The organism is Enterobacter cloacae complex sp. P38RS (assembly GCF_014930775.1).
GTDB lineage: Bacteria > Pseudomonadota > Gammaproteobacteria > Enterobacterales > Enterobacteriaceae > Enterobacter > Enterobacter bugandensis.
The window spans coordinates 395,834-451,905 of sequence record NZ_JADBRS010000001.1; the positions used below are offsets into that span (position 1 = coordinate 395,834).

The window sequence follows — 56,072 nt, forward strand, 5'->3', positions numbered from 1 at the left end:
TGAACGGTTCGTCCAGCAGCAGCGCCTGCGGCTCTGCGAGCAGGGCGCGCAGCAGGCTCACCCGGGCGCGCTCTCCGCCGGAAAGGGTGGCCGGATCGCTGTCGTAATGACCGCCAAGCCCGGCGGAATCCAGCGCCTGCTTGACCGCTTCCCGCCGTGCGCGTCCCGCGATCCGCTCAGGCAAGGCCAGCAGCAAATTTTGCCCAACGCTGAAAGGGTCGAACAGCAGCGCGTCCTGAAAAAGAATCCCCAGACCGCGGGATTCGACGGGCAAACCGTCGCAGCGGCGTTCGCCGATCCACAGTTCGCCCCGCGCCTGAAAATTCTCTGACAACGCGCCGACCATCCAGGCAAAGAGGGTCGATTTGCCGCTGCCGGACGGCCCCATCAGGGTGACAATCTCCCCGCGGGGTACACAAAAATTGACCTCGCGGAAAAGCGGTTCGATGGTGAGATCGTTGACCTTAAGCATTAGCGTAATCCTTGACGGTAGCAGCCCGCGAGCCGGGATAACAGCGCAGCAAGACCGAATACGACGCCCGTGACCAGCAGTAATCCCAGGGCACGGTTAGCGAGAACCGGGATGCTGCCTCCGCTGCTGAGCGCGACGGTCTCGGTGGTCAGCGTGGCGAAACGTCCCGCGCCCAGCCACAGGGTCGGCATATATTGGGCCATGCTGACGGAAAAGCCGGTGGCAAAGGCCAGCAGCGCAGGACGCACCAGCAGGGGACATTTCAGCAGGCAGAAAATTTTTGCCCGCCGCCAGCCGAGCGTTCTGGCGGTAAGGATAAGCCGGGGATCGATCCGCCGCCAGGCGGGCTGCAGCACCAGCAGCATCCACGGTAGCACCCACAGCAGATGGCTCCAGAGGACGGCGATAAAGCCTCCGTCGAGACCCAGATGCAAAGCAATCGCGTATTGCCCGGTGACGAGCGGCAGTGCCGGAAGGGCGAGCGGTAGCCACACCCACGCCGCGCCGCGCTGCGGTCCCCATTCCAGCCAGAGAAAAATGACGATCAGGGCGATAAGGCTCGAAAGCAGACCGAAGGAGAGGCTGGTTCCCACGGGACCTACGTCGTCCCGCTGCGCCAGCATCAACAGCACGGCGGCGCAAAGGAGGCCGCATGCGGGCAAAAAGCCGTTGAATGCGCGTTCAGGCAGGACGAGATGCAACCTGCGGCGCGTCCCGCTCAGGTCCGGAATCGCGCGACGCCAGACCTTCCACAGGCCGTACCCCAGCGCGGCAAGCGCGGCCAGCAAAAGAAGGAGCACCAGGCACAGCAGCGTCCCTTTCACCTGCTGCTGCGCGTCGCCCTGGCTCAGCCACTGCCAGGCCAGCACGGCCAGCGTGGGCGGGTTGCCGGGCCCGAGAACGATCGCTACGTCCACAACCGACAGCGACCACGCCAGCACCGCCAGCATAACCGCCCCGAGGACGGGCGCGATCGCCGGAAGGATCAGCCAGCTGAGCGTCTGAAAACGCCCGTAGCCAAAGGTTTGCAGGACGATCTTCTGCTGCGCAAGCCCTTTTTCCGGCAGCACGGCGTAAATGGCCCACAGCACAAATGCGCTCTCTTTGACCGCGAGCGTCAGGCCCAGCCCTACGCCGTAGCGGTCAAACGGCGGCGAACAGACGGTACAAACCTGATAAAACAGTCCGCCCTCGGCAAACAGCAGTAGCGCGCTGGTGGCGAAGGCCACGTGGGGGATCGCCAGCAGCCACGGCAGGCGCGTGCTGAGGCGCCGCCAGCGGGTGCCGGGCCAGAAAAGAGCCACGAGGGAAAGGGCGATAAACAAGGCCCCCAGCGTAGCGATAAGCGTTGAGACCAGCGTGGCAATGGCTGCCTGCGGCAGCTGAGGATCGTTTAGCAGCCGCTGCCAGTTCGTCACGGAAAAGGCCGGCGCGAACAGCACGGTGCCAGCGGGCAGGATCGGCAGATAAATCACCGTCATCGCCAGCCAGACAAGCCAGCCTAACGGGTGCCGTAACGACGCAGCCATTCCTGCTCCAGCGCGTTCACCCACGCGGACTGCGGCTCCGGGAGCACCTTCGGTAGCCCCTGAGGCGTGTGGGCCTGCAGCTGTTTCGCTTCACCTTCGGGCAGCGTTTTCGCATCCAGCACGCTCGGATCTCCCCAAATGGCCGGGTCGGCCTTGCGGATCTGTGCCTGCGGCGACAGCAGGAAATTGGCGACCACTTTCGCCCCCGCGCTCGCGCTGGCATTAGCCGGAATAGCGACAAAATGCACGTTGCCGAGCATCCCGCCCTGAAAACCAAAGCTGTAGCTGTCGGCAGGCAGTTCGCCGCTCGCCACTTTTTGCTGCGCATGCGCCGGGTTAAAGGTCAGCGACAGGTTCAGACTTCCGCTGGCGAGCAGGGCATCCATCCGGGCGGGTGAGGGAGGGAAGTCTTTTCCTTCACGCCACAGCAGCGGGTGCAGTTTATCGAGGTAGGCCCAGAGCGGCGCCGTAACCTGGGCAAACGTATCATCAGGCGCTTTTTGTAACGCCTCGGGATTCGTCGTAAGCGTCAGCAGCAACTGCTCAAGAAAGGCCGTGCCGGTAAAATCGGGTGGGCGAGGATAGCTCACCTTGCCCGGGTGCTGCTGCGCGTACGCCAGCAGCGCCTGCGGATCCTCCGGCGGCATTGGCATGCTGGCTTTGCGGGCAATAAAAGTCAGCTGCGCGCCGCCCCACGGCGATTCCGCCCCGTCGGTGGGAATCGCAAAATCTTCCGTAACGGGTTTACGGGTATCGACATAGCGCCAGTTGGGCAGACCCTGCGCCCACCCGGTTTGCAGCAGGTTCGCCTCTTTTAGCGTGCGGAAGTTCTCGCCGTTCACCCACAGGAGGTCGACCGAGCCGTTGGTCTTACGCCCTGCGGCGGCTTCCGTCTGAATACGTTTGACCGCATCGGCGGCATCCGCCAGCGGGACGATTTTTAGGGTGATGGCATAGTGCGTTTGCATCTCACCGCTGACCCACTCAAGGTAGCGGTTAACCGCCGGATCGCCGCCCCAGGCGTTAAACCAGACGGTCTGGCCTTTGGCCTGCTGTTGAATAGCTTGCCAGCCGTCGGCGGCATAGAGGGGGGCTGCCAACAGCAGACCGGTCAGAAACGTGCAAAAACGCACACGGCGCATAATGCCTCACTTTTTATCAGCAGGGAGATAGCGGGAAAACAGCCGGCGCGTAACCAGCGGTAATAACCCCAGTAGTGTAAAGGCGAATACCACGCCCGGCGACAAAATATCGCGCAGCGATGCCACTTTTCCCAGTTCCCGCCCGGCGTTCAGAAAGATAACCGTCGCGGGCAGCATGGCGAGCTGGCTGACCCACCAGTAGCGCCGGACCGTGATGCGGGTCAGCCCCATCAGTAAATTCACCAGGAAAAACGGGAACAGCGGCATCAGGCGCAGGGCAAAAAGATAGCCCGCGCCGTCGCGCGCCATGCCCGCATTTACCGTTGCCATCTGTCGGGCAAACCGCCGCTGCACCCAGTCGCGCAGCAGGTAACGGCTGGCGAGCATCGCCAGCGTGGCCCCGAGCGTGGAGGCAAACGAAACCAGCACGGTGCCTTCCCACAGCGTAAATAACGCCCCGCCCAGCAGGGTCAGAACCGCCGCGCCGGGTATCGAGAGAGCGGAAACCGCCACGTAAAGCGCAAAGAAGATCAGCGCGCTACGCAGCGGCGCGTGGTCGACATGGGAGAGTAGCGTCTGCTGGTGGGTTTTAATTCCTGCCAGAGAAAGCGTGTCAGGCGGCAGAATGACAAGTGTCATAAGAAATGCGCCCAGAAGGGCGCACAGGAAGAGTGTTTTTCGTATGTTCACGCGCGATTACAGCTTGAATTTAGCCCATACCGGCGCGTGGTCCGACGGTTTTTCCATGCTGCGGATGTCGTAGTCGATCCCGGTTTCGATGCAGCGCTCCGCCAGCGGCGTACTCGCCAGCAGCAGATCGATACGCAGGCCGCGGTTGTCGTCAAAGCCCTTCGAGCGGTAGTCAAACCACGAGAAGCGATCCTGCGTTTCCGGGTTGGCATTGCGGAAGGTATCCACCAGGCCCCAGCCCAGCAGGCGCTCCATCCACTCACGCTCTTCCGGCAGGAAGGAGCATTTGCCGGTGCGCAGCCAGCGCTTGCGGTTCTCTTCGCCGATGCCGATATCCAGATCCGTTGGGCTGATGTTCATGTCGCCCATGATCAGCACCGGATTCTCTTTTTTCAGTTCGGTCGTCAGATAGTTCTGCAGATCCTGATAAAACTTCGCTTTGGCCGGGAATTTTGTCTCGTGATCGCGGCTCTCACCCTGCGGGAAATAGCCGTTAATGACCGTAATATTCCCGAGCGCGGAGGGCACTTCCGCCATGATGATGCGGCGCTGGGCTTCTTCACCGTCGCCGGGGAAGCCGCGGCGCACGGAAACCGGCGTGTCTTTGGTGAGCAGCGCGACGCCATAGTGACCTTTCTGACCGTGGTAAAAGACGTTGTAGCCGAGTTTCGCCACCTCTTCGAGGGGGAACATGTCGTCGTGTACCTTGGTCTCCTGCAGGCCGATCACATCTGGCTGATGTTGCTCAACAATGGCTTCTAGCTGATGAGGGCGGGCGCGCAGGCCGTTGATATTAAAAGAGACAAATTTCATAGTCGCTGCCAGTGCAAGGTGAATAGTGCATGGATGGTAGCAGAATTTGCGTCAACTGTTACCGGGTTCGACCAATAACTGCGACAGATATTGCCGGTGGTGCAATATTTGCACCATTCTGACGCGCTTCGCCCTCAAACAGGGCGTAAAGGGCCGATAAATTTCGCGAGCGATCACAATTCCAGAATTATATTTGGCCTGTGCATACTCTTTCTGATTTTCATGCGGCAAAGCGCCGCTTGTCGTAAAAATATTCACTTTTTATGCACTAACAGTGAATAACTCCATATTGTAACCTATTGATATTCTGTTACCTCACCCCGTTTATGCATTTTTATCGCTGGCTGGCACGAAGGCTGCAATCTACATTCACAGTGCAAACACTCAATTATTTAACATTCAAATAACTTTTTATTTACCGGATGAGGTCGCTATGTCTCTGTCAATTACGCGTGAAAATTTCGATGAATGGATGATGCCGGTTTACGCTCCGGCGGCTTTTATTCCGGTTCGCGGGGAAGGCTCACGCCTGTGGGATCAGCAGGGTAAAGAGTATATCGACTTTGCCGGGGGGATTGCGGTGAATGCGCTGGGTCATGCCCATCCGGCGCTGCGTCAGGCGCTGAATGACCAGGCGGCGAAGTTCTGGCATACCGGCAACGGCTTTACCAACGAACCCGCGCTGCGCCTGGCGAAAAAGCTGATTGACGCGACCTTCGCTGAAAAAGTCTTTTTCTGTAACTCCGGCGCGGAGGCCAACGAAGCGGCGCTGAAGCTGGCGCGCAAATATGCCCACGACAAGTTTGGGACGCACAAGAGCGGGATTGTGGCGTTTAAAAATGCCTTCCACGGGCGCACGCTCTTTACCGTGAGCGCGGGCGGCCAGCCTTCTTATTCGCAGGATTTCGCTCCGCTGCCGCCGGATATTCGCCACGGCATTTATAACGATCTGCAGTCCGCCAGCGAGCTGATTAACGACACCACCTGCGCGGTGATTGTCGAACCAATGCAGGGCGAGGGCGGCGTGCTTCCGGCGCAAAAGGCATTCCTGCAGGGGCTGCGCGAGCTGTGCGACCGTCACGACGCGGTCCTGATTTTCGACGAAGTGCAGACCGGCGTAGGCCGCACCGGCGAGCTGTATGCCTATATGCACTACGGCGTGACGCCGGACGTTCTCTCTACCGCCAAAGCGCTGGGCGGCGGCTTCCCGATTGGCGCGACGCTGACCACCGATAAATTCGCCAGCGTGATGACCGTGGGCACCCACGGCACCACCTACGGCGGTAACCCGCTGGCGACCGCCGTCGCCGGACAGGTGCTCGACATCATTAACACCCCTGAGGTGCTGAAGGGCGTTAAGCAGCGTCACGAGTGGTTCGTTGAGCGCCTGAACGCCATCAACGGCAAGCTTGGCCTGTTTAAAGAAATTCGCGGCCTGGGGCTGTTGATCGGCTGCGAGCTCACGGCTGAGTTTGCCGGAAAAGCGAAGCTTATTTCACAGGAAGCGGCAAAAGCGGGCGTGATGGTGCTGATTGCCGGTGCCAACGTGGTGCGTTTTGCCCCTGCGCTGATTGTCAGCGAGGAAGAGGTGCAAACCGGTCTGGATCGTTTTGCGCTGGCGTGTGAGAAGGTGAAATCCGGGGTGTCATCATGATGGTCATCCGTCCCGTTGAGCGCGGCGATATTGCCGGGCTCATGCAGCTTGCCGGTAAGACGGGAGGCGGGCTGACCTCGCTTCCTGCCGATGAAAAAACGCTGTCAGCGCGCATTGAGCGCGCCCTGCAAACCTGGCAGGGGACGTTGCCAAAAAGCGAACAGGGTTACGTGTTCGTACTGGAAGACACCGAAACGGGGAGCGTGGCCGGGATCTGCGCCATTGAAGTGGCCGTCGGGCTTAACGACCCGTGGTACAACTACCGCGTCGGCACCATGGTTCACGCCTCGAAAGAGTTGAACGTCTATAACGCGCTGCCCACGCTGTTTCTCTGCAATGACCACACGGGCGCCAGCGAGCTCTGTACGCTTTTCCTCGACCCGGCGTGGCGCAAAGAGGGCAACGGCTATCTGCTCTCCAAATCGCGCTTTATGTTTATGGCCGCTTTCCGCGATCGCTTTAACGAAAAAGTGGTGGCAGAGATGCGCGGCGTGATCGACGACAAAGGCTACTCGCCCTTCTGGGAGAGCCTGGGCGAGCGCTTCTTCTCGATGGAGTTCAGCCGGGCGGACTATCTCTGCGGCACCGGCCAGAAAGCTTTTATCGCGGAGCTGATGCCTAAACATCCTATCTATACCCATTTCTTAACGCCTGAAGCGCAGGCGGTAATTGGCGAAGTGCATCCGCAAACCGCGCCTGCCCGCGCGGTGCTGGAGAAAGAGGGCTTCCGCTACCGTAACTATGTCGACATCTTTGACGGCGGGCCAACGCTTGAGTGCGATATCGACCGCGTGCGCGCCATCCGTAAAAGCCGCCTGGTTGAGGTATCCGAAGGCCAGCCCGCGCCGGGTGACTGGCCGGCATGCCTGGTGGCGAACGAAAATTACGCCAACTTCCGCGCCATGCTGGTGCGGACCAACCCGAAATGTGAACGTCTGGTGCTGACGGCTGCAGAGCTGGATGCCCTGAAATGTAACGCCGGCGATACGGTTCGCCTGGTGCGTCTCTGCCCTGAGGAGAAAACAGCATGACATTATGGATTAACGGTGACTGGGTAACGGGCGAAGGCGAACAGCGCGTAAAAACCAATCCAGTTGGAAAAGAGGTGCTGTGGAAGGGAAATGACGCCAGCGTCGCGCAGGTCGAGCAGGCCTGCCGTTCCGCACGACACGCGTTTCTCGCGTGGGCAAAACGGCCATTCGCCGAGCGCCAGGCGCTTATTGAAAAATTTGCCGGACTGCTGGAGGCCAACAAGGCCGAGCTGACGCGCATCATCGCGTCCGAAACCAGCAAACCGCGCTGGGAAGCGGCGACCGAAGTGACGGCGATGATCAATAAAATCGCTATTTCGGTTAAGGCGTACCACACCCGCACCGGCGAGCAGCATACTGAGATGCCGGACGGCGCGGCCACGCTGCGCCACCGTCCGCACGGCGTGCTGGCGGTGTTTGGCCCGTATAACTTCCCTGGGCATCTGCCGAATGGTCACATTGTCCCCGCGCTGCTGGCGGGCAATACCGTCATCTTCAAACCGAGCGAGCTTACGCCGTTAACCGGCGAGGCGGTGGTGAAGCTATGGGAGCAGGCCGGGCTGCCGCCGGGCGTGCTGAACCTCGTGCAGGGCGGGAGGGAAACCGGCCAGGCGCTGAGCGCGCTGAGCGATATCGACGGCCTGCTGTTTACCGGCAGCGCCGGAACGGGCTATCAGCTGCACCGCCAGCTAGCGGGGCAGCCGGAGAAAATTCTGGCGCTGGAGATGGGCGGCAACAACCCGCTGATTGTCGAAGATCCCGACGATATCGATGCCGCGGTGCACCTGACGATCCAGTCTGCCTTTATTACCGCCGGACAGCGCTGCACCTGCGCCCGCCGCCTGCTGGTCAAGCGCGGCGCGCAGGGGGATGCCTTCCTGAAGCGTCTGGTAGAGGTGAGCGCGCGGCTGGTGCCTGCCGCGTGGGATGCCGACCCGCAGCCGTTTATCGGCGGGCTGATCTCCGAACAGGCCGCGCTGAACGTGCTCAACGCCTGGCAGGACCACGTTGCACGCGGGGCGAAAACCCTGCTAGAGCCGAAGCAAGTTCAGCCGGGTACCTCGCTGCTGACGCCGGGCATCGTTGAGATGAGCGGTGCGAGCAGCGTTCCGGATGAAGAGGTGTTTGGCCCGCTGCTGTGTGTCTGGCGTTACGACGATTTTGATACGGCCATTGCGATGGCGAATAACACCCGCTACGGCCTGTCGAGCGGGCTGATATCGCCGCATCGCGAGAAGTTTGAACAACTGCTGCTGGAAGCGCGTGCCGGGATCGTGAACTGGAATAAACCGCTGACCGGGGCGGCGAGCACCGCGCCGTTCGGCGGCGTGGGCGCCTCGGGCAACCATCGCGCCAGCGCCTGGTATGCCGCCGATTACTGCGCGTGGCCGATGGCGAGTCTGGAAACCCCGGCGCTGACGCTGCCGGAGACGCTTAACCCGGGGCTCGATTTTACGAAGGGAGAAGGCCATGAAAGCGCGTGAAGTCAACTTTGACGGGCTGGTGGGGCTGACGCACCACTATGCCGGTCTCTCCTTTGGTAATGAAGCCTCGACGAAGCACCGCTTTCAGGTCTCCAACCCGAAGCTGGCGGCGAAGCAGGGGCTGCTAAAAATGAAGGCGCTCGCGGATGCCGGCTTCCCGCAGGCGGTGATCCCGCCGCAGGAACGCCCTAACGTGGCGGTGCTGCGCCAGCTAGGATTTAGCGGTACGGACGAGCAGGTCGTCGAAAAAGCGGGTACGCAGACGCCGCATTTGCTCTCTGCGGCAAGCTCTGCCTCTTCAATGTGGGTGGCCAACGCGGCCACCGTCGCGCCGTCAGCCGATACGCTGGATGGTAAAGTCCATCTGACGGTGGCGAACCTGAATAATAAGTTTCATCGCGCCACCGAAGCGGACACCACGGAGCGCGTGCTGCGCGCTATTTTCAAGCATGACGCCCATTTTGAGATCCATCAGGCCCTGCCGCAGGTGGCGATGTTTGGCGACGAAGGCGCGGCCAACCATAACCGGCTGGGTGGCGATTACGGCGATCCCGCCGTGCAGCTGTTTATCTACGGGCGGGAAGAGGGCGGCCACGCCGCGCCAACCCGTTATCCAGCGCGTCAGACGCTCGCGGCCAGCCAGGCGGTTGCGCGCCTGAACCAGGTCAATCCTTCCCAGGTGATTTTTGCCCAGCAGAACCCGCACGTGATCGACCAGGGCGTGTTCCATAACGACGTGATTGCCGTGTCCAACCGCCAGGTGCTGTTCTGCCATGAGCAGGCCTTTGCCCATCAGGATAAGCTGCTCGCCACGCTGCACGAACGCGTGCCCGGCTTTATGCCGATCCAGGTGCCAACGCAGGCGGTCAGCGTGCAGGACGCGGTCGAAACCTATCTGTTCAACAGCCAGCTGCTGAGCCGCGATGACGGCAGCATGATGCTGGTGCTGCCGCAGGAGTCCCGGGATCATCGGGGCGTGTGGCGCTACCTCACCGAACTGGTGAAGGCTGATAACCCGATTGACGAGCTGCGCGTGTTTGACCTGCGCGAAAGCATGGCTAACGGCGGTGGTCCCGCCTGTCTGCGCCTGCGGGTCGTGTTAACGCCAAATGAAATACAGGCCGTTAACCCGGCAGTCATGATGAATGAGACGCTCTTTAACACCCTGAACGACTGGGTGGACCGCTACTATCGCGACCGGTTGACGCAGGCCGATCTGGTTGACCCGCAGCTGCTGCGCGAAGGGCGCGAGGCGCTGGACGCGTTATCGTCAATCCTGCAGCTGGGCTCGGTTTACCCGTTCCAGCGCTAAAGGAGTGGATATGGAAAATTTACTGGCGCTGACCCTGGCCGATGAAACGCCGGACCAGAGTGAGGGGGAAGGCCCCTCATTCCGCTGGCGGTGGCTGGGGCGCGGGGTGCTTGAGCTGACGCCGAAGTCCAGCAGTGCGTTATCGCTGCTGCTTTCCTCGGGGATCCACGGGAATGAAACCGCACCCGTTGAGATCGTCGATGGGCTGCTGCGCGCGCTGTATCGCGGCGAGATATCCCTTGCGTGCCGCGTGCTGGTGGTGCTTGGCAATCCGCCTGCGCTGGCGCAAAACAAACGGTACCTGGTTAGCGACATTAACCGCATGTTCGGCGGTCGCTGGTCGCAGTTTCCGCAGAGTGACGAAACGGTGCGCGCGCAGTGGCTGGAGAACGTCGTGACGACGTTTTTTGCCGCGGCGGGACCGGCGCGCTGGCATCTGGATCTGCATACGGCGATCCGCGCCTCTTACCATGTCAGATTCGGTGTTCTGCCGCAGCGCAATCAGCCGTGGGATGAAGCGTTTCTGAGCTGGCTGGGGGATGCCGGGCTGGAGGCGCTGGTGTTTCATCAGTCGCCGGGCGGGACCTTTACTCACTTCACTTGCGAACGGTTTGGCGCGCTGTCCTGTACGCTGGAGCTGGGAAAAGCGCTACCGTTCGGACAGAACGATCTCACGCGCTTTGCGCCAACGGAGCTCGCGCTTCGGGCGCTGCTCGGTGGGACGGCTACCGAGCACGCACATCAGCCCGTTGAGCGTTACCGGGTCGTACAGCAGATCACCCGCCGCAGCGAGGCTTTCCAGCTTCACATGGCCGCGCACACTCTGAACTTCACGCCGTTTCGCAAAGGGGCTCTGCTGGCGGAAGATGGCGAAGAGCGTTACGAGGTGCAGAAAACCACCGAATATGTGCTGTTCCCCAACCCCTCCGTAGCGTTTGGCCTGCGGGCCGGTCTGATGCTGGAAAAACTCACCTGAACCTTTCCCCTCTCACCATCCGGGAGGGGAAGTAAATATGTTTTCTTAGCGATTAAAGCGCTCTGATTTCTTTTACGGAATATTCCTGGCGAATTGCTTTATTATTCACCGTTACTTCGTTATACTTCTGCTTAATAGCTTTAAAATCATCGTATTGAATATTTCTTGTTGCAACTCTCCACGCTTTATCCTTATTTCCTCCATATTTGGCGAAAAATTGTTTTTTACACTTTCATTGTTTTACCGTTGCTCTGATTAATTGACGATAAACCCCGTAAAGTTAATCTCGTCAACACGGCATAGCGCCGAAGAATAACTGAAAGAAAGGAAATAAATTATGCGTAAGTTTACTGCACTGTTTGTTGCTTCTACCCTGGCTCTGGGCGCTACCAGCATGGCGTTCGCCGCAGATACCGCAACCACCACCGCCGCGCCAGCTGAAGGCAAAATGATGATGCATCATAAAGGCAAGCCGGGTATGCACCACGAGATGATGATGTTCAAAGATTTGAACCTGACGGACGCGCAGAAGCAGCAGATCCGCGACATCATGAAAAGCCAGCGTGACCAGATGAAGCGTCCTCCGCTGGAAGAGCGCCGCGCAATGCATGACATCATTGCCAGCGACAGCTTCGATAAGGCGAAAGCCGAAGCGCAGATCGACAAAATGGCCGAGCAGCACAAAGCCCGCATGCTGGCCCACATGGAAACCCAGAACAAGATCTACAACATTCTGACCCCGGAACAGAAAAAACAGTTTAATGCTAATTTTGAGAAGCGTCTGACAGAACGTCCGGCGATGGAAGGTAAAATGCCAGCACCAACCGAATAATCGGTTCACTCTCTTAAGACCGCCGGGATCCTGTCCACAAAAGCGAAATCGCTGTGGACAGGACCGGCGGTTTTTCTATTCTGCCCTCTTGCCTGCCGCCGCCAGCGCGGTATTCTCCTGTAGTCGCTTCAGAGAATGTCTGTAGAGTCATGGCGTTAGCATTTTTATTAACGTTCCGCTAAGGCCTGCCCGCTCTGCTGCCGATACTGTGTCTGTGAATACCTAACGATAACAAACAAGACTGCAGGGGTAGCGATATCCTTGCCCTGGCACGGGTTGTGCCATTCAGGAGTGGTGATGGAGTTCTTTGATATTCGTAAGATGCCGGTCAGCCTCTGGCGCAATGGTGCCGGCGAAACGCGAGAAATTTGCTGTATCCCTCCCGCGACGCGCGATTTTTTCTGGCGTGCCAGTATTGCGACCATCGCCAGCAACGGCGAATTCTCCTCGTTTCCCGGTGTCGACCGGGTCATTACCCTGCTGGAAGGCGGGGAGGTGACGCTGGATGCCGGTCAGGCGTTCTGCCATACCCTTAAACAGCATCAGCCTTACAGTTTTGCCGGCGATTTGCCGGTGAAGGCGCTGCTTTCCGATGGCAGGATGGCGATGGATTTCAACATCATGACCCGGCGCGACTGCTGTCAGGCGAAGGTGCGGGTTGCCGATCGTACTTTTACCACCTTTGGTTCGCGCGGGGGCGTGGTGTTTGTATTAAGCGGGGCGTGGCAATTGGGTGATAAATTGCTCACGGCCGATCAGGGCGCCAGCTGGCAGGAGGGGACCCATACTCTGCGTCTGCTGGAGTCTCAGGGCACCCTGCTGTTCAGTGAAATTAACTGGCTGCCGGGTCACTGAGCGCGATGATCTCGAACTTGCCCGCTAATACGGGCTTGCAGAGGATTTTGTAGCCGTCGTGGTCGAATCCCGCGGGGGTGCGCAGCAGGGTTGCCGCGTCGCTTAAATCATCGACCGCCCCCAGCCAGAGCCAGTTATTGACGATGTGATACTGCGTCATGGTTTCACCCACTTCTTTTAGCGCAACGGCGCCGTCCCACGGCCAGCAGTTGACGCTGATCCCGGCCAGGCCCGCGAGGAGCCGGGCGTGATGCGCCTCAACGCTCTCTTTTCCGCAGCAGGCGCCTGCGCAGCGCTTCAGAGCGGAGCGGAAACAGGCGCGGCCCCGCGTGGTGCCCTCTAGCCCTAAAAGGCTATAGCAAAGCTGCAGCTCGTCCGCGAGCGCCTGCAGAGACTGTAGGGCGGCACGCTTGTTTGCGAACAGCCCGAAGAGATTCGGGGCGTGGGAGAAATCGACCTCGCGGGCGTAGACGACCTGCGGCTTGCCGTCGGCGATCTGCAGGGAGCAGAGCTGGCGGTTGCGGCGCAGGCGCTTATTGAAGAGCGGCTGCTGCTCTTTTATCAGCCGGGCTTCCAGCAACAGCGCGCCCATTTCTCCCGCCGTCTGGAACCAGGTAATGCGTCGCGACTGGCGCAGCATGGCGGCCTCGTCCGGGGTGCGCAGGTGGGATAACACCCGGCTGCGAATGTTAACGCTTTTGCCGATGTAGAGCGGCAGGGTCTCGCTTTCACCGTGAAATATGTACACGCCCGGCTGTTTGGGCAGCGCCTCAAGCCAGGGGCGAAGATGTTCGGGATATTCATAGATAGCCGCCGCTTCAAACTCAAGACGCGGGGCTGATTGACGCCTGCTCACATACTGCTCCATATACTGTTCAGGTATACAGTGTAGCAGGTGTGCTGTGGTTAAAAAAGAGCCGGGTAGCGTGATGCCCTCTTCCTAAAGGGGAGAGGGAGCAAAGATTAACGTTTTGCGTTTATTTCCAGAAATCGTCAAACACCGTAATTGGCGTGTGGCGCTTGTGCTCGGTTTTCAGGTACCAGCCCTCGATAATTTTCGCGGTACCTTCATCCAGCGTTTTGCCTTCCAGATAATCATCAATGTTGTCATAAGTGACGCCAAGGGCCGCTTCATCCGGCAGGGAAGGGCGATCGTCTTCCAGATCCGCGGTTGGCGCTTTCTTGTACAGATGCTCAGGGCAGCCCAGCGCGGCGAGCAGCTGCTTGCCCTGACGTTTGTTGAGACGGAAAATCGGGTTGATGTCGGTGCCGCCATCGCCGTATTTGGTGAAGAAACCGGTGATCGCTTCTGCCGCATGGTCGGTGCCTACCACAACGCCTTTGGTCATCCCGGCGATGCTGTACTGCGCTTTCATGCGCTCGCGCGCTTTCTCGTTGCCGCGCACAAAATCACTTAATTCAATGCCCGCTTCGCGCAGCGCCTGCTCGCTTGCCAGCACCGAGCCTTTGATATTGACGGTAAGCACGCGATCGGGCTGGATGAACGCGATGGCGTCCTGGCAGTCCTGTTCGTCCGCCTGAACCCCATAAGGCAGACGCACGGCGATAAACTGCAGCGCTTCGTCGCCCGTCTCTTCACGAAGCTCTGAAATCGCCATCTGGCAGAGTTTACCCGTCAGGGTAGAGTCCTGCCCGCCGCTGATGCCCAGCACCAGGGATTTCAGGAAAGCGTTCTTTTTTAAGTACGACTTTAAAAAATCCACGCTGCGGCGGATCTCTTCCTGTGCATCTATCGCAGGCTTAGCGCCCAGCGCCTGAATAATCTCTTGTTGCAGAGCCATCATGCCCTCCGTATGCAGAACATAAACAGAATGTGTTAACTGTTAAAACTAACCCTTTGGGCGGAAAACGACAAGGATCACAGTTTCGAGTGCGTTAATTTGCGGCGATTTAGCAGCTTATCGTTGTTTTATTAGAATTTTCCGAAATTCGTCTGGCGTAAATCACAAAGTTGAACAATAGTACTTTTTATCCCATGCTTAGATAACACGCTGATAAACAAGAGGACGGAATATGAACAAGAACGTAGCAGGAATTCTTAGCGCAGCGGCGGTACTGACGATGCTGGCAGGGTGTACGGCTTACGATCGCACCAAGGATCAGTTTACCCAGCCCGTGGTTAAAGACGTTAAAAAAGGGATGACACGTTCGCAGGTGGCTGCGATCGCCGGCAAGCCTTCTTCTGAAGTGACCATGATTCACGCGCGCGGTACGTGTCAGACTTATATCCTGGGTCAACGTGATGGTAAGGCAGAAACCTACTTCGTCGCGCTGGATGATACCGGACATGTGATTAACTCCGGCTATCAGACCTGTGCTGAATACGACACCGATCCGCAGGCACCTAAGGCGCAGTAACCCTGCTTGCCTGAAGATGTTAACAAACCGGCCTCTGGGCCGGTTTTTTTATTCATACGTTAATCTTATTTCTTTGCGCGAATTATTTGCCTGAAATGTGAAGGTAGTCAACAAGCCAGGTCAATGAGAGACAATTTAGGCCTATCCAGAATTATCTCCCCTCTGTACCATTGCGTATACTCACTTCAACGATAAACAACAGTACGCAAGCTACCTGTCTGCCGGGACAGCGAGTCGAGTGATAGCGCGACGGCAGGTAGTCATACAAGAGGGAAATTATGATGGAAAAGAAACATATCTACCTGTTCTGCTCAGCGGGCATGTCAACCTCGCTTCTGGTGTCAAAGATGCGCGCGCAGGCTGAAAAGTATGAAGTTCCTGTGGTGATTGAAGCGTTTCCGGAAACGCTGGCGGGCGAAAAAGGCCAGAAAGCCGATGTTGTGTTACTGGGGCCGCAAATTGCCTATATGTTGCCCGAAATTCAACGACTGCTACCGAATAAACCGGTCGAAGTGATCGACTCGGGGCTGTACGGCAAGATCGATGGTTTAGGTGTACTTAAAGCTGCTGTGGCAGCCATTAAAAAAGCTGCTAATTAATTTTTATTTTTCCCGTCAAAGAGTTATTTCACACACAATTACGCCGTAACATGCGTTACGGCATTTAAGGGTATTTTCCTATGAGTAAAGTCATCGCTTCACTTGAAAAGGTACTCCTTCCTTTTGCTGTTAAAATAGGAAAGCAGCCTCACGTTAATGCCATCAAAAACGGTTTTATTAAATTAATGCCGTTGACGCTGGCCGGGGCCATGTTCGTTTTAATTAACAACGTTTTTCTGAGCTTTGGTGAAGGTTCCTTCTTTTATTCATTAGGAATTCGGTTAGACGCTTCCACTATTGAAACCCTTAACGGTTTTAAAGCCATCGGCGGCAACGTATATAACGGTACGTTGGGTATTATGTCGCTGATGGCGCCTTTCTTTATTGGGATGGCGCTGGCTGAAGAGCGGAAAGTGGATCCGCTGGCCGCCGGATTATTATCCGTTGCCGCGTTTATGACCGTCACGCCTTACAGCGTGGGTGAAGCCTACGCCGTTGGCGCAAACTGGCTGGGCGGAGCCAACATCATCTCCGGTATTGTTATCGGCCTGGTGGTGGCAGAAATGTTCACCTTTATTATCCGTCGCAACTGGGTTATCCGCCTGCCGGATAGCGTGCCGGCCTCCGTTTCTCGTTCATTTTCCGCGTTGATCCCAGGCTTCATTATCCTCTCCATCATGGGGATTATCGCCTGGGCGCTCTCTCACTGGGGCACGAACTTCCACCAGATCATCATGGACTCTATCTCTACGCCGCTGGCGTCGATGGGTGGCGTGGTCGGTTGGGCGTATGTGATTTTCACCTCTCTGCTGTGGTTCTTCGGCGTGCATGGTTCACTGGCACTGGCCGCGCTGGACAGCGGAATTATGACCCCATGGGCACTGGAAAACGTTGCGCTTTACCAGCAGTACGGCTCCGTTGACGCGGCGCTGGCGGCAGGTAAAACCTTCCATGTGTGGGCGAAGCCGATGCTTGACTCCTATATCTTCCTGGGTGGTACCGGGGCGACCCTGGGTCTGATCATCGCGGTCTTTATTGTCTCTCGTCGCGCTGACTATCGTCAGGTGGCGAAATTGGCCCTGCCATCAGGCATCTTCCAGATTAACGAGCCGATTCTGTTCGGTCTGCCAATCATCATGAACCCGGTAATGTTTATCCCGTTCATCCTGGTGCAGCCGCTGCTGGCAGCGATCACCCTGACGGCCTACTACATGGGTATTATTCCACCGATCACCAACATCGCTCCGTGGACCATGCCGGCAGGTCTGGGCGCCTTCTTTAACACCAACGGTAGCGTCGCGGCCTTCCTGCTGGCGATATTCAACCTCGGGATTGCCACCCTGCTGTACATGCCGTTCGTGGCGATTGCGAACAAAGCTGCCACCATCATTGATGAAGAAGAGAGCGAAGAGGAAATTGCCCTCTCACTGAAATTCTAAGATTGACCGGCGCGGGGAAGCCCGCGCCAGCCACAAGGAGCTAAAACATGTTAGATTTGGATAGTATCGTCGCAGACGAAGCCGCAGAGAACGATCTCGAAGAAGTGGTGATGGGCCTTATCATCAACTCCGGGCAGGCGCGCAGCCTGGCGTATGCCGCACTGAAGCAGGCCAAGCAGGGCGATTTCGCCGCCGCGAAAACCATGATGGAGCAGTCCCGCACGGCCCTGAACGAAGCGCACCTGGTGCAGACAAAGCTGATTGAAAGCGACCAGGGCGAAGGGAAGATGAAGGTCAGCCTGGTGCTGGTACACGCTCAGGATCACCTGATGACGTCCATGCTGGCGCGTGAGCTGGTGGCGGAGTTGATTGAGCTTCACGAGAAAATGCACTAGGTCGGATTGAGCAGCAGGAGGTCAGCACGATGGAAATCAAAACCGCATTTGAACAGCAACTGTTTAATGGCAAAAATTTTCACGTGGTTATCTATAACAAGACGGAGAGCGCCAGTGGTCTGCACCAGCATGACTACTATGAGTTCACGATTGTTCTGACCGGCCGCTACTACCAGGAGATCAACGGTAAGCGCGTCCTGCTTGAGCGAGGGGATTTTGTCTTCCTGCCGATGGGTTCCTATCACCAGAGCTTTTACGAATTTGGCGCGACCCGCATTCTGAACGTGGGCGTCAGCAGACGCTTCTTTGAGAAGCACTATCTGCCGCTGGTGCCGTTCTGCTTTGTGGCGTCCCAGGTATATCGTGTGAAAAACGAGTTCATGACCTGGATTGAAACGGTCATCGCCTCGCTTAACTTCCGCGACAATGAGTTTGATGAATTTATTGAAACGGTGACCTTCTACGTGATGAACCGGTTGCGGCATCACCGTGAAGAGCAGCAGGTGACGGATGATGTTCCACAGTGGCTGCGCAGCACCGTGGAACTGATGCACGATAAAGGCCAGTTCAGCGAAAATGCGCTGGAAAATATGGTATCCCTCTCGGGGAAATCCCAGGAATATCTGACCCGCGCGACGCAGCGTTATTATCGTAAAACGCCGGTGCAAATTATTAATGAAATCCGCATTAATTTTGCCAAAAAACAGCTGGAGATTACCAACTATTCTGTCACCGATATTGCCTATGAGTCAGGATATAGCAGTCCCAGCCTGTTTATTAAAACTTTTAAGAAGTTGACCTCGTTCACACCGAACAGCTACCGGAAGAATTTAACGGTAATTAATTAACTTTCGGCGGATTACCCGCCATAAATATTGCTTTAATGGCTTGCCCAAATAGCGGGAAGAGTACGCTATACCTTGCAGGCGATTAACCTGATACGCTAAGGGAGATATTATGCAAAAGAAATTAAAAGTCGTAACCATTGGTGGCGGCAGCAGCTATACCCCAGAATTACTCGAAGGTTTTCTGAAACGTTATCATGAATTACCGGTCAGCGAATTATGGCTGGTGGACGTTGAGGAAGGTCAGGAGAAGCTGGATATTATTTTCGACCTGTGCAAGCGCATGGTTGAGAAAGCGGGCGTGCCTATGACCGTGCATAAATCCCTCGATCGTCGCCTGGCGCTGAAAGATGCGGATTTCGTTACCACTCAGCTGCGCGTCGGCCAGCTAAAAGCGCGCGAGCTGGACGAGCGTATTCCGCTGAGCCACGGGTATCTGGGACAGGAGACCAACGGCGCGGGCGGCCTGTTCAAAGGCCTGCGTACCATTCCGGTGATTTTCGACATCGTCAAAGATGTGCAGGAGATCTGCCCGAACGCGTGGGTGATTAACTTCACTAACCCGGCCGGAATGGTGACCGAGGCGGTATATCGTCATACCAATTTCAAACGCTTTATCGGCGTCTGTAATATCCCGATCGGCATGAAGATGTTTATCCGCGACGTGCTGGAGCTGACCGACAGTGACGATCTCTCAATCGATCTGTTCGGCCTGAACCACATGGTGTTCATTAAAGACGTCATCGTGAACGGAAAATCGCGCTTTGCCGAACTGCTCGACGGCGTGGCTTCCGGTCGCCTGACCGCGGCCTCCGTGAAGAACATCTTTGACCTGCCGTTCAGCGAAGGGCTGATTCGCTCGCTGAATCTGCTGCCGTGCTCGTACCTGCTTTACTACTTCAAGCAGAAAGAGATGCTGGCTATCGAAATGGGCGAGTACTATAAGGGCGGTGCGCGTGCGCAAATCGTTCAGAAAGTTGAGAAGCAGCTGTTCGATTTATATAAAGATCCGAACCTGAACGTCAAACCGAAAGCGCTTGAGCAGCGCGGTGGGGCCTATTACTCCGATGCAGCGTGTGAAGTGATCAACGCCATCTACAACGACAAGCAGGCGGAGCACTATGTTAACGTGCCGCATCACGGCCATATCGACAATATCCCGGCGGACTGGGCCGTCGAGATGACCTGCATTCTGGGGCGTGAGGGGGCTAAACCGCATCCACGTATCACCCACTTCGACGACAAAGTTATGGGCCTGATCCACACCATCAAAGGCTTTGAAGTGGCGGCGAGCAACGCGGCGCTGAGCGGTGAACTCAATGACGTGCTTTTGGCGCTGAACCTCAGCCCGCTGGTGCATTCCGACCGCGATGCGGAGCAGCTGGCCAGCGAGATGATCCTGGCGCATGAAAAATGGTTGCCGAACTTTGCCGCCACGATTGAGAAGCTGAAGTTCAAACAACACTGAGAGGACGCACAATGGAAAACCTGCTGATCGTTAATGCTGATGACTTTGGCCTTTCGAAAGGCCAGAACTACGGCATTATTGAAGCCTGTCGCCGCGGGGTAGTGACCTCTACAACGGCACTGGTGAACGGTGAGGCGGTTGAACACGCGGCGCAGCTGAGCCGCGAGGTGCCAGAGCTGGGTGTCGGCATGCATTTTGTGCTGACGCTCGGGATGCCGCTTTCGCCCATGCCGGGCCTGACGCGTGACGGTCTGCTGGGCAAATGGATTTGGGCGCTGGCGGAGCTGGACGCTCTGCCCCTCGAAGAGATTGCCCGTGAGCTGGACTGCCAGTACAACCGCTTTGTTGATCTTTTTGGCAAGGCGCCGACGCATATTGACAGCCACCATCATGTGCACATGATCCCGGCGATTTTCCCGATTGTTGCGGCGTTTGCCCAACGCAAAGGCGTGGCGATGCGCGTGGATCGTGAGGCGCAGGGCGTGCCGGACTGTGCCGTGACAACAACTGAGGGGTTCAGCAGTGCCTTTTACGGTGACGAGATCGACGAAGCGCTGTTCCTGAAGGTGCTGGATGATTCTGCCGCGCGGGAGCAACGGTCGCTGGAGGTTATGGCGCATCCTGCCTTTGTCGATAACACCGTGCGTAAGAGCGCCTACTGCTGGCCGCGCCTGGCGGAGCTGGATGTCCTGACGTCGCCGTCGCTGAAATACGCCATTGCCGAGCGTGGGTATCGGTTGGGGACGTTTGGGGATCTGTAAGAAGTGCCGGGTGGCGAGGTAAAAGCAAAACGGTAACCTGGGTTACCGTTTTTATTGTTTTCTCCCTCTCCCGTGGGAGAGGGGCGTGGTGAGGGCATCAGGCCGCACAACCGGGAATGGTTTTTACGCCGGAATCTGATCGATCTTACTGCTGCGCGACCAGACGCGGTGCGCGGCGAGCAAATCAAACAGCTTCGTCATAAAGGCATCGTCAACGTTATCGCCCTCGACAATGCCGTCCTCACCCTGATCGGCCACCTTCAGCTGTGCTTTAAACTGACGCGCGTCGCCGGATAGCGCGATCGGCTTCAGGTGCTTATAAGCTTCCAGCATATAATAGATGGCATCACCGTTGTTGAGCAGGCTGGCAATATCCCCGCACGGCACAATCACCGCATCGACGGTCAGCGACGGCGCGCCGGCAAAGGTCGCCGCGACCGGCAGCACGGAGCCGTCATCGGCGGTCACTTCACCCATGCGGGAATAGAGCAGTTTGGCGTGTACGCCCTGGGTTTTTAGCGCCTGCATAATCCCCAGCACGTCGCTGGCGCGGGTTTTGTCGTTCAGCAGGATCGCGACCACGCGGCCTTTAATCGAGCCTCCAGGCACCGCATACAGGCTCAGCGATGGATCTTTCTTCACGCCGTTAACCTCTTTCGGCGGCGCAAGGTTGCGCTGTTCGTCCGTTAGCGTGATGCCAAGGTTATCCGCCACGCTCTGGGCAAGCTGAATATCAATGTGCGCCAGCTGATCGACCACGCGCTCGCGGATGTAGGTGCGCACCACTTTGCTCAGTTCGAAGCTAAAGCCGCCGATGATGTGCTGTTGCTCAATCGGCGTCTGGCTGTTCCAGAACAGGCGAGGGTGGGCGTAATACTCACCGAACGAGGGGCTGCGCTCGCGAATTTTGTTGCCGTCGATACGCTCCTGGTACGATTCGAATCCGCCGCGTTTCGGCCCCGGCGGGGTTTCTCGCGGCCAGTTGTCGTTGATGGAGTTCGGCTCATAGTTTGCCGGGTTGGTATCAATATCCTGACGGTGCATCCCGTCGCGCTGGAAGTTATGGTACGGGCAGGTTGGGCGGTTAATCGGGATCTCGTGGAAGTTCGGCCCGCCAAGACGGCTAATCTGCGTATCGGTATACGAGAACAGACGTCCCTGTAAGAGCGGATCGTTGGTGAAATCTAGTCCGGGGACGATGTGGCCCGGGTGGAACGCGGCCTGCTCGTTTTCGGCAAAGAAATTATCCGGATTGCGGTTAAGCACCATTTTCCCCACCAGCTGAACGGGCACCAGCTCCTCAGGAATGAGTTTTGTCGGGTCAAGCAGGTCGAAATCGAACTTAAACTCGTCTTCTTCCGGGATCAGCTGTAAGCCCAGTTCATATTCCGGGAAGTCACCCGCTTCAATGGATTCCCACAGTTCGCGGCGATGGAAGTCCGGATCGCGCCCGGTGAGCTTCTGCGCCTCATCCCATACCAGCGAGGCTTTGCCCGCTACCGGCTTCCAGTGAAAGCGCACAAACGTGGCTTTTCCTTCCGCGTTGATCATGCGGAAGGTATGAATACCGAACCCTTCCATCGTGCGATAGCTGCGCGGGATCCCACGGTCGGACATCGCCCACATCACGTTGTGTAAGGTTTCAGGCTGCAGGGAGACATAGTCCCAGAAGGTATCGTGCGCACTTTGTCCCTGGGGTATGGCCCAGTGGGGCTCCGGTTTTACCGCATGGACAAAGTCAGGAAATTTATGCGCATCCTGAATGAAAAACACCGGGGTGTTATTGCCCACCAGATCGAAAATACCCTCTTCGGTATAAAACTTGGTGGCAAAGCCGCGGATATCACGCACCGTATCTGCCGAACCTGCGCCACCCTGCACGGTGGAGAAACGCACAAAGACCGGCGTGATTTTATCCGGGTCGGAGAGGAAATCCGCTTTGGTGATCGCTTTCAGGCTTTTATAGGGCTGGAAGTAGCCGTGCGCCGCAGAACCGCGCGCGTGAACGATGCGTTCCGGAATTCGCTCGTGGTCAAAATGGGTAATTTTTTCCCGCAGGATGAAATCTTCCAGCAGGGTTGGCCCGCGCGCGCCTGCGCGAAGGGAGTTTTGATCGTCAGCAATGCGCACGCCCTGATTGGTGGTGAGTGCAAAACCTTCGCCGCCTTTACGGTGTGGCTCAAGCGATTTCAGCTTCTCGTTTCCGGTGTCCGGCGATTTCATGCTTCCCGGCGCGGTTGGTTGTTCGCCAGGGGCTGATGGGCCCGGCGAGGGGCGGTGAGAGCCGTCAGCAGGGGCGAGAGAGTCCATACCCGGTTGAGATTCTTCAGTGCCATGAATCGGTGATTGATGTGATTTATCTTTGTTCGACATTGCACGCTTCTCCTTTATCCATTGCTAAAAACCCTATTAAGGATAGAACAATGTCGTGAGATAGCTCGCTAACTAAGCGTTTTTCACATGACGTTATTAACGAAAGGAGCCATCTCACCCACTCGGAGCGCGACGTAAGGCAGCAGGATCGGCTATCATAGAATTTTCCTGCTTCAAGAATTTGCTTTAGTGAATCCGTCGCTTATGAAACCTCTTCGTCAACAAAACCGCCAGGTTATTAGCTATTTGCCCCGCGTTGAGCCCGCGCCGCCTGACCATGCCCTGAAAGTGGATGGTTTTCGTGATGTCTGGCTGCTTCGCGGTAAATATGTGGCTTTTGTCCTGATGGGGGAACATTTCCGCCGGTCGCCGGCGTTTTCCGTGCCGGAGTCAGCCCAGCGATGGGCGACGCAAATCCGCCAGGATGAAGAGGTTGAAGAATAACAGCCATAAAAAAACCGCCATCAGGCGGTTTTTTTATTTCTATCGAGATTAACGGTGCGCCAGCTCGGCGTCGTCTTCACTTTCCAGAATGGTTTTGTCGGTCTGCTTCAGCCACTGGCTGGTCAGCGTACCGGCAGTCATGGAGCCGCTCACGTTCAGCGCGGTACGGCCCATGTCGATCAGCGGTTCAACGGAGATCAGCAGGGCGACCAGCGTGACGGGCAGGCCCAGCGCGGGCAGCACAATCAGCGCGGCGAAGGTTGCACCGCCGCCGACACCTGCAACGCCGGCGGAGCTGATGGTAACAATCCCGACCAGCGTGGCGATCCAGACCGGATCCAGCGGGTTGATACCCACGGTTGGGGCAACCATCACCGCCAGCATCGCCGGGTAGAGCCCCGCACAGCCGTTCTGACCGATGGTAGCACCAAAGGAGGCAGAGAAGCTGGCGATAGATTCCGGCACGCCCAGACGACGGGTCTGTGCTTCAACGTTCAGCGGAATAGACGCTGCGCTGGAACGGCTGGTGAAGGCAAAGGTCAGTACCGGCCATACTTTGCGGAAGTATTTCAGCGGGCTGACGCCGTTCACGCCCAGCAGGATACCGTGCACCACGAACATAATGCCCAGGCCCAGATAAGAGGCGACAACGAAGCTGCCCAGCTTAATGATGTCCTGCAGGTTAGAGCCGGCTACCACTTTGGTCATCAGTGCCAGAACGCCGTATGGCGTCAGCTGCATGACCAGACGGACCAGCTTCATCACCCAGCTTTGCAGGGTATCAATCGCCGTCAGCACGCGTTCGCCTTTCGGCGCGTCGTCTTTCAGCAGCTTAAGCGCAGCCACGCCCAGGAATGCCGCGAAGATCACCACGCTGATGATAGAGGTTGGGCTTGCACCGGTCAGGTCAGCAAACGGGTTCTTCGGAATGAAGGAGAGGACCATCTGCGGAACCGTCAGATCAGCCACTTTACCCACGTAGTTGGTTTGAATTGCGGTCAGACGCGCCGTTTCAGCGGTACCCTGAACCAGACCTTCGGCCGTCAGGCCAAACAGGTTGGTAACCAGCACCCCCACCAGCGCGGCAATCAGCGTGGTAAAGAGCAGCGTACCAATGGTCAGAAAGCTGATTTTACCCAGCTGAGTTGCGTTGTGCAGACGGGCTACGGCGCTCAGAATAGAGGCGAACACCAGCGGCATAACGATCATCTGCAGCAGCTGGACGTAGCCGTTACCGACAATGTTGAACCACTGAATGGACTCTTTCAGTACCGGACTATCGGAGCCGTAGACGGCGTGTAAGGCCAGACCAAACGCCACACCCATGACCAGACCGACCAGTACTTTTTTCGCCAGGCTCCACTGTTTGTGGCGCGCCTGCGCGAGAAGCAATAGTAATACGACGAACACGACTATGTTCGCGATGAGTGGAAAATTCATCCCCGTTCTCCTGATTTATTATGTGGGATCGGTTTTTCCCGATCCTGTTGGCGGAAGGTTAGCAGAAGTGTGATGTGGCGCTTATATCCAAATGGAATGGTTTATGACAAATGGAATGATTTTGTTGGTTTACTGTTCAATCTGGTGATGAATAAAACGATTGAACTGAAATTGCAGCGAATTGATCATCTGGGAAGACCAGCGCACTGCACTGTTTTCGGGCAAGGTTTGCGGCATCCAGACGGCGTAGGCGAACAGCGCCATGCACAGCACGCGTTCAAGCTGATTCCCTTTCTGCGGCGCAAGGATCGGAAAACGGAAACGCCAGCGGCAGGGCCAAAGCAACGGCACGCCCGCGGGCGTCAGCATATCGGCGAGGATATGGCTTAAATAACCCAGCACCATGCCCTGAATGGCATCGCCCGGCACTATCCAGCTTTCAGGGACTTTTAAATAGAAAAGCGTGAGCAGGCCAAAAACGGCCAGCAGGCTGTGGGTAAACCCGCGGTGGCCGAACGCGCGGGCGATGGGCTTCGACACCCACTTCAGGCGCTGTCCGAGGAAGGATTTTGGGTGGTCAATATCGGGCAGCAGACAGGTTAAAACGGCAGAAGGGACAATATGCCACCAGTCTCCCTGTGCAAGCACGGGAGTAAGTTCTGCGTTTTTGGCAAATACTGCGCACGCAATTGAAAAAAGCAGGTGGCCTTCCGCCGTCATGATAAAACCCACGAAACTGTCAATTTATACAGTATAGGGTTTTTATACAGTGGACGAAAGAGGTGACGGTGTAACTGTTTGTCACAAAGGCGCCTCAGCGCGCCAGCCAGCCGCCATCGACGGCTAAGGTGTGACCATTCACGTAATCTGATGCGGGGGAGGCTAAAAAGACGACCGGCCCCTGAAGGTCATCCGGTACTCCCCATCGACCCGCCGGGATGCGGTCAAGGATCTCCGCGTTACGCTGTTCGTTATCGCGCAGCTGCTGCGTGTTGTTCGTCGCCATGTAGCCCGGCGCGATGGCATTCACGTTGATGCCATGTAGCGCCCACTCATTTGCCAGCAGGCGCGTGATCCCCAGTACGCCGCTTTTCGAGGCGGTATACGACGGCACGCGAATGCCGCCCTGAAAGGAGAGCATAGAGGCGATATTGATAATTTTGCCGCCCTGGCCCTGGGTGATAAATCGCTTAGCGACCGCCTGAGAGAGGAAAAAGAGCGACTTGAGATTCAGGTTCATAACGTCATCCCAGTCTTTTTCGCTGAACGTCAGAGCCTCCTCCCGGCGAATCGTCCCGGCATTGTTCACCAGAATATCAATTCGTCCCATCTCCGCCACGGCGGTGTCCACGACGTACTGAAGATTTTCCTGCTGGCTCAGATCGGCCCGAATAGCCACAAAACGTCTTCCCAGGGCGGTGACGGCGCTGGCCGTTTTCTCTGGAGCTTTGCGATTTACCCCAACGATATCGCAACCTGCCTGCGCCAGCGCAATAGCCATGCCTTGCCCCAGCCCGGTATCGCACCCGGTGATGAGGGCCACTTTGCCTGAAAGAGTAAAGGTGTCCAGTATCATACGCGCCTCAGAAGCTGGTTATCGTCGTGTTGACGTTAAAGATAGGAGGCAGGGATGAGAAAAGCAAACAAAATGAAACTGTGTTTTGTTTTTATCAGGCAGCATGACGCTGCCTGTAGGAGGGGCGCTATTCGCCGCGCAGGTGTTGTACCGTCAGTTCAGCCAGCGAATTCAGCTTAACGTCGGCAAGAGCATACCGGGGATCGTGGCGGTTTTCTTCATCGGGAACCACAATGGAGCGCATACGCGCGGCTTTGGAGGCCACCATGCCGTTTACTGAATCTTCCAGCGCGACGCAGGTAAGCGGATCAAGACCCAGCTTCGCGGCGCAGTCCATATAGACCTGCGGATGCGGCTTGCTGTAGGGCAGTTTTTCCGCAGACGCCAGGGCGTCAAAACTGTCGCGCAGCTCAAACATGATCAGCACTTTTTCCAGCATATGCAGCGGTGAAGCGGAAGCCAGGCCAACCTTCAGCCCCTGAGACTTGCACAGCGCGACAGCCTCATGTACGCCCGGCAAGAGCGGCTTGTTCTCCTCCACCAGCGCGATGGCGCGGCTGATAATACGCGAGGTGACTTCGTCGCGATCGGGCCCAACCCACGGCTGTTGGGCGTACCACAGGTCAACGACCATATCAATACGCAGGCCCAGCGTGTCGGGAAGTTCATTACGGCGACTGATATCAACGCCCAGGCTGGCCATCACGTCCAGCTCGGCGCGATCCCACAACGGCTCGGAATCAATCAGTAATCCATCCATGTCAAAAATAGCGGCAAGTATCTGGCGCGGTGTCGACATCACAACGTCTCCTTATCCAGGTGTTCGACAGACGATAAGTGCTAAGCACAGTCTGCAATTTAGCATATTGCTTTTAAAGAGCGGGCGAAATTGATGTCCAGCAGGTAGACTTAGGCTCAAATCACGCGTCTTTATGAAGAGGAACTGATGACGTATCAACAAGCTGGACGCATTGCTGTCTTAAAACGTATTGCAGGCTGGGTGATTTTTATTCCCGCCGTCATTTCTACGCTGATCTCCGTGCTGAAGTTTATGTACGATCACAGCGAAAAACAGCCGGGCATTAATGCGGTAATGCTTGATTTTGCGCATGTCATGATTGAGATGGTGCGGTTTAATACCCCGTTCCTGAACGTCTTCTGGTTCAACTCGCCAACGCCGGACTTTCGCCAGCAGCTGAATGTTGGGTTCTGGATTATCTATGCGCTGATTTTTATTGCGATGGCGCTGCAGGCATCGGGCGCACGAATGAGTCGCCAGACCCGTTTTTTACGCGAAGGGGTGGAAGATCAGCTTATCCTTGAGAAGGCGAAAGGTCCTGAAGGAATGAGCCGGGAGCAGATTGAATCCCGCATTGTGGTGCCTCGCCACACCATTTTCCTGCAAATTTTCCCGCTCTATATCCTGCCGGTTATCATCATCGTGGCGGGATATTTCTTCTTCACACTGCTCGGTTTTCTGTAACGAATTAGGGTGGCGGCAAGGCCACCCGTTTTGTCTTTAAGCCGCAAGCACGCGTTCAAGCGCGCGCTGGGCGTTGACCAGATGTTGCCCGCCAAAAAGAATGGCTCGGTTCATCAGCGTATAGAGCTGATACACGGGCTGGCGCTCAAGGAAGTCCGGCGGCAGGGGGGAGACAGACTGATAGCCATCGTATATTTGCGGCGGTTGTTCGGGATGCAGGGGCAACATGGCCAAATCGCACTCTCTGTCGCCCCAGTAGCAGGCCGGGTCGAAGATATACGGGCCGTTGGGGCCCAGCGCGCAGTTATCGGACCATAAATCACCGTGCAGCAAAGACGCCTGAGGCTGGTGGGAGGCCAGGCGCTGTTGCACATGCTCGACGATGGCATCAATATTGCCAAATTCCAGCCCTTTCTCTGCGGCCAGTTCAAGCTGCCATCCGATGCGCTGCTCGGCAAAGAACGTCGACCAGCGGCGCTGCCAGGCATTGGGCTGCGGCGTGGTGGAAAGGTCGTTGTCGAAGTCGAGACCAAACTGGGGCTGGTCGCTCCACTGGTGCAGGCGCGCTAACTGTTGCCCGAGAATAAAGGCATTATGGGCGTCCAACGGGCGGGCAGGGAGATAGTCCATCACCAGAAAGCTGTAGTCCCGGTCACTGCCCACGGCCAGCACCTCAGGTACCGTCACCGTTTTACTGCGGGACAACAGTTCAAGCTGATCGGCTTCAGCGGTAAAAATCGGGAGCAGCTCTCGCTCGTCGCATTTAACGAACAGATCGCGTCCTGCGTAGCGTAAATGCCACGCGGCGTGAATTTCCCCGCCCGGCAGCTCGTTACGCAGTTCAATTTCACCTTCACCCAATTGCTCATGTAAAAGATGACTGATAGCCTGCCACATGTTGACTCTCCCATGTTGTCTGCCAGATCATAAAGTTAGCGCATAACTGCGGTAAAAAAATACGAACTAACGCACACCTGAGCGGATTAATTTCATGCAGGGCACTTATTGTTCTTTTTTCTGCCAGCGTTCCCACGTCTCCACGGTGATGTCGGCAGGCTTGTCGGTCACGCTTTCCACCAGGCTGGCGGCCAGCGCATGCACCTCTTCTTCACTCAGGGCTGCGATCAGGCCAAACGCCAGGGTGCCTAAATCATGAATATGACCTTCGTCATCCGTTAGCGTGAGCAGGAAATTCGCCCGTGTAAAGGCATTGTTGAGCTCGTTAAGCTCGGTCAGCGATGCTTCATGAAGGCTGATGGTCACGACGTAGCGGGTGATATCACCACTGCTCATAATTCACCTCGTTGTTATCCTGAAAGTTTTTTTAGCATAGTCGATACGCCATATTTGGCGACTTCCACAGATATTCCCCCTCCGTCAGGAGGGGGATATATCGGTTAGCTTCGTGACAGGTAATCGACGATTTTCTGCGTATCGGCAAGCGAACACAGGCGCGTTCCCTGATTGATGGTGGCGGCACTCCCCGCCGCGACGCCATAGCGCGTCATATCCAGAAGTGATGCGCCCTGCGCCAGCTTCAGCGCCATCGCGCCGACCATACTGTCGCCAGCGCCGACGGTGCTCTGGCTCTTCATTGGGGGCGGAACAACCTGCACAAAGCCCGTCTTGTCGACGGCCAGCGCACCCTGAGGACCGAGAGAGACGACAACACGGTGCGCTTTACCGCTGCGAACCAGTTCTTCTGCGGCAGTACGCACGTCATCCGGCTGGCTAAGTTCGCGATTAACAAGCGCACTCAGCTCTTTCTGGTTAGGCTTAACGAGCTCAAGCTGTCCGGGTTCTAATGCCGCCTGCAGGGCTTCGCCTGAACTGTCGACAATGCAGCGAATGCCGCGATGAAGTACGGCATCAACCAGTGCTGTCAGCTTTTCTGTTTTCACGCCTGGCGGCAGGCTACCGCTGATGACCAGCAGCGAGCCGCTTTCAATGGTTAGCACCTTCTCTTCCAGCTGACGAAACTCATCATCGCTCAGCCTGGCGCCTGGCATAACGAAACGATACTGTTCCCCGCTGGACTCAACGTGGACATGCAGGTTCTGCCGGGTCCAGTCTTTGGCGTCTACGGTATCCACGGCAACCTGTTCATCGGCCAGCAAGGCAACAAGATGCTCCCCCGTGGCACCACCGGCCGGAAAGATGGCAGTCGCTTTACCACCGAGGTGGGTAATCGCGCGCGCAACGTTAATCCCGCCGCCGCCCGGCTCAAATACGGGTGCGCTACAGCGTAGTTTACCTTCCGGGTAAATCTGCGGCGTTATGGTCGCGGAGTCGAGGGAAGGGGAGAGCGTCAGCGTATAAATAGAAGCCATCATAACCTCCTTTTAGCATGGGTTCTTTTAAGTCTGGCACCGATCGACAGGAAGGCAATGTAAATAACAGTATGATTTTAAAAATGAATGCTGACATAAATGCGATGAGGGATATATAAAATAAAACGCGTTTTGAGATCGTTCTTATTCAAAAAATGAAATAAGAAAATATTGCTATGTTATTTGCGCCTTTTTATAATTTGTTACCTTTCTCTGGACGCCTTGTCATTGATCCTCAAGAAAGTTTCCGAGACCGTGGTGGTCTCTTTTTTTGTTGTACGGACTCCTTAAATAAAATGAAGCTTTTGAAGACAGTACCCGCAGCACTGATGCTGGCGGGTGGCGTTTTTGCATCACTGAATGCAGCCGCCGATGACACCGTTTTTACTGTCATGGACGATCCCTCCACTGCCAAAAAACCGTTTGAAGGTAACCTGAACGCCGGGTATCTCGCGCAATCGGGTAATACGAAAAGCTCTTCTCTGACGGCGGACAGCACCCTGACCTGGTACGGCAATACCACTGCATGGTCGCTGTGGGGGAATGCCAGCAACACGTCCGCTAACGATGAACGCTCATCCGAGAAATACGCGGTGGGTGGACGTAGCCGTTACAACATGACCGACTATGACTACATCTTTGGTCAGGCAAGTTGGTTAACCGACCGCTTCAACGGCTATCGCCAGCGCGATGTGTTCACCGCCGGTTATGGTCGTCAGTTCCTGAATGGTCCGGTACACAGCCTCCGTTTCGAATTCGGTCCTGGTGTCCGCTATGACGAGTACACCAATGGCGAAAATGAAACCCAGCCGCTGGGCTATGCTTCCGGCACGTATGCCTGGCAGATGACCGACAACACCAAATTTACGCAGGGTGTTTCTGTGTTTGGTGCCGAGGATACGACGCTGAATTCCGAAAGCGCTTTGAACGTGGCTATCAATGAACACTTCGGTTTGAAATTGGCCTACAACGTGACCTGGAACTCTTCACCGCCAGAAACGGCACCGGATCATACCGATCGCAGAACCACGATTTCGCTGGGCTATAAAATGTAATCATAGCGGGCCGATGAAAGTGTCGGCCCGTTTTCATTATTATGGTTAACCCGCGCCAATAAATTCTCATCACGCGCAACGGCATTTATTTTTATTTGTACTTAGCCCCAAATCATAGCCGCCCACCGAAATAACAGCATTGCACCGCAGATGGCAACCAGCACTAGCACCATTTTCCAGTGTTTTACGGCAAATCGTTTTGTTGGCATAACCTAATCCTTGTTCGTTGATACGCATAGTCTATCAAACGGGGCCAAAAGATGCGCCTTCCCGGGAGCGATCGAGTTATGCCAACAAGGGGTCGGCTCAGAACCAGTGGAATCGTTCGGCGAGGATCAACACTAAACCTGTTGCGGAAAGGATGTTCAGAATCACAACCGTTCTACTGGATACATTCATGGTATGCACCTGTTGATATAAAAGGCATGTTCAAGAGTAGCCCAGCATGTCTGAAATGCGAGCGCCGGAGAGATGCAATCTGCAAATTTACGCTATGTGCCAGCCCATCATTCTGGCTGCAGAGGGTGCAATCTCCTTGCTGATAGTGTTAACATTACGTCGCTTGCCGTAAATCCGCATTAATCTGAATTCGGCAGGTGCATGATGACGAACCAATTTGACGATTGTTGGTCAGATGGTGTCGTAATCTATTGTCAAATCACGATTATTTTCTTTGTATATGCTCTTATGTGTGGGGCATCACTGCAAATAAGGATATAAAATGCCTGTAATTACTCTTCCTGATGGCAGCCAACGCCATTTCGACCACGCTGTTAGCCCTATGGATGTCGCCCTGGACATCGGTCCTGGCCTCGCGAAAGCGACCATCGCCGGCCGTGTTAACGGTGAGCTGGTTGATGCGTCCGATCTGATTGAAAACGATGCGACGCTTGCAATCATCACCGCGAAAGACGAAGAAGGTCTGGAGATCATTCGTCACTCCTGCGCACACCTGTTGGGTCATGCTATCAAGCAGCTGTGGCCAAACACCAAAATGGCGATCGGTCCGGTTATCGACAACGGTTTCTACTACGACGTTGATCTTGACCACACCCTGACCCAGGAAGATATCGACGCGCTCGAAAAACGTATGCACGAGCTCGCCGAGACCAACTATGACGTCATCAAGAAGAAAGTCAGCTGGCACGAAGCGCGTGAAACCTTCGTCAAGCGTGGCGAGAGCTATAAAGTCTCTATTCTCGATGAAAACATTGCTCATGATGACAAGCCTGGCTTGTACCATCACGAAGAATACGTCGACATGTGCCGTGGACCGCACGTGCCGAACATGCGCTTCTGTCATCATTTCAAACTGATGAAGATCGCCGGCGCCTACTGGCGTGGTGACAGCAACAACAAGATGTTGCAGCGTATCTATGGTACCGCGTGGGCGGATAAGAAAGCCCTGAACGCGTACCTGCAGCGCCTGGAAGAGGCCGCGAAGCGTGACCACCGTAAAATCGGTAAGCAGCTTGACCTGTACCACATGCAGGAAGAAGCGCCGGGTATGGTGTTCTGGCATAACGATGGCTGGACTATCTTCCGTGAACTGGAAACGTTCGTACGTTCCAAGCTGAAAGAGTACCAGTATCAGGAAGTGAAAGGCCCGTTCATGATGGACCGTGTGCTGTGGGAAAAAACCGGCCACTGGGACAACTACAAAGATGCGATGTTCACCACCTCGTCCGAGAACCGTGAATACTGCATCAAGCCAATGAACTGCCCGGGCCACGTTCAGATCTTCAACCAGGGTCTGAAATCCTACCGCGACCTGCCGCTGCGTATGGCGGAGTTCGGTAGCTGCCACCGTAACGAGCCATCAGGCGCGCTGCACGGTCTGATGCGCGTGCGTGGCTTTACGCAGGATGATGCGCATATCTTCTGTACTGAAGATCAGGTTCGTGATGAAGTTAACGCCTGTATTCGTATGGTCTACGATATGTACAGCACCTTTGGCTTCGAGAAGATCGTGGTCAAACTCTCAACGCGTCCGGAAAAACGTATCGGTAGCGATGAGACCTGGGATCGCGCAGAAGCGGATCTCGCCGTAGCGCTGGAAGAGAACGGTATTCCGTTCGAATACCAGCTGGGCGAGGGTGCATTCTACGGTCCGAAAATTGAATTTACCCTGTATGACTGCCTCGATCGCGCATGGCAGTGCGGTACTGTACAGCTGGACTTCTCCCTGCCGCAGCGTTTAAGCGCCTCTTATGTTGGCGAAGACAACGAGCGTCAGGTACCGGTCATGATTCACCGTGCTATTCTCGGTTCTCTGGAGCGCTTCATCGGCATCCTGACAGAAGAGTTCGCGGGCTTCTTCCCAACCTGGCTTGCGCCAGTGCAGGTCGTGGTGATGAACATTACCGATTCTCAGGCAGATTACGTTAAAGAATTGACGCAGAAACTACAAAATGCGGGCATTCGCGTAAAAGCAGACTTGAGAAATGAGAAGATTGGCTTTAAAATCCGCGAGCACACTTTACGTCGTGTCCCGTATATGTTGGTCTGTGGTGATAAAGAGGTGGAAGCAGGCAAAGTTGCCGTTCGCACCCGCCGTGGTAAAGACCTGGGCAGCCTGGACGTAAGTGAAGTGATTGAGAAGCTGCAACAAGAGATTCGCAGCCGCAGTCTTCAACAACTGGAGGAATAAGGTATTAAAGGCGGAAAACGAGTTCAAACGGCACGTCCGAATCGTATCAATGGCGAGATTCGCGCCCAGGAAGTTCGCTTAACAGGTCTGGAAGGCGAGCAGCTGGGGATTGTGAGTCTGAGAGAAGCGATCGAAAAGGCTGAAGAAGCTGGAGTAGATTTAGTTGAAATCAGCCCTAACGCCGAACCGCCAGTTTGTCGTATCATGGACTACGGCAAGTTCCTTTATGAAAAGAGTAAGTCTTCTAAGGAACAGAAGAAGAAGCAAAAAGTTATCCAGGTTAAGGAAATCAAATTCCGTCCTGGTACCGACGATGGCGATTATCAGGTAAAACTCCGCAGCCTGATTCGCTTTCTGGAAGATGGCGATAAGGCCAAGATCACGCTGCGTTTCCGCGGTCGTGAGATGGCCCACCAACAGATTGGTATGGAAGTGCTTAACCGCGTCCGTGACGATCTGAGTGAACTGGCAGTAGTCGAATCCTTCCCTACGAAGATCGAAGGCCGCCAGATGATCATGGTGCTCGCTCCTAAGAAGAAACAGTAAGGCCTTCAAGCAGCAAAATCTGTGGAGCCTTCGGGTTTCATAGGTTTTGTTCGCCTATGTTTCGTTTATTTAACAATGCGAAGTGGAAGTTATTAAGATGCCAAAAATTAAGACCGTACGCGGTGCTGCTAAGCGCTTCAAAAAAACCGGTGGTGGTGGATTTAAGCGTAAGCACGCAAACCTGCGTCATATTCTGACCAAAAAATCTACTAAGCGTAAACGTCACCTGCGTCCAAAAGGCCTTGTTTCTAAAGGCGATCTGGGTCTGGTTATCGCGTGCCTGCCGTACGCATAAGCCGTTAACGTTTAATTTTTTTACTAAGAATATAGATACAGGAGAGCACATATGGCTCGCGTAAAACGTGGTGTAATTGCACGTGCACGTCACAAGAAAATTTTGAAACAAGCTAAAGGCTACTACGGTGCGCGTTCACGCGTATACCGCGTTGCCTTCCAGGCTGTTATCAAAGCAGGTCAGTACGCTTACCGTGACCGTCGTCAGCGTAAGCGTCAGTTCCGTCAACTGTGGATTGCGCGTATCAACGCAGCAGCACGTCAGAACGGTATTTCTTACAGCAAATTCATCAACGGCCTGAAAAAAGCCTCTGTTGAAATCGACCGTAAGATCCTGGCTGACATCGCAGTATTCGACAAAGTAGCGTTCACCGCTCTGGTCGAAAAAGCGAAAGCAGCACTGGCATAAGCCAGTTGAGAGAGGGGGCCTGGCTCCCTCTTTTCATTTAACACCATCAGAAGATTGACATTTATCCGTGCAGGCTTTTCAATAAGGTCTTACCGGTTTTTACCCAACAAGGTAACGCAAGCATGAATGCTGCTATTTTCCGCTTCTTCTTTTACTTTAGCACCTGACTCCAGGAGGCTAGCGCGTGAAAGATGAAACGAAAAACAGCGCCAGATAAGCCTCCCGATGGAGGCTTTTTTTGTGCCTGAATTTGAGAGAATAACTCCACCAAATCGGTGTCTGCACCGACATAATGAGGAAAATCATGTCACATCTCGCAGAGCTGGTTGCCAGTGCAACAGCCGCCATTAATCAGGCCTCAGATGTTGCCGCGTTAGACAATGTCCGCGTCGAATATCTTGGGAAGAAAGGGCACCTGACCCTTCAAATGACAACCCTGCGTGAACTGCCGCCAGAAGAACGCCCGGCAGCGGGTGCGGTGATTAACGAAGCCAAAGAGCAGGTTCAGCAGGCGCTGAACGCGCGTAAGGCCGAGCTGGAGAGCGCGGTACTAAACGCGCGTCTTGCGGCAGAAACCATCGACGTTTCTCTGCCGGGGCGCCGTATTGAAAACGGTGGTCTGCATCCTGTTACCCGTACTATCGATCGTATTGAAAGTTTCTTCGGTGAGCTCGGCTTTACCGTGGCGACTGGCCCGGAAATCGAAGATGATTACCACAACTTCGACGCCCTGAACATTCCTGGCCATCATCCGGCACGCGCTGACCACGACACTTTCTGGTTTGACGCGACGCGTCTGCTGCGTACCCAGACCTCTGGCGTTCAGATCCGTACCATGAAGGATCAGGAACCACCAATCCGCATCATCGCGCCGGGCCGCGTCTATCGTAACGACTACGATCAGACCCACACCCCAATGTTCCACCAGATGGAAGGTCTGATTGTTGATAAAAACATCAGCTTCACCAACCTGAAGGGCACGCTGCACGATTTCCTGAACAACTTCTTTGAGGAAGATTTGCAGGTTCGTTTCCGTCCGTCCTACTTCCCGTTCACTGAACCGTCTGCGGAAGTTGACGTGATGGGTAAAAACGGCAAATGGCTGGAAGTGCTGGGCTGCGGCATGGTGCATCCAAACGTGCTGCGCAACGTGGGTATCGATCCGGAAGTATACTCCGGCTTTGCCTTCGGCATGGGCATGGAGCGTCTGACCATGCTGCGCTACGGCGTGACCGACTTACGTGCATTCTTCGAAAACGATCTGCGTTTCCTCAAACAGTTTAAATAAGGGCAGGACAGAACAATGAAATTCAGTGAACTGTGGTTACGCGAGTGGGTTAACACCACGCTGGACAGCGAAGCGCTTTCCAACCAGATCACCATGGCGGGCCTGGAAGTTGACGGCGTTGAGCCGGTTTCCGGTGCCTTCAACGGCGTCGTGGTGGGTGAAGTAGTCGAGTGCGGCCAGCACCCTAACGCGGACAAACTGCGCGTGACAAAAGTGAACGTAGGCGGCGACCGTCTGCTGGACATCGTCTGCGGTGCGCCAAACTGCCGTCAGGGCCTGAAGGTGGCCGTGGCGACCGTCGGTGCCGTACTGCCGGGTGATTTCAAAATCAAAGCGGCCAAGCTCCGCGGTGAGCCGTCTGAAGGCATGCTGTGCTCCTTCTCCGAGCTGGGTATTTCCGACGACCACAACGGCATCATCGAGCTGCCGCTGGATGCGCCAGTGGGCACCGATATCCGTGAATACCTGAAGCTTGATGACAATACTATCGAAATCAGCGTCACGCCAAACCGTGCCGACTGCTTAGGTATCATCGGCGTGGCGCGCGACGTGGCCGTACTGAACCAGACCGAACTCAACGCGCCGGAGATTGTGCCGGTTGAAGCGACCATCAGTGACGTGCTGCCGATTCAGGTTGACGCTGCTGATGCCTGCCCGCGCTACCTCGGTCGCGTGGTAAAAGGCATTAACGTTAAAGCGCCAACCCCGCTTTGGATGAAAGAGAAGCTGCGCCGCTGCGGTATCCGCTCAATCGACGCCGTGGTTGACGTCACTAACTACGTTCTGCTGGAGCTGGGCCAGCCGATGCACGCGTTCGATAAAGATCGTATCGACGGCGGCATCGTTGTGCGCATGGCGAAAGAGGGGGAAACCCTGGTGCTGCTGGACGGCACAGAAGCCAAACTGAACGCCGACACCCTGGTGATTGCTGACCACAGCAAAGCGCTGGCGATGGGCGGTATCTTTGGTGGCGAACACTCTGGCGTCAACGACGAAACGCAAAACGTCCTGCTGGAATGTGCGTTCTTCAGCCCGCTCTCCATCACCGGCCGCGCGCGCCGTCACGGCCTGCACACCGACGCGTCTCACCGCTACGAGCGCGGCGTTGACCCGGCGCTGCAGTACAAAGCGATGGAGCGTGCAACCCGCCTGCTGATCGACATCTGCGGCGGCGAAGCGGGCCCGGTTATTGACGTCACCAACGAAGCGACCCTGCCGAAGCGTGCGACCATTACCCTGCGCCGCAGCAAGCTGGATCGCCTGATTGGTCACCACGTTGCCGACGCGCAGGTGACCGACATCCTGACGCGCCTGGGCTGCGAAGTGACCGAAGGTCAGGACGAGTGGAAGGCCGTTGCGCCATCCTGGCGTTTCGATATGGAAATTGAAGAAGATCTGGTGGAAGAAGTGGCCCGTGTTTACGGCTACAACAACATCCCTGACGAGCCTGTGCAGGCGGGTCTGGTGATGGGCACCCACCGTGAAGCCGACCTGTCCTTGAAGCGTGTGAAAACCATGCTGAACGACAAAGGCTACCAGGAAGTGATCACCTACAGCTTCGTTGATCCTAAGCTGCAGCAGCTGATCCACCCGGGTCAGGAAGCGCTGATCCTGCCAAGCCCAATCTCCAGCGAAATGTCCGCGATGCGTCTGTCCCTGTGGACGGGCCTGCTGGGGACTATCGTTTACAACCAGAACCGCCAGCAAAACCGCGTGCGCATTTTCGAAAGCGGTTTGCGCTTTGTGCCGGATAATCAGGCAAATTTAGGCATCCGTCAGGATCTCATGCTGGCTGGTGCCATCAGCGGTAACCGCTACGAAGAGCACTGGGACCTGGCAAAAGGCACGGTTGATTTCTACGATATGAAGGGCGATCTGGAAGCGATTCTGGATCTGACCGGTAAATTATCTGAAATTGAATTCCGCGCGGAAGCGATTCCTGCGCTCCATCCGGGCCAGAGCGCGGCGATTTATTTAGACGGCAAACGCGTTGGTTTCATTGGCGTTGTCCACCCAGAACTGGAGCGTAAGCTGGACCTGAACGGCCGTACCATCGTGTTCGAGCTGGAGTGGAGCCCGGTTGCAGACCGCGTCATTCCTCAGGCGCAGGACGTCTCCCGCTTCCCGGCGAACCGCCGTGATATCGCGGTTGTGGTCGCTGAAAACGTGCCCGCAGCAGATATTTTGGCCGAATGTAAGAAAGTTGGCGTAAATCAGGTAGTTGGCGTAAACTTATTTGACGTGTACCGCGGCAAGGGCGTAGCAGAAGGTTTCAAGAGCCTCGCTATCAGCCTTATCCTTCAGGATACCAGCCGTACACTCGAAGAAGAGGAGATTGCCGCTACCGTCGCCAAATGTGTAGAGGCATTAAAAGAGCGATTCCAGGCATCATTGAGGGATTGAACCTATGGCGCTTACAAAAGCTGAAATGTCAGAATATCTGTTTGATAAGCTTGGGCTTAGCAAACGGGATGCCAAAGAGCTGGTAGAGCTGTTTTTCGAAGAGATCCGTCGTGCTCTGGAAAATGGTGAGCAGGTAAAACTCTCCGGTTTTGGCAATTTTGATTTGCGAGACAAAAACCAACGTCCGGGCCGTAACCCGAAGACGGGGGAAGATATTCCCATTACAGCCCGCCGCGTGGTGACCTTCAGACCCGGCCAGAAGTTAAAGAGCCGCGTCGAAAACGCAACGCCTAAAGCAGAGTAATATGAACTAACCAAAAAGGCCGCCCACGCGGCCTTTTTTCTTTGCGCTCTCCGGCAAACACGCCGTAAAATCAATTACATCACTCGCTAACAAACCGTACACATGCTTGATTATGCTCATCGCCAGCACCGTTCCGATCGGCGTCGCCTGCTTCTGCTGGTGCTGCTGCTTATTCTTGCCGCGGGTATTAGCCTCTGCGCAGGCGACAGCTGGATCGGGCCTGAAAGCTGGCTGGGGCCTGACGGGCAGCTCTTCGTCTGGCAAATTCGCCTGCCGCGCACCGTCGCGGTGATCCTGGTCGGCGCCGCGCTGGCGCTGTCTGGCACCATTATGCAGGCGCTGTTCGAAAACCCGCTGGCGGAGCCCGGCCTGCTGGGGGTGTCGAACGGTGCAGGCGTCGGGCTGATTGCGGCGGTGATGCTGGGCGGGGGAGAACTCTCCGGCTGGAGCATTAGCCTGAGCGCCATTCTCGGCGCACTGCTGATCACAGTCATTCTTCTTCGCTTCGCCAGACGGCACCTGTCGACCAGCCGGCTGCTGCTTGCCGGCGTCGCGCTGGGGATCATCTGTAGCGCGCTGATGACCTGGGCGGTCTACTTCTCGACCTCCTTTGACCTGCGTCAGCTCATGTACTGGATGATGGGCGGCTTTGGCGGCGTTGACTGGCACCAGGGCTGGCTAATGGCGCTGCTGGTGCCGGTCATCGCGTGGGCTGCGCTGCAGGCCCAGCCGCTGAATCGGCTCGCGCTGGGGGAAATCTCTGCCCGCCAGCTCGGTATGCCGATTGGTTTCTGGCGTAACGTACTGGTCATTGCCATTGGCTGGCTGGTAGGCGTGAGCGTGGCCCTGGCGGGGGCGATTGGCTTTATCGGGCTGGTCATTCCGCACATGCTGCGTCTTTGCGGCTTCACGGATCATCGAACCTTGCTTCCGGCCTCGGCGGTTGCCGGGGCAGCCACGCTGCTGGTGGCCGACATCATCGCCCGTCTCGCCCTGACGGCCGCAGAATTGCCTGTTGGCGTGGTGACCGCAACGCTGGGCGCGCCAGTCTTTATCTGGCTACTATTAAAAGCTGGACGTTAAATCGACAACCTGAGGAAATGCTATGCAGTCAGATATCCTGAATACCGAAGTGACCACCATTGATGGGGATAACACCACGCTGGAAAGCTACAAAGGCAAGGTGTTGCTCATCGTCAACGTGGCATCGAAATGCGGCCTGACGCCGCAGTACGAGCAGCTGGAGAATATTCAGAAGGCCTGGGAGAAAGACGGTTTTACCGTGCTGGGCTTCCCGTGCAACCAGTTCCTGGGCCAGGAGCCGGGCAGCGAAGAAGAGATCAAAACCTTCTGCAGCACCACTTATGGCGTGACGTTCCCGATGTTCAGCAAAATTGACGTCAACGGTGAAGACCGCCATCCACTGTATGCGAAGCTGATTGCCGCCGCGCCGAAGGCCGTTGCGCCGGAAGAGAGCGGTTTTTACGAGCGCATGGCCAGCAAAGGCCGCGCGCCGCTCTATCCGGACGATATTCTGTGGAACTTCGAAAAATTCCTGATTGGTCGTGACGGCCAGGTCGTTCAGCGTTTTTCGCCGGATATGACGCCTGAGGACCCGATCGTCATGGAATCTATTAAGCTGGCGCTGGCGAAATAATGTCGCTGCTGATGCAGCTCACGGACGTCGCCGAGAAGGGGCGTCTGGAGCCGGTAACCTGCGACATCAATTCGGGTGAAATCCTGCATCTCGTCGGGCCAAACGGCGCGGGTAAAAGCACGCTGCTGGCGCGGATGGCGGGGCTGACCACCGGGCCAGGGCAGATTACGCTGCTGGAACATGCTTTGGTCGACTGGTCACCCGCCTCGCTGGCCCACCGGCGCAGCTACCTGGTGCAGCAGCAGGTACCGCCTTTTGCGATGCCGGTCTGGCATTATCTGATGCTGCATCTGCACGACAAACAGCATACGGCACTGCTGGAGGAAGTGGCTGCGGCGTTAGGGCTGGAAGATAAACTGTCCCGGCATGCCAGCCAGCTTTCTGGAGGAGAATGGCAGCGGGTGCGTCTGGCGGCGGTCATTCTGCAGATCCATCCCGCGGGCAATCCTCACGGGAGGATGCTGCTGCTGGATGAACCGATGAGCGGTCTGGATGTTGCCCAGCAGGCGGCGCTGGATAGTCTGCTAAGCGCTCTGAGCAGGAAAGGTATCGCCGTAGTGATGAGCAGCCACGATCTTAACCATACGTTACGTCACGCCCATCGCGTGTGGCTCCTGTCGCGCGGCAGGATGATCGCCAGCGGTAGGCGGGATCGGGTCCTTACGCCGCCAAATCTTGCCCGCGCCTACAACATGTCGTTCCGCAGGCTGGATGTAGAGGGACATAAGATGCTGATTTCTACCGGGCAGGAGTAACCGTTTCTTGCCTGTGAACACAATTGCACGCTAAATTACCAAAAGAACAATAAAAGCAGAGGATTCGTCTGAAAATGCGATTCTGGTTTCTCTTCGTGGCGGCACTCTTTCTTGCGGGATGCAGCAGCCATCGTGCACCGCCGCCTAATCCGCGGCTATCGGATTCTATCACCGTTATTGCCAGCCTTAACGATCAGCTGAGCAACTGGCGCGGCACGCCTTACCGCTACGGCGGCATGAGCCGCGGCGGGGTGGACTGCTCAGGCTTTGTCCTGATGACGTTTCGTGACAAGTTTGATTTACAGCTTCCGCGAGACACGCGCAAGCAGGCGGAAATAGGCACTGAAATTGATAAAGACGATCTCCTTCCCGGTGATCTGGTCTTTTTCAAAACCGGATCGGGAGAAAGCGGCCTGCATGTTGGGATATATGATACAGACAATCAGTTTATTCATGCCTCTACCAGCCGCGGCGTGATGCGCTCTTCTCTCGATAACGTGTACTGGCGTAAAAATTTCTGGCAGGCGCGACGTATTTAGACTGCCCGAACACGTTTCTTATGTCGGCATGGTAACTATTAAACCATGCCGTTTTTCTCAAATAAGCTGATTAAAGTTAAATTTACCTAAATTAGCAACATCCCTATGTGTCTGTTTTATCTAAAACTGGCTATTATTCAGTAACCAGGATAAGATTATTTTAGATTCAGGGATAAATCTGAAAATTAATACGGAACTAATGAAATTAAACTTATTAAAATCAAGACAGTGGAATTGTGTCAGCAATTGCTCCAGGATGTCCTCTCTCATCTTTAATGCGGGGCGAGTGCAATGATTATTACGCTAGATAATGCTTACCAGTCTGAACTGATGCTTCTGCCTGCCCGTAATAGCGCAGGCGAGCTAAAAGGTTTAGAAATACTGGTTAACTTTACTGGCGTCGGCACCGATGTGAGGATCCCCACTGAGCTCGTTATCCCTCGGCTTTCAGCGGCAGAGGAGTTAGCGCTGTTTAACGAAAAACTGCAATTGCTTGATACCTGTAAACTGTTTTTTATTCAGCATCAGTTAATTGCATGGATCAATATTACACCAGCAATTGTTGAGTTTTTATTAAGTAATGGGAATGCTGTTTCAATTCTTGAGCGTTATCCGTTTCTTGAGTTTACTGTTAATGAGAACTATCCAGGTTTAAATAACGGAAAGGACGATCTGCAGCTGGCAAGAATGGCGATCCATTTTCCGCTGGTGCTGGCAAACTTTGGAGCCGGTGCTGCATCGCTCAAGGCCGTCTATGATGGATTATTTAAACGGGTTATTCTTGATAAAGGATTCATCCAGCAGCGTGCTTCTGAGCTTTCTTTTGAGCCTTTTATGCGCGCGATCCTCTGGCAAATAACGCCGCACTGCCAGTCGGTGATCGTCTCCGGCATTGACGACCACGGTTTGCTGCAGCGCGTTCTGTCCTTCAATTTTGGTGCCATGCAGGGTGCGCTCTGGCCAGCCGTCTCGGCGGAGCACGTCACGACGCTGGTCCAGCAGCGATAACCCTGCCTTTCGACCGTGTTTAAGTCCGGGTAAACCCTCTACACTAAAGGCAGGAGGACTTATGACCCTGTCTTTTACTGCTCACTGGCATGACGAGTTGCCTGGCTTTTACACCGCACTCAAACCAACACCGTTACATAATTCACGTCTTATCTGGCATAACGATCGGCTGGCCGATGAGCTGGCCATTCCGCCCGATCTGTTTCAGCGTTCAGGCAGTGCTGGCGTCTGGGGAGGTGAAACGCTTCTCCCCGGTATGCAGCCTCTGGCTCAGGTCTATAGCGGACACCAGTTTGGCGTCTGGGCGGGGCAGCTGGGTGACGGCAGGGGGATCCTGCTCGGCGAACAACGGCTTCCCAACGGGGAGACGGTTGACTGGCATCTGAAAGGCGCAGGTCTTACCCCTTACTCACGAATGGGCGACGGGCGCGCGGTATTGCGGTCAACGATACGCGAAAGTCTGGCATCCGAAGCGATGCATGCGCTGGGGATTCCCACCACCCGCGCGCTGTCGATCGTCACCAGCGACACGGCGGTGACGCGCGAAACGGTGGAAAAGGGGGCGATGCTGATGCGCATAGCGCAAAGCCATCTCCGCTTTGGTCATTTTGAGCACTTTTACTATCGCCGCGAGCCGGACAAGGTTCGCCAGCTCGCGGACTTCGCCATTCGCCACCACTGGGCGCATCTGCAGGATGAGGCGGATAAATACGTTCTCTGGTTCCGGGACGTGGTTGCCCGTACCGCCACGATGATTGCGCGCTGGCAAACGGTAGGCTTTGCTCACGGGGTCATGAATACGGACAACATGTCGATTCTCGGCCTGACCTTTGATTACGGTCCGTTTGGTTTCCTGGACGATTATCAGCCGGGGTATATCTGCAACCATTCCGACTATCAGGGGCGTTACAGCTTTGACAATCAGCCGGCGGTTGGGCTGTGGAACCTCCAGCGGCTTGCACAAACCTTATCGCCGTTTATCGACGTTGATGCCCTGAACGATGCGCTCGACAGCTATCAGGACCTTTTGCTGCGGGAATACGGCACGCTGATGCGTAACAAGCTGGGGCTGATGACCCAGGAGAAGGGCGACAACGACATCCTCAACGGCCTGTTTGCCCTGATGGCGCGTGAGGGAAGCGATTACACCCGCACCTTCCGAATGCTGGGCCAGACGGAGCAGCACAGCGCCGCCTCGCCGCTGCGCGACGAGTTTATTGACCGTCAGGCGTTTGACGACTGGTTTGCACAGTACCGCACGCGGCTGCAGCAGGAGCAGGTAGACGACGCTACCCGTCAGGCGCAGATGAACGCAGCGAATCCCGCGATGGTATTACGCAACTGGCTGGCGCAGCGGGCGATTGAGCAGGCAGAGCAGGGTGAGTACGACGAGCTACACCGTCTGCATCTGGCGTTGCGCACGCCGTTTGCCGACCGGGATGATGATTACGTCAGCCGCCCGCCTGACTGGGGCAAGCGGCTGGAGGTCAGCTGCTCAAGCTAGCGATTTTAGCCGGGCGGCGACGTTGCCTTTCCCGGCCTGTTCATCACTGAGCAACCCAGCCGCCATCCATATTCCACGCGGCGCCGCGAACGTTCACGGCGCCGTCGCTGCACAAAAATAGCGCCAGCTCGCCCAGCTGTTCCGGGGTAACAAACTCCCCTGAAGGCTGTTTCTCCGCCAGAAGCTGTTCGCGAGCCTGCTCCGGCGGTACGCCGTCCGCGATACGTTTGTCGATTTGCTGCTGCACCAGCGGGGTCAGTACCCAGCCGGGGCAGATAGTATTGGCGGTAATACCCGTGCGGGCGATTTCCAGCGCCAGGGATTTGGTAAAGCCCACCACGCCGTGCTTGGCCGCAACGTAGGCCGATTTCTCTTTCGACGCGACCAGCCCGTGAACGGAGGCGATATTGATGACGCGCCCCCAGTTTTTATCCCGCATGACCGGCAGCGCCAGCCGGCTGGTGTGAAACACCGCGGAAAGATTAATGGCGATAATGTCGTTCCATTTCTCTACCGGGAAGGCGTCAACCGGAGCCACGTGCTGGATCCCGGCGTTGTTCACAAGAATGTCCACGCCGCCAAACTGCGATTCGGCGTAGCGCATCATGGCCTCAATCTGCAATACGTCCCGCAGATCCGCATCGTGATAGCCCGGCTTTTTGCCCAGTTGCGCAATCTCTTCCCGTGCCGATGCGCTGTCGCCGAAGCCGTTGAGGATCAGCTGCGCGCCCGCCTTCGCCAGCACGCGGGCGATCCCCAGACCAATGCCGCTGGTTGAGCCGGTGACCAGGGCGGTTTTACCGTTCAGATTCATTTTTCTCTCCTTACACAATGCCGGTCAGATAGAACACAGCAATGACAAAAAGTACTGCCAGACTTTTAATGATGGTGATAGCGAAAATGCCGCCGTAGGCCTGGCGATGGCTCAGGCCGGTGATAGCCAGCAGAGTAATCACCGCGCCGTTATGGGGAAGGGTATCCATCCCGCCGCTCGCCATCGAGGCCACGCGGTGCAGCACCTCAAGCGGGATATTGGCCGCATGGGCGGCGGCGACAAACGAGTCGGACATGGCGGCAAGGGCAATACTCATCCCGCCGGACGCCGAACCGGTGATCCCCGCGAGCACGGTAACGCTGATGGCCTCATTTAGCAGCGGATTCGGAATGGCAGCCAGCGCTTTGGATAACACCAGGAACCCAGGCAGCGCCGCGATAACCGCGCCGAAACCGTATTCCGAGGCGGTATTCATCGCCGCCAGAATGGCTCCGCTCACCGCCGTTCGGCTGCCTTCAGCCAGACGCCCCCGGATATTGCGAAAGCCAAAAATCAGCACCAGCACGATACCGGCGATCAGCGCCGCCTCCACGGCCCAGATGGCGGTGATCTTGCTCACCTCGGTCACAATCGGTTTCGCTAGGCCAGGCAGGGTAAGCTCGTGACTCACGCCGTACCAGCCGGGGATCCAGCGGGTAAACAGCAGGTTCAGTATGCCCACCACCAGCAGCGGGGAGATAGCAATCAGCGGATGCGGGAGATTAATGTTATCCGGCGTCTCGGGTTCATTTTTCAGATCCGTGCCGTAACCTTCATTATTATTGAGCGCCTTCCGGCGCTGGCGCTCCAGCCAGAGCAGGCCAAAGACGATAATAAACAGAGAGCCGATAAGCCCCAGCCACGGGGCCGCCCAGGCGTTCGTGCCGAAGAAGCTGGTGGGGATGATATTCTGGATCTGCGGCGTGCCGGGCAGGGCGTCCATGGTAAACGAGAATGCCCCCAGCGCCACGGTGGCCGGGATCAGCCGCTTAGGGATGCCGCTCTGGCGAAACAGCTCGGCGGCAAACGGGTACACCGCAAACGCCACCACGAACAGCGAAACGCCGCCGTAGGTTAACAGCGCGCACACCAGGACAATCACCGGGATGGCGTGTCGACGCCCGAGGATCTGGATTGCGGCGGCGACGATGGAACGTGAGAAGCCGGAAAGCTCAATCAGCTTGCCAAACACCGCACCCAGCAGGAACACCGGGAAGTAGAGCTTGACGAAGCCCACCATCTTTTCCATAAACAGGCCGGTAAACGTCGGGCCGACGGCACCCGGATCGGTCAGCAGCACGGCACCGAGCGCCGCGATCGGCGCAAACAAAATAACGCTGTATCCGCGGTAGGCCGCCAGCATCAGCAGTGCCAGCGCCGCCAGGGCTATTAACACACTCATTATGACTCCTCACTTTACTTATTATTCGGGTACCAACGAGAGGTTTAACGCTCGACGGTCAGGGCAATGCCTTGTCCGCCGCCTACGCACAGGGTGACGAGCCCTTTTTTAACGTCACGGCGCTGCATTTCGTACAGCAGGGTCACGAGGATTCGGCAGCCGGAAGCACCAATCGGATGGCCCAGGGCGATGGCACCGCCGTTAACGTTGATCTTGCGCTCATCCCAGCCGAGCTGCTGGCCCACCGCCAGCGCCTGGGCGGCAAAGGCTTCATTGGCTTCAATGAGGTCCACCTCGTCGAGCGTCCAGCCAGCCCGCGCCAGCGCCGTCCGGCAGGCGCTGACCGGGCCCATGCCCATTACTGACGGGTCAACGCCCGTCACGGCGTAACTCACGATGCGGCCAAGGACAGGCAATCCGCTCTCCCGCGCCTTTTCCTCGCTCATCAGCAGCACCGCGGCGGCACCGTCGTTGAGCGTGGAGGCATTCCCCGCCGTGACGGTGCCTTCCTCGTGCAAAAAGGCGGGGCGCAACTGCGCAAGCTGCTCTGCAGTAGTGCCTGGTCGGGGCTGTTCGTCACGATCAATAACCAGCGGCGGCTTTTTACCCTGTTTCACCGTCACCGGCGCTATCTCGGCGTCAAGCCGGCCGGACTCAATGGCGGACGCCGCTTTTTGCTGCGAGCGGGCGGCGAAGGCGTCCTGCTGCTCGCGGGAAATGTCATACTCGCGGGCGACGTTTTCAGCGGTGATCCCCATGTGGTAATCGTTGAATGCGTCCCACAGGCCGTCGGTAATCATGCTGTCCTTGAGGCCCGCATGCCCGAAACGCAGCCCGGCACGTGCGCCGTCCAGAAGATATGGGGCGTTGCTCATGCTCTCCTGACCGCCGGCGATAACCACCTCCGCGTCGCCGCAGCGGATCGCCTGGGCGGCGAGCTGGACCGCTTTTAAGCCCGCGCCGCACACCAGGTTGACGGTGGTCGCCGGCGTGCTGACGGGCAATCCGGCGCCGATGGCCGTCTGGCGGGCGGGGTTTTGCCCGCATCCGGCCGTCAGCACCTGGCCGAAAATCAGTTCGTCTACCTGTTCGGCGCTGAGACCACTGTTCTCCAGCAGGTGCCGTACCGTGACGGCCCCAAGCTCAACCGCAGCAAGGGACGAGAGCGATCCGCGAAAACTGCCAATGGGGGTTCGCGTTGCCCCGACAATCATGACCTTTTTCATGCTGACCCCTCAGGTGAAGCGCATCTCGCGCACGTCGTCCGCCACAATGATTTTCCCTGCCGTTTTACGCACGATCTCGTCAATACTGACGCCCGGGGCGTATTCCCGCAGGATGAACGCGCCGTCCTGAATTTCCAGCAGCGCGAGATCGGTCAGGACCCGACGGATACAGCCCGCGCCCGTGAGCGGCAGCGTGCAGCGCGGCAGCAGCTTCGACTCACCGCTCTTTGAGGCGTGGGTCATCACCACAATGATGTTCTGCGCCCCGGCAACGAGATCCATCGCGCCGCCCATGCCCTTCACCATCTTTCCGGGGATCATCCACGAGGCGATGTTGCCCTCCACGTCCACTTCAAATGCGCCCAGCACGGTCAGGTCCACGTGGCCGCCGCGGATCATGGCAAACGACTGGGCCGAGTCGAAAATGGCCGCGCCGGTCCGCGCTGTCACGGTCTGTTTACCGGCGTTGATCATGTCAGGATCAAGGGTTTGCTCGTCGGGAAAAGCCCCCATCCCCAGCAGGCCGTTTTCCGACTGCAGCATCACCTCCATCCCGTCCGGAATGTAGTTCGCCACCAGGGTAGGGATGCCGATCCCCAGGTTGACGTAATAACCGTCACGCAGCTCGCGGGCGACGCGCATGGCCATCTGTTCACGGGTTAACATCGTCACACTCCTTGCGCGCGCAGGGTGCGCTGCTCAATGCGTTTTTCAAACTGGCCGACAATCAGCCTGTCGACGTAAATTCCCGGGGTGTGAATGGCCGACGGGGGCAGTTCACCCGGCGGAACAATCTCTTCCACCTCCACCACCGTGATCCGGCCCGCCGTTGCCATCAGCGGATTAAAGTTTTGCGCGGTATGGCGATAGATTACGTTGCCGTACCAGTCCGCTTTCCACCCCTTGATCAGCGCGAAATCGCCGACGATCGCCTCCTCGAGGATGTAGTGCTTGCCCGCGAACTGGCGCACGTCCTTGCCGGTCGCCACGGGCGTGCCGTAGCCGGTGGCCGTATAAAACGCCGGAATACCGGCCCCGCCCGCGCGCACCTTTTCCGCCAGCGTGCCCTGCGGCGTAAGCTCAATTTCCAGCTCGCCACTCAGCACCTGCTGCTCAAACAGCGCGTTCTCGCCGACGTAAGAGGCCACCACTTTGCGAACCTGCCGCGTTTCGAGCAGTATCCCCAGGCCGAATCCATCCACGCCGCAGTTGTTTGACACCACGGTCAAATCTCTCACCTGACGGCGCCGGACCTCCGCAATCAGGTTCTCCGGAATGCCGCACAGGCCGAAGCCGCCCGCCAGTAAGGTCATTCCGTCCGTCAGCCCCTCCAGCGCCTGCGCATAGCTGCCGACGCGCTTATCCAGTCCTGCCATAGTCATCCCTCCCATTAACCGTGCCGGTATCATTAGGGGCGGCGACTCATTTGTTAATTTTGAATTTGTGACCCACTCATTTGGTTTTCTTATTAATTTCCTGTTAACTAATTCTTTTCAATTAGTTAACAGGATGAAAAATGAGAATGAGTGTCAAACAGTTACGCGCGTTTTTAGCGGTAGCTCACACTCTCAATTTCGCGCACGCCAGCGAACGCTTAAATCTCTCCCAGCCGGCCCTGAGCCTGACGATTAAGAGTCTGGAAGACGCGCTCGGCGGCCCGCTGCTGCAGCGGAGCACGCGCAAGGTTGCCCTCACACAGGAAGGGGAGACGTTTCTGCCGATGGCGCGGCAACTGCTTGCCGACTGGGATAATGTGGAGGAGGCGATGCACCAGTGCTTTACCCTGCAGCGCGGCAAAATCTCGGTCGCGGCGATGCCGTCATTTGCCGCCAACGTTTTACCGGAGGTGCTCAAGGCGTTTCGCGATCGCCACGCCGGGATCAACGTCACCGTGCATGACGTCATTAACGAGCAGGTGATTGAGATGGTGCGGGAAGGGCGGGTTGAGATGGGGATCGCCTTTGAGCCGGCCCCCACGCACAACCTGCTGTTTACACCGCTGGGGCTCGACAGGTTTGTCGCCATTGTGCCGAAGGACTCCGCGCTCGCGGGCAAAAAGCGGCTGGCCTGGGAAGAGCTACTGACGCTGGATTTTATTACCCTGCAGCGCCCATCGGCGGTACGTCTGATGATGGAGGAGGAGCTGGCCCGAAGCGGCAGAAAGCTGGACGTGGCGCTGGAGAGTCATCAGCTGGTGACGGTAGGTCGCATGGTCGCCAGCGGGCTGGGCGGCAGTGCCGTACCGGCGCTCTGCGAAGCGCAGATGACGGCGCTGGGCGCGGTCTGTATACCGCTGGATAATCCGCCCATTGAAAAGTGCATCGGAGCAATCCATCCGGGGCACACGCAGCTCTCTAAAGCGGCGCATGCCCTGCTGGAAACGCTGAAGGATTTTTACCAGCCCGCTCACGGGGCGAGAAATACCTGCGGTACGGGGTGATCCGGATGGCTGCCGACGCGCACCTGCGCGCCGTACCAGCGCGCCAGCGTCCCGGCCTGCAGCACGTCCTCCGGTGTGCCACTGGAGACCAGCCTGCCGTTGTGCAACAGCAGAATGCGATCCGCCCACAGCGCCGCCAGATTGAGATCGTGCAGCACCACGCACACGTGGAGATGACCCCGACGGGTCAGGGATTTCATTAGGCGCAGCAGATGCTGCTGGTGGTAGAGATCCAGCGCGGAGGTGGGCTCATCAAGAAACAGCCAGCCGCGCGGGGCTCCGTCGCACCAGAGCTGGGCCAGCGCGCGGGCGAGCTGGATCCGCTGCTGCTCGCCGCCGGAGAGCGTCGAATAACGTCTGCCCGCCAGCGGTAAACAGCCCGTTATCGCCATCACTTCCTCAACTACCGACGCTTCAGGGGAGCGAGTCCAGGGCGCGCGTCCCATACCGACCACAGCGTCCACCGGCCAGTCGAATCCGAGCTGAGTATTCTGGCGCATCACCGCCCGGTAGCGCGCGAGGGTATCCGGCGGCCAGTCCGCAAGCGGCGTTCCGGCCAGAGTGCAGCGTCCACTTGCGGGCTTGAGATAGCCGGTAAGCAGCCGCAATAACGTCGATTTCCCGGCACCGTTGGGGCCAATCAGGGCGACCAGCTCACCCTGAGAGAGGGTAAGCGACACATCGTCTATCAGCGTCCGCTGCCCGGCGTGAAAGAAAATCTTCTCTGCACAATAGCGTTCAGCCATGCGTACCTCCGCGACGAAAGATAAGCCACAGGAACCACGGCGCGCCGAGAAGGCTGGTCAATAACCCGACGGGCATCTCCGCCGGAGAGACCAGGGTGCGCGCCAGCGTGTCGGCAACCAGCAGCAGCAGCGCACCGGCCAGCACCGAGCCGGGTACGACGGCCCGGTGGTCGGCCCCCAGCCACATGCGCATCAGGTGCGGCACCACAAGGCCAATAAAGCCGATCACGCCGCTGACGGCTACCGCCGCGGCAACCAGCAGGGCGCTGCACAGCAGCAGGATCCGCTGTACCATCGCGACATCCACCCCGAGATAGTGCGCCTCTTCATCGCCCAGCTGCAGCAGGTTGAGCGGGGCGGCCAGCCGCCAGATAATCAGCACTGCGGGCACCATCAGCGACGTTACCGCCAGCAGGGTGGACCACTGCGCCTGCCCGAGGCTGCCCATTCCCCAGAGAGAAAGCTGGCGAAGCTGGGCATCGTTGCTGAGCCATGAGAGCACCCCGACGGCAGCGCCGCACAGGGCGTTGATGGCGATCCCCACCAGCAGCAGGCGGGACAGGGAGCCGTGACGCTGCTGGCTGAGCAGGAAGATAATGACGGTTGCGGCCAGCGCGCCGAGGAACGCCGCGAGCATCGGGGCATACAGCATCAGCAGGGCAGGTAACGCGGCGGGAATGACCACCCACAGCGCCACCGCCAGCGCCGCGCCGCTGCTGATCCCCAGCAGACCCGGGTCTGCCAGCGGGTTGCGGAACAGCCCCTGCATCACACAGCCGGCCAGCGCCAGCGCTCCGCCAATCACCAGCGCCAGCAGTACGCGGGGCAGGCGAATGGTAAGCCAGATCTGACGCATGGCCTCATCGCTGCCGCTCCACAGCAGGCTGACCGGCAGGTGCAGTGCCCCAAACCCGGTCGCGGTGAGCGTCATGATGCTCAGGATCGCGGCCAGCATCCACAACGACAAGGCAATCCGCCGGGACATCAGGGCAGTTGCTCCGCTTTGGCGCGCAGCTGCTGGATGGCATCCGGCGTTCGCACGCTGAAGCCCAGCAGCGCCATATCATCAATCGCCAGCATCTGCCTGTTCCGTCCCGCCGGGGTTTGCGCCAGACCGGGCAGCTTCCACAGGTTTTCTTCGCCGCCCAGCGCTTTCACGCCGTCCTGCGAAATCACCACCAGATCGGGCTGGCTGGCAATGACCCCTTCCTGAGACAGCGGCTGATAGCGGGTGAATCCCTGCATCGCGTTCTGCAGCCCGGCTGCACGGATGGCAGCGTCTGCGCCGGTCTGCTGCCCGGCGGCCATTGCGGTCATTCCCCCGTGGTTGAGGATAAACAGCACCCGCTTGTTGAGGGGCGCGGAGGGCAGGGCCGCCAGCGCCTGACGCAGCGTGTGGCGCAGGGCTTCCCCCTCGGCTTCATGGTGCGTAGCGTTGGCAATCACCCGAACCTTTTCGTCAATGACGCTCAGGTCGTTGCGGCCGGGAACGGTTACTACCCTGACGTGACTTTGTTCGACCTGCTTCAACGCCAGAGACGGCTGCGCCTGGTCGCTGGCCAGCACCAGCGTGGGGCGCATGGACAAAATGCCTTCGGCGTTAAGCTGGCGTAAATATCCCACGTCAGGCAGATCGTTTGCCGCCTGCGGCCACTGGCTGGTGCTGTCGCGCGCGACCAGCGAAGACTGCGCGCCAAGCGCGTAGACAATCTCCGTCACGTCGCCGCCAAGGGCGACAATTTTCTCCTGCGCGGCGGCAAACGCCACCAGAGGCAGGGCGCTCAGCAGGGCTAACCACGTTTTCATGCGGCCAGCCCTTTTGGCGTCAGGGCGTCAATCTGGCTGCGCCACTGGTTCTGCTCCGGCTCACCTTCGGTACGCTGGCCGTAAAGCTGGGCGATTTGCGTCCCGTCGGCGGCAAACAGCTCCAGGCTGGTGACGTGGCCGCCAGCCGTGGGCTTGCGCGTCACCCAGCTCTCTGCGATCGTCTCCTCCAGCAGATGCAGGGTAAAGGCAGGGTTAAAGACGTTCAGCCAGCCTTTCATCGGCACGACTTTTTCCACCGCGCCGGTGAAGATCTGCACGCAGCCGCGGTTGCCGACGAAGACCATGATTTCGTTGCCGTCCCGGCGTGCCGCTTCCAGCAGCTGTGCCAGCGCGCTGTTCTCCACCTTACAGGCCAGGTCGTCGCCCACCAGGCGAAACGCCTGCTGACGGCTGAGATTGTGGCGCTTGAGCAGGCTGAAGAACTGATGCACGTCGGTCATGGCGCGCCACTCCTTGTCCACGAGAGCGGCATCCGCGTTTTCGGCGTGAGCCGGGACATCCCCAGCGCTCAGCTCAAGCGGCGGGTTATCGGCAAAGATAAAGCGGGTCAGCACGTCGCCCCAGGCGGCGAGGTCGGTGTTGTCCGTGGTGTAGACCTTCAGCACCGCATCGCCCTGACGATCGAAGAACTGAATGCTCTGTCGCTCGCCGCGGGCGGTGGTTTCGCTGAGGTGAAACGCGCTCGCCCACTGGTTGAGGAACAGGCGCAGATCCAGCGCGCGCGGGTTCAGCACCAGCCCGGCGTGGCCGTTCAGGTGCTGGTTGGTGAAGCTGCCCACCTGCTCGTGAACGGCATACTCGTTGCGGCAGATGCACTTGGTTTCACCCACGGCTTCCAGCGCGCCCAGAATATCGCGGATTTCGCCGCGCAGTCGCCAGGCGTCATGGCCCACGCGGGAAAAGGTCAGCTCCGCTTCGCTGATGTTCATTAACCCTGCGATGTCTCGCGCATACTTACCCGGATTTTCTTCTTTTAGCTCAAGCCAGCGTGCGTAGTGATGCATTGTCTTATCCTTCTGAAGAGTGGCCCCGAAGGGAATTACCACTGATAGCTTACGAAAATCTTGCCGTTACGACCGTCCTGCGGAATACCCTGCGGAGACCAGTACTCCTTATCGAAGGCGTTGCCGAGCACCAGCGTGGTGGTGACGCCCTTGAGCTGCTCCCGGCCCTTATAGCTGACGTAGAAATCGTTAACCGCATAGCCCGGCTGCTTGCTGTAGCTGCTGCTGACGTGGGTTGAGCGATCGGCAAAGGTGCCGATCCAGCCCACGGAGAAACCGCTTTGCGCCACCGGAACGTCCAGCTTGCTGGTGACGGTGTCCGGGTTGATGCTGGAGATGTACTCCCCGGTATCGGTATCTTTCCCGCGGGTGCGGTTATAGGCCACGTCGAGGCTAAACAGATCGGCCGAGTATTTTGCCATCATGTCCCAGCCCCAGATTTTGGCGTCGGGTACGTTGTACGACATGGTGGTCGCGGCGGCAAAATCGACGGTTGTGGAGATATAGTCTTTGGCTTTGGTATCGAAATAGCTGGCTTTAAACTCCAGCGCATCGTTGGCAAGCATCAGATCGTCAAAGCGCAGGCCAAAACCAAACTCCTGCGTTTCGTTGGTTTCCGGGCGCAGGTTCGGGTTCGGCACCCAGTAGTTGGTGTAGAAGCGGCCAATGGAGAAGTGTTTGGCGTCGTTGTACATTTCGCCCATGGTCGGCGCGCGGAACGCCTGCGCGTAAGAGCCAAACAGCATCAGCCAGTCGGTGGGGCTGACGGTTAACCCGGCGCGGGAGGACCATTTATCGGCGTTGACGTCATCGTAGCCATTGCTGCTGCCGCGGTAGTTGTCATACCGCGTGCCGCCCAGCAAGGTGATCGGCAGATCGCGCAGGGTGATTTCATCCTGCAGCCAGCCGGAGCTGAAGTCGATTTTCGCCTCCGGGAAGCCGGTCGTGGCCCCGCCCGGACGCTGCTCCTGACGATAATATTCTCCGCCGTAGGTCAGCAGGTGAGAGGCAAAAGAGTCGCTGAACAGGCGGGTACGGTTTTCCACCTTGCCGCCTTTGGTGGTCTGCTTGCGGAACTCGCCGGTGCTGTCGATGTTCTGGGCATTAATGCGCGCTTCGGACCAGTAAACCTTCGCATCGGCGTTCAGCCAGTCGTATCCTTCCGGCGCAATGTGGTAGCCAACCTGCGCATCGCGCTGGATGGTGGAGCGGTCGGTCATCGGGTTGCTGCTATTGGCATCAGAGGTTTGCGGGTTTTTCGGCTCCTGCGCGGCATTGTTGTAGTAGCGCAGGGCGCCGCTCAGGGTCTGGGCCTGGTCGATTTTCCAGCTGCCTTTCGCCAGCATGTTATTGATGGATTCGTCGTTCGGCGCCGTCGCACCGTCGCTCTGGCGGATATCGCCGCGGTCGCGGCTGGACCACGATACCAGGCCGTCCAGGGTATCGGTACGGCCATAGGCGCTGGCCCCCAGGCCGAGGCTGTGGTCCCCCGTTGCGCCGGTACCAAACACGCGATAACCGCTGTTTTTGCCCGGTTCCAGCAGATCTTTGGCGTCAACGGTGTCATAGGAGATGACGCCACCCAGCGCGCCGCTGCCGTAGAGCAGCGCAGACGGACCGCGCACCACTTCAATACGTTTAATCAGCGCCGGATCGAGGAACGTGCTGTTGAGGTGCCCGGTGTCGGTACCCTGGCGCACGCCGTCGACCAGCACCAGAACGCCGCGGCGGTCATAGCCGCGCAGGTTAACGTCCTGACCGTTGGTGCGGCCGGTGCCGTCCAGCGTCAGACCGGGCACGTTGCGCAGCAGGTCGGCGGCAGAGCTGGCGGTCTGTTTTTCCGGGGCGGTGGCGTCAACCACGCTCACCATCATCGGGG

The 56,072-nt window shown here is 57.2% G+C and carries 59 protein-coding genes and 1 other annotated feature (2 of these 60 running past the window's edge); of the genes, 32 read left to right on the top strand and 27 right to left on the bottom strand.

What is annotated here, in order from left to right; all coding sequences use genetic code 11:
* The 5 genes in view from IM303_RS01920 to xthA are tightly spaced (at most 15 nt apart) and all read right to left on the bottom strand, a layout consistent with a single transcriptional unit that may run on beyond the window.
* Positions 1-472, bottom strand: the 5' portion of a protein-coding gene (locus tag IM303_RS01920) for an ATP-binding cassette domain-containing protein (protein ID WP_049001723.1). Its footprint begins 149 nt before the window's first position; 472 of the gene's 621 nt are visible here — the first part of the coding sequence; the start codon lies at positions 470-472; its stop codon lies off the left edge, out of view.
* Complete coding sequence (locus IM303_RS01925; RefSeq protein WP_049001726.1) at positions 472-2,001, bottom strand: thiamine ABC transporter permease; 1,530 nt, start codon at positions 1,999-2,001, stop codon at positions 472-474. Before IM303_RS01925 ends, IM303_RS01920 begins: the two co-directional genes overlap by 1 nt.
* The gene (locus IM303_RS01930; RefSeq protein WP_049001742.1) at positions 1,974-3,134 is read right to left on the bottom strand and encodes an ABC transporter substrate-binding protein; all 1,161 of its coding nucleotides are present in this window, start codon (positions 3,132-3,134) and stop codon (positions 1,974-1,976) included. The genes IM303_RS01925 and IM303_RS01930 overlap by 28 nt, the downstream gene beginning before the upstream one ends.
* A gap of 15 nt (positions 3,135-3,149) precedes the next feature.
* Positions 3,150-3,833, bottom strand: coding sequence for a TVP38/TMEM64 family protein (locus IM303_RS01935; RefSeq protein ID WP_049001729.1), 684 nt, complete (start codon positions 3,831-3,833; stop codon positions 3,150-3,152).
* 6 nt (positions 3,834-3,839) lie between these two features.
* A complete protein-coding gene (gene xthA / locus IM303_RS01940; protein WP_032644863.1) occupies positions 3,840-4,646 on the bottom strand; it encodes an exodeoxyribonuclease III in 807 nt (268 codons plus the stop codon).
* A gap of 433 nt (positions 4,647-5,079) precedes the next feature.
* Between xthA and IM303_RS01945 the strand changes: the two genes are divergently transcribed.
* From IM303_RS01945 to ves, 7 genes are all read left to right on the top strand, one after another.
* Positions 5,080-6,300 (top strand): aspartate aminotransferase family protein, encoded by a 1,221-nt coding sequence (locus IM303_RS01945; RefSeq protein WP_028012790.1) that lies wholly within the window; start codon positions 5,080-5,082, stop codon positions 6,298-6,300.
* Complete coding sequence (gene astA / locus IM303_RS01950; protein ID WP_041910463.1) at positions 6,297-7,331, top strand: arginine N-succinyltransferase; 1,035 nt, start codon at positions 6,297-6,299, stop codon at positions 7,329-7,331. Before IM303_RS01945 ends, astA begins: the two co-directional genes overlap by 4 nt.
* Positions 7,328-8,815 carry a succinylglutamate-semialdehyde dehydrogenase gene (gene astD, locus IM303_RS01955; protein ID WP_049001731.1) on the top strand — a complete coding sequence of 496 codons (1,488 nt, stop codon included), beginning with the start codon at positions 7,328-7,330 and terminating at the stop codon, positions 8,813-8,815. The genes astA and astD overlap by 4 nt, the downstream gene beginning before the upstream one ends.
* Entirely contained in the window at positions 8,802-10,127 is a 1,326-nt protein-coding gene (gene astB, locus IM303_RS01960) for an N-succinylarginine dihydrolase (protein ID WP_045261593.1), read from the top strand. Before astD ends, astB begins: the two co-directional genes overlap by 14 nt.
* 10 nt (positions 10,128-10,137) lie before the next feature.
* The gene (gene astE, locus IM303_RS01965) at positions 10,138-11,103 is read left to right on the top strand and encodes a succinylglutamate desuccinylase (RefSeq protein WP_193359534.1); all 966 of its coding nucleotides are present in this window, start codon (positions 10,138-10,140) and stop codon (positions 11,101-11,103) included.
* A gap of 337 nt (positions 11,104-11,440) precedes the next feature.
* On the top strand, positions 11,441-11,935 hold the full coding sequence (spy, locus tag IM303_RS01970) for an ATP-independent periplasmic protein-refolding chaperone Spy (protein ID WP_028012795.1): 495 nt from the start codon (positions 11,441-11,443) through the stop codon (positions 11,933-11,935).
* 297 nt (positions 11,936-12,232) lie between these two features.
* Positions 12,233-12,790: an environmental stress-induced protein Ves gene (ves, locus tag IM303_RS01975; RefSeq protein ID WP_045261590.1), complete on the top strand. Its 558-nt coding sequence runs from the start codon at positions 12,233-12,235 to the stop codon at positions 12,788-12,790.
* Here the strand turns inward: ves and cho are convergent.
* Both cho and nadE read right to left on the bottom strand, forming a co-directional pair.
* On the bottom strand, positions 12,768-13,646 hold the full coding sequence (gene cho / locus IM303_RS01980; RefSeq protein WP_032644984.1) for an excinuclease Cho: 879 nt from the start codon (positions 13,644-13,646) through the stop codon (positions 12,768-12,770). The two genes, ves and cho, sit on opposite strands and share 23 nt — an antisense overlap.
* Positions 13,647-13,767: 121 nt before the next feature.
* On the bottom strand, positions 13,768-14,592 hold the full coding sequence (gene nadE / locus IM303_RS01985) for an ammonia-dependent NAD(+) synthetase (protein WP_048959444.1): 825 nt from the start codon (positions 14,590-14,592) through the stop codon (positions 13,768-13,770).
* A gap of 232 nt (positions 14,593-14,824) precedes the next feature.
* Between nadE and osmE the strand changes: the two genes are divergently transcribed.
* The 7 genes from osmE to chbG all read left to right on the top strand — a co-directional run bounded on the left by osmE (position 14,825) and on the right by chbG (position 20,676).
* Complete coding sequence (gene osmE, locus IM303_RS01990; protein WP_003857836.1) at positions 14,825-15,169, top strand: osmotically-inducible lipoprotein OsmE; 345 nt, start codon at positions 14,825-14,827, stop codon at positions 15,167-15,169.
* 281 nt (positions 15,170-15,450) lie between these two features.
* Complete coding sequence (gene chbB, locus IM303_RS01995) at positions 15,451-15,768, top strand: PTS N,N'-diacetylchitobiose transporter subunit IIB (RefSeq protein WP_014883474.1); 318 nt, start codon at positions 15,451-15,453, stop codon at positions 15,766-15,768.
* An 80-nt stretch (positions 15,769-15,848) separates the two neighbouring features.
* Complete coding sequence (chbC, locus tag IM303_RS02000) at positions 15,849-17,207, top strand: PTS N,N'-diacetylchitobiose transporter subunit IIC (protein ID WP_028012799.1); 1,359 nt, start codon at positions 15,849-15,851, stop codon at positions 17,205-17,207.
* A 47-nt stretch (positions 17,208-17,254) separates the two neighbouring features.
* Entirely contained in the window at positions 17,255-17,602 is a 348-nt protein-coding gene (chbA, locus tag IM303_RS02005) for a PTS N,N'-diacetylchitobiose transporter subunit IIA (protein ID WP_028012800.1), read from the top strand.
* Between the two features lie 5 nt (positions 17,603-17,607).
* Complete coding sequence (chbR, locus tag IM303_RS02010; RefSeq protein WP_028012801.1) at positions 17,608-18,450, top strand: transcriptional regulator ChbR; 843 nt, start codon at positions 17,608-17,610, stop codon at positions 18,448-18,450.
* A 109-nt stretch (positions 18,451-18,559) separates the two neighbouring features.
* Positions 18,560-19,915, top strand: a complete 1,356-nt coding sequence (locus IM303_RS02015) for a 6-phospho-beta-glucosidase (RefSeq protein WP_028012802.1) — start codon at positions 18,560-18,562, stop codon at positions 19,913-19,915.
* 11 nt (positions 19,916-19,926) lie between these two features.
* Positions 19,927-20,676 carry a chitin disaccharide deacetylase gene (gene chbG, locus IM303_RS02020; protein WP_193359535.1) on the top strand — a complete coding sequence of 250 codons (750 nt, stop codon included), beginning with the start codon at positions 19,927-19,929 and terminating at the stop codon, positions 20,674-20,676.
* A 123-nt stretch (positions 20,677-20,799) separates the two neighbouring features.
* Here the strand turns inward: chbG and katE are convergent, their stop codons facing one another.
* A complete protein-coding gene (katE, locus tag IM303_RS02025) occupies positions 20,800-23,049 on the bottom strand; it encodes a catalase HPII (protein ID WP_193359536.1) in 2,250 nt (749 codons plus the stop codon).
* Positions 23,050-23,217: 168 nt separating this feature from the next.
* Between katE and cedA the strand changes: the two genes are divergently transcribed.
* Positions 23,218-23,493 carry a cell division activator CedA gene (cedA, locus tag IM303_RS02030; protein WP_227014114.1) on the top strand — a complete coding sequence of 92 codons (276 nt, stop codon included), beginning with the start codon at positions 23,218-23,220 and terminating at the stop codon, positions 23,491-23,493.
* 48 nt (positions 23,494-23,541) lie between these two features.
* On the opposite strand, the gene IM303_RS02035 is transcribed toward cedA, so the two are convergent.
* The 4 genes from IM303_RS02035 to hxpB form a co-directional block, all read right to left on the bottom strand.
* Positions 23,542-24,933 carry an L-cystine transporter gene (locus IM303_RS02035; RefSeq protein ID WP_049000720.1) on the bottom strand — a complete coding sequence of 464 codons (1,392 nt, stop codon included), beginning with the start codon at positions 24,931-24,933 and terminating at the stop codon, positions 23,542-23,544.
* A gap of 129 nt (positions 24,934-25,062) precedes the next feature.
* A complete protein-coding gene (locus IM303_RS02040; RefSeq protein ID WP_032644865.1) occupies positions 25,063-25,653 on the bottom strand; it encodes a metal-dependent hydrolase in 591 nt (196 codons plus the stop codon).
* Between the two features lie 94 nt (positions 25,654-25,747).
* Complete coding sequence (kduD, locus tag IM303_RS02045; RefSeq protein ID WP_041910455.1) at positions 25,748-26,509, bottom strand: 2-dehydro-3-deoxy-D-gluconate 5-dehydrogenase KduD; 762 nt, start codon at positions 26,507-26,509, stop codon at positions 25,748-25,750.
* Positions 26,510-26,636: 127 nt separating this feature from the next.
* Positions 26,637-27,308, bottom strand: coding sequence for a hexitol phosphatase HxpB (hxpB, locus tag IM303_RS02050; protein ID WP_028012808.1), 672 nt, complete (start codon positions 27,306-27,308; stop codon positions 26,637-26,639).
* Positions 27,309-27,455: 147 nt separating this feature from the next.
* Here hxpB and IM303_RS02055 point away from each other — a divergent pair, with 147 nt between their 5' ends.
* Positions 27,456-27,992 carry a YniB family protein gene (locus IM303_RS02055; RefSeq protein ID WP_193359538.1) on the top strand — a complete coding sequence of 179 codons (537 nt, stop codon included), beginning with the start codon at positions 27,456-27,458 and terminating at the stop codon, positions 27,990-27,992.
* A 36-nt stretch (positions 27,993-28,028) separates the two neighbouring features.
* On the opposite strand, the gene IM303_RS02060 is transcribed toward IM303_RS02055, so the two are convergent.
* From IM303_RS02060 to pfkB, 3 genes are all read right to left on the bottom strand, one after another.
* Positions 28,029-28,889 (bottom strand): fructosamine kinase family protein, encoded by an 861-nt coding sequence (locus IM303_RS02060; protein ID WP_041910453.1) that lies wholly within the window; start codon positions 28,887-28,889, stop codon positions 28,029-28,031.
* 105 nt (positions 28,890-28,994) lie between these two features.
* Positions 28,995-29,285 (bottom strand): type V toxin-antitoxin system endoribonuclease antitoxin GhoS, encoded by a 291-nt coding sequence (gene ghoS, locus IM303_RS02065; protein ID WP_028012811.1) that lies wholly within the window; start codon positions 29,283-29,285, stop codon positions 28,995-28,997.
* A gap of 104 nt (positions 29,286-29,389) precedes the next feature.
* Entirely contained in the window at positions 29,390-30,322 is a 933-nt protein-coding gene (gene pfkB, locus IM303_RS02070; protein WP_193359598.1) for a 6-phosphofructokinase II, read from the bottom strand.
* Between the two features lie 296 nt (positions 30,323-30,618).
* Between pfkB and IM303_RS02075 the strand changes: the two genes are divergently transcribed.
* A complete protein-coding gene (locus tag IM303_RS02075; protein ID WP_028012813.1) occupies positions 30,619-31,377 on the top strand; it encodes a YdiY family protein in 759 nt (252 codons plus the stop codon).
* 101 nt (positions 31,378-31,478) lie between these two features.
* On the opposite strand, the gene yniD is transcribed toward IM303_RS02075, so the two are convergent.
* The gene (gene yniD / locus IM303_RS02080) at positions 31,479-31,586 is read right to left on the bottom strand and encodes a small membrane protein YniD (RefSeq protein ID WP_088205299.1); all 108 of its coding nucleotides are present in this window, start codon (positions 31,584-31,586) and stop codon (positions 31,479-31,481) included.
* 97 nt (positions 31,587-31,683) lie between these two features.
* Positions 31,684-31,776: a stress response membrane protein YncL gene (gene yncL / locus IM303_RS02085; protein ID WP_071787459.1), complete on the bottom strand. Its 93-nt coding sequence runs from the start codon at positions 31,774-31,776 to the stop codon at positions 31,684-31,686.
* Positions 31,777-32,098: 322 nt separating this feature from the next.
* On the opposite strand from yncL, the gene thrS reads away from it, so the two are divergent.
* The 14 genes from thrS to selO all read left to right on the top strand — a co-directional run bounded on the left by thrS (position 32,099) and on the right by selO (position 44,734).
* A complete protein-coding gene (thrS, locus tag IM303_RS02090; protein ID WP_028012814.1) occupies positions 32,099-34,027 on the top strand; it encodes a threonine--tRNA ligase in 1,929 nt (642 codons plus the stop codon).
* Between the two features lie 3 nt (positions 34,028-34,030).
* On the top strand, positions 34,031-34,573 hold the full coding sequence (gene infC, locus IM303_RS02095) for a translation initiation factor IF-3 (protein WP_023616141.1): 543 nt from the start codon (positions 34,031-34,033) through the stop codon (positions 34,571-34,573).
* Between the two features lie 97 nt (positions 34,574-34,670).
* Complete coding sequence (rpmI, locus tag IM303_RS02100) at positions 34,671-34,868, top strand: 50S ribosomal protein L35 (RefSeq protein ID WP_003030583.1); 198 nt, start codon at positions 34,671-34,673, stop codon at positions 34,866-34,868.
* Positions 34,869-34,919: 51 nt separating this feature from the next.
* The gene (gene rplT, locus IM303_RS02105) at positions 34,920-35,276 is read left to right on the top strand and encodes a 50S ribosomal protein L20 (protein WP_000124850.1); all 357 of its coding nucleotides are present in this window, start codon (positions 34,920-34,922) and stop codon (positions 35,274-35,276) included.
* A 117-nt stretch (positions 35,277-35,393) separates the two neighbouring features.
* Positions 35,394-35,518: a sequence feature (Phe leader region), on the top strand.
* Positions 35,399-35,443: a pheST operon leader peptide PheM gene (gene pheM, locus IM303_RS02110; RefSeq protein WP_001386830.1), complete on the top strand. Its 45-nt coding sequence runs from the start codon at positions 35,399-35,401 to the stop codon at positions 35,441-35,443. Its footprint overlaps the feature before it by 45 nt.
* Positions 35,519-35,580: 62 nt before the next feature.
* Positions 35,581-36,564: a phenylalanine--tRNA ligase subunit alpha gene (gene pheS, locus IM303_RS02115; protein WP_010426091.1), complete on the top strand. Its 984-nt coding sequence runs from the start codon at positions 35,581-35,583 to the stop codon at positions 36,562-36,564.
* A gap of 15 nt (positions 36,565-36,579) precedes the next feature.
* Positions 36,580-38,967 carry a phenylalanine--tRNA ligase subunit beta gene (gene pheT, locus IM303_RS02120; RefSeq protein ID WP_045630140.1) on the top strand — a complete coding sequence of 796 codons (2,388 nt, stop codon included), beginning with the start codon at positions 36,580-36,582 and terminating at the stop codon, positions 38,965-38,967.
* A gap of 4 nt (positions 38,968-38,971) precedes the next feature.
* Positions 38,972-39,271: an integration host factor subunit alpha gene (ihfA, locus tag IM303_RS02125; protein WP_003857805.1), complete on the top strand. Its 300-nt coding sequence runs from the start codon at positions 38,972-38,974 to the stop codon at positions 39,269-39,271.
* A 102-nt stretch (positions 39,272-39,373) separates the two neighbouring features.
* Positions 39,374-40,354, top strand: coding sequence for a vitamin B12 ABC transporter permease BtuC (btuC, locus tag IM303_RS02130; RefSeq protein ID WP_045630141.1), 981 nt, complete (start codon positions 39,374-39,376; stop codon positions 40,352-40,354).
* Between the two features lie 22 nt (positions 40,355-40,376).
* A complete protein-coding gene (locus IM303_RS02135; RefSeq protein ID WP_028012818.1) occupies positions 40,377-40,928 on the top strand; it encodes a glutathione peroxidase in 552 nt (183 codons plus the stop codon).
* Positions 40,928-41,683 (top strand): vitamin B12 ABC transporter ATP-binding protein BtuD, encoded by a 756-nt coding sequence (gene btuD, locus IM303_RS02140; protein WP_193359539.1) that lies wholly within the window; start codon positions 40,928-40,930, stop codon positions 41,681-41,683. The genes IM303_RS02135 and btuD overlap by 1 nt, the downstream gene beginning before the upstream one ends.
* Positions 41,684-41,757: 74 nt before the next feature.
* The gene (locus IM303_RS02145) at positions 41,758-42,222 is read left to right on the top strand and encodes a C40 family peptidase (RefSeq protein WP_028012820.1); all 465 of its coding nucleotides are present in this window, start codon (positions 41,758-41,760) and stop codon (positions 42,220-42,222) included.
* A gap of 291 nt (positions 42,223-42,513) precedes the next feature.
* The gene (locus tag IM303_RS02150; protein ID WP_028012821.1) at positions 42,514-43,230 is read left to right on the top strand and encodes an EAL domain-containing protein; all 717 of its coding nucleotides are present in this window, start codon (positions 42,514-42,516) and stop codon (positions 43,228-43,230) included.
* 61 nt (positions 43,231-43,291) lie between these two features.
* A complete protein-coding gene (selO, locus tag IM303_RS02155; protein ID WP_193359540.1) occupies positions 43,292-44,734 on the top strand; it encodes a protein adenylyltransferase SelO in 1,443 nt (480 codons plus the stop codon).
* 43 nt (positions 44,735-44,777) lie between these two features.
* Here the strand turns inward: selO and IM303_RS02160 are convergent, their stop codons facing one another.
* From IM303_RS02160 to IM303_RS02180, 5 genes are read right to left on the bottom strand one after another with little or no spacing between them, the layout of a single operon-like run.
* Positions 44,778-45,548 carry a 3-hydroxybutyrate dehydrogenase gene (locus IM303_RS02160; RefSeq protein ID WP_045261579.1) on the bottom strand — a complete coding sequence of 257 codons (771 nt, stop codon included), beginning with the start codon at positions 45,546-45,548 and terminating at the stop codon, positions 44,778-44,780.
* Positions 45,549-45,558: 10 nt separating this feature from the next.
* Entirely contained in the window at positions 45,559-46,953 is a 1,395-nt protein-coding gene (locus tag IM303_RS02165) for a GntP family permease (RefSeq protein ID WP_193359599.1), read from the bottom strand.
* Positions 46,954-46,994: 41 nt separating this feature from the next.
* Positions 46,995-48,176: an acetyl-CoA C-acetyltransferase gene (locus tag IM303_RS02170; RefSeq protein WP_193359541.1), complete on the bottom strand. Its 1,182-nt coding sequence runs from the start codon at positions 48,174-48,176 to the stop codon at positions 46,995-46,997.
* Between the two features lie 9 nt (positions 48,177-48,185).
* Positions 48,186-48,842 (bottom strand): CoA transferase subunit B, encoded by a 657-nt coding sequence (locus IM303_RS02175; RefSeq protein WP_192970939.1) that lies wholly within the window; start codon positions 48,840-48,842, stop codon positions 48,186-48,188.
* 2 nt (positions 48,843-48,844) lie between these two features.
* The gene (locus IM303_RS02180) at positions 48,845-49,552 is read right to left on the bottom strand and encodes a CoA transferase subunit A (protein ID WP_049000745.1); all 708 of its coding nucleotides are present in this window, start codon (positions 49,550-49,552) and stop codon (positions 48,845-48,847) included.
* 140 nt (positions 49,553-49,692) lie between these two features.
* Here IM303_RS02180 and IM303_RS02185 point away from each other — a divergent pair, with 140 nt between their 5' ends.
* Positions 49,693-50,616, top strand: a complete 924-nt coding sequence (locus tag IM303_RS02185; RefSeq protein ID WP_032644866.1) for a LysR family transcriptional regulator — start codon at positions 49,693-49,695, stop codon at positions 50,614-50,616.
* On the opposite strand, the gene IM303_RS02190 is transcribed toward IM303_RS02185, so the two are convergent.
* The 5 genes in view from IM303_RS02190 to IM303_RS02210 are tightly spaced (at most 35 nt apart) and all read right to left on the bottom strand, a layout consistent with a single transcriptional unit that may run on beyond the window.
* Positions 50,583-51,362, bottom strand: coding sequence for a heme ABC transporter ATP-binding protein (locus IM303_RS02190; RefSeq protein ID WP_193052882.1), 780 nt, complete (start codon positions 51,360-51,362; stop codon positions 50,583-50,585). The genes IM303_RS02185 and IM303_RS02190 overlap by 34 nt on opposite strands.
* The gene (locus tag IM303_RS02195) at positions 51,355-52,347 is read right to left on the bottom strand and encodes an iron ABC transporter permease (protein WP_045261574.1); all 993 of its coding nucleotides are present in this window, start codon (positions 52,345-52,347) and stop codon (positions 51,355-51,357) included. Before IM303_RS02195 ends, IM303_RS02190 begins: the two co-directional genes overlap by 8 nt.
* Positions 52,347-53,168 carry a hemin ABC transporter substrate-binding protein gene (locus IM303_RS02200; protein WP_193359542.1) on the bottom strand — a complete coding sequence of 274 codons (822 nt, stop codon included), beginning with the start codon at positions 53,166-53,168 and terminating at the stop codon, positions 52,347-52,349. Before IM303_RS02200 ends, IM303_RS02195 begins: the two co-directional genes overlap by 1 nt.
* Positions 53,165-54,193, bottom strand: coding sequence for a hemin-degrading factor (locus IM303_RS02205; protein ID WP_193359543.1), 1,029 nt, complete (start codon positions 54,191-54,193; stop codon positions 53,165-53,167). The genes IM303_RS02200 and IM303_RS02205 overlap by 4 nt, the downstream gene beginning before the upstream one ends.
* Positions 54,194-54,228: 35 nt before the next feature.
* Positions 54,229-56,072, bottom strand: the 3' portion of a protein-coding gene (locus tag IM303_RS02210) for a TonB-dependent hemoglobin/transferrin/lactoferrin family receptor (protein WP_193359544.1). 139 nt of this gene lie beyond the right edge of the window; the window shows 1,844 of its 1,983 coding nt (coding positions 140-1,983); its start codon lies off the right edge, out of view; the stop codon is at positions 54,229-54,231.

Excerpts from the sequence above, each read along its gene's own strand:
- IM303_RS01925 (WP_049001726.1), bottom strand. The coding sequence starts at position 2,001 with ATGGCTGCGTCGTTACGGCACCCGTTAGGCTGGCTTGTCTGGCTGGCG.
- xthA (WP_032644863.1), bottom strand. The coding sequence starts at position 4,646 with ATGAAATTTGTCTCTTTTAATATCAACGGCCTGCGCGCCCGCCCTCAT.
- IM303_RS01945 (WP_028012790.1), top strand. The coding sequence starts at position 5,080 with ATGTCTCTGTCAATTACGCGTGAAAATTTCGATGAATGGATGATGCCG.
- astA (WP_041910463.1), top strand. The coding sequence starts at position 6,297 with ATGATGGTCATCCGTCCCGTTGAGCGCGGCGATATTGCCGGGCTCATG.
- astD (WP_049001731.1), top strand. The coding sequence starts at position 7,328 with ATGACATTATGGATTAACGGTGACTGGGTAACGGGCGAAGGCGAACAG.
- astB (WP_045261593.1), top strand. The coding sequence starts at position 8,802 with ATGAAAGCGCGTGAAGTCAACTTTGACGGGCTGGTGGGGCTGACGCAC.
- astE (WP_193359534.1), top strand. The coding sequence starts at position 10,138 with ATGGAAAATTTACTGGCGCTGACCCTGGCCGATGAAACGCCGGACCAG.
- spy (WP_028012795.1), top strand. The coding sequence starts at position 11,441 with ATGCGTAAGTTTACTGCACTGTTTGTTGCTTCTACCCTGGCTCTGGGC.
- ves (WP_045261590.1), top strand. The coding sequence starts at position 12,233 with ATGGAGTTCTTTGATATTCGTAAGATGCCGGTCAGCCTCTGGCGCAAT.
- nadE (WP_048959444.1), bottom strand. The coding sequence starts at position 14,592 with ATGGCTCTGCAACAAGAGATTATTCAGGCGCTGGGCGCTAAGCCTGCG.
- osmE (WP_003857836.1), top strand. The coding sequence starts at position 14,825 with ATGAACAAGAACGTAGCAGGAATTCTTAGCGCAGCGGCGGTACTGACG.
- chbB (WP_014883474.1), top strand. The coding sequence starts at position 15,451 with ATGGAAAAGAAACATATCTACCTGTTCTGCTCAGCGGGCATGTCAACC.
- chbC (WP_028012799.1), top strand. The coding sequence starts at position 15,849 with ATGAGTAAAGTCATCGCTTCACTTGAAAAGGTACTCCTTCCTTTTGCT.
- chbA (WP_028012800.1), top strand. The coding sequence starts at position 17,255 with ATGTTAGATTTGGATAGTATCGTCGCAGACGAAGCCGCAGAGAACGAT.
- IM303_RS02015 (WP_028012802.1), top strand. The coding sequence starts at position 18,560 with ATGCAAAAGAAATTAAAAGTCGTAACCATTGGTGGCGGCAGCAGCTAT.
- chbG (WP_193359535.1), top strand. The coding sequence starts at position 19,927 with ATGGAAAACCTGCTGATCGTTAATGCTGATGACTTTGGCCTTTCGAAA.
- katE (WP_193359536.1), bottom strand. The coding sequence starts at position 23,049 with ATGTCGAACAAAGATAAATCACATCAATCACCGATTCATGGCACTGAA.
- IM303_RS02035 (WP_049000720.1), bottom strand. The coding sequence starts at position 24,933 with ATGAATTTTCCACTCATCGCGAACATAGTCGTGTTCGTCGTATTACTA.
- IM303_RS02040 (WP_032644865.1), bottom strand. The coding sequence starts at position 25,653 with ATGACGGCGGAAGGCCACCTGCTTTTTTCAATTGCGTGCGCAGTATTT.
- kduD (WP_041910455.1), bottom strand. The coding sequence starts at position 26,509 with ATGATACTGGACACCTTTACTCTTTCAGGCAAAGTGGCCCTCATCACC.
- hxpB (WP_028012808.1), bottom strand. The coding sequence starts at position 27,308 with ATGTCGACACCGCGCCAGATACTTGCCGCTATTTTTGACATGGATGGA.
- IM303_RS02055 (WP_193359538.1), top strand. The coding sequence starts at position 27,456 with ATGACGTATCAACAAGCTGGACGCATTGCTGTCTTAAAACGTATTGCA.
- IM303_RS02060 (WP_041910453.1), bottom strand. The coding sequence starts at position 28,889 with ATGTGGCAGGCTATCAGTCATCTTTTACATGAGCAATTGGGTGAAGGT.
- ghoS (WP_028012811.1), bottom strand. The coding sequence starts at position 29,285 with ATGAGCAGTGGTGATATCACCCGCTACGTCGTGACCATCAGCCTTCAT.
- pfkB (WP_193359598.1), bottom strand. The coding sequence starts at position 30,322 with ATGGCTTCTATTTATACGCTGACGCTCTCCCCTTCCCTCGACTCCGCG.
- IM303_RS02075 (WP_028012813.1), top strand. The coding sequence starts at position 30,619 with ATGAAGCTTTTGAAGACAGTACCCGCAGCACTGATGCTGGCGGGTGGC.
- yniD (WP_088205299.1), bottom strand. The coding sequence starts at position 31,586 with ATGCCAACAAAACGATTTGCCGTAAAACACTGGAAAATGGTGCTAGTG.
- yncL (WP_071787459.1), bottom strand. The coding sequence starts at position 31,776 with ATGAATGTATCCAGTAGAACGGTTGTGATTCTGAACATCCTTTCCGCA.
- thrS (WP_028012814.1), top strand. The coding sequence starts at position 32,099 with ATGCCTGTAATTACTCTTCCTGATGGCAGCCAACGCCATTTCGACCAC.
- rpmI (WP_003030583.1), top strand. The coding sequence starts at position 34,671 with ATGCCAAAAATTAAGACCGTACGCGGTGCTGCTAAGCGCTTCAAAAAA.
- rplT (WP_000124850.1), top strand. The coding sequence starts at position 34,920 with ATGGCTCGCGTAAAACGTGGTGTAATTGCACGTGCACGTCACAAGAAA.
- pheS (WP_010426091.1), top strand. The coding sequence starts at position 35,581 with ATGTCACATCTCGCAGAGCTGGTTGCCAGTGCAACAGCCGCCATTAAT.
- pheT (WP_045630140.1), top strand. The coding sequence starts at position 36,580 with ATGAAATTCAGTGAACTGTGGTTACGCGAGTGGGTTAACACCACGCTG.
- ihfA (WP_003857805.1), top strand. The coding sequence starts at position 38,972 with ATGGCGCTTACAAAAGCTGAAATGTCAGAATATCTGTTTGATAAGCTT.
- btuC (WP_045630141.1), top strand. The coding sequence starts at position 39,374 with ATGCTTGATTATGCTCATCGCCAGCACCGTTCCGATCGGCGTCGCCTG.
- IM303_RS02135 (WP_028012818.1), top strand. The coding sequence starts at position 40,377 with ATGCAGTCAGATATCCTGAATACCGAAGTGACCACCATTGATGGGGAT.
- btuD (WP_193359539.1), top strand. The coding sequence starts at position 40,928 with ATGTCGCTGCTGATGCAGCTCACGGACGTCGCCGAGAAGGGGCGTCTG.
- IM303_RS02145 (WP_028012820.1), top strand. The coding sequence starts at position 41,758 with ATGCGATTCTGGTTTCTCTTCGTGGCGGCACTCTTTCTTGCGGGATGC.
- IM303_RS02150 (WP_028012821.1), top strand. The coding sequence starts at position 42,514 with ATGATTATTACGCTAGATAATGCTTACCAGTCTGAACTGATGCTTCTG.
- selO (WP_193359540.1), top strand. The coding sequence starts at position 43,292 with ATGACCCTGTCTTTTACTGCTCACTGGCATGACGAGTTGCCTGGCTTT.
- IM303_RS02160 (WP_045261579.1), bottom strand. The coding sequence starts at position 45,548 with ATGAATCTGAACGGTAAAACCGCCCTGGTCACCGGCTCAACCAGCGGC.
- IM303_RS02170 (WP_193359541.1), bottom strand. The coding sequence starts at position 48,176 with ATGAAAAAGGTCATGATTGTCGGGGCAACGCGAACCCCCATTGGCAGT.
- IM303_RS02175 (WP_192970939.1), bottom strand. The coding sequence starts at position 48,842 with ATGTTAACCCGTGAACAGATGGCCATGCGCGTCGCCCGCGAGCTGCGT.
- IM303_RS02180 (WP_049000745.1), bottom strand. The coding sequence starts at position 49,552 with ATGGCAGGACTGGATAAGCGCGTCGGCAGCTATGCGCAGGCGCTGGAG.
- IM303_RS02185 (WP_032644866.1), top strand. The coding sequence starts at position 49,693 with ATGAGAATGAGTGTCAAACAGTTACGCGCGTTTTTAGCGGTAGCTCAC.
- IM303_RS02190 (WP_193052882.1), bottom strand. The coding sequence starts at position 51,362 with ATGGCTGAACGCTATTGTGCAGAGAAGATTTTCTTTCACGCCGGGCAG.
- IM303_RS02195 (WP_045261574.1), bottom strand. The coding sequence starts at position 52,347 with ATGTCCCGGCGGATTGCCTTGTCGTTGTGGATGCTGGCCGCGATCCTG.
- IM303_RS02200 (WP_193359542.1), bottom strand. The coding sequence starts at position 53,168 with ATGAAAACGTGGTTAGCCCTGCTGAGCGCCCTGCCTCTGGTGGCGTTT.
- IM303_RS02205 (WP_193359543.1), bottom strand. The coding sequence starts at position 54,193 with ATGCATCACTACGCACGCTGGCTTGAGCTAAAAGAAGAAAATCCGGGT.